This window comes from Amycolatopsis sp. CFH S0740 (assembly GCF_004522315.1).
Classification (GTDB): Bacteria; Actinomycetota; Actinomycetes; order Mycobacteriales; family Pseudonocardiaceae; genus Amycolatopsis; species Amycolatopsis nivea.
The window spans coordinates 506,281-562,095 of record NZ_SDLS01000002.1 but is presented as its reverse complement, the minus strand read 5'-3'; the positions used below and the strand labels follow the sequence as shown (position 1 = coordinate 562,095).

General features: G+C 69.1%; 58 protein-coding genes and 1 riboswitch (1 of these 59 only partly in view). Of the genes, 24 read left to right on the top strand and 34 right to left on the bottom strand.

Annotation, left to right across the window (positions count from 1 at the left end):
- Nucleotides 1–508: the 3' portion of a phosphoribosylformylglycinamidine synthase subunit PurQ gene (gene purQ, locus EIZ45_RS05990; protein WP_037808690.1), read on the top strand. The gene continues 170 nt to the left of window position 1, outside the view; 508 of the gene's 678 nt are visible here — the last part of the coding sequence; its start codon lies off the left edge, out of view; it ends in the stop codon at nt 506–508.
- A 51-nt stretch (nt 509–559) separates the two neighbouring features.
- On the opposite strand, the gene EIZ45_RS05985 is transcribed toward purQ, so the two are convergent.
- The 4 genes from EIZ45_RS05985 to EIZ45_RS05970 all read right to left on the bottom strand — a co-directional run bounded on the left by EIZ45_RS05985 (nt 560) and on the right by EIZ45_RS05970 (nt 5,910).
- Complete coding sequence (locus EIZ45_RS05985) at nt 560–979, bottom strand: pyridoxamine 5'-phosphate oxidase family protein (RefSeq protein ID WP_037808689.1); 420 nt, start codon at nt 977–979, stop codon at nt 560–562.
- A gap of 102 nt (nt 980–1,081) precedes the next feature.
- Nucleotides 1,082–2,431, bottom strand: coding sequence for a PQQ-binding-like beta-propeller repeat protein (locus EIZ45_RS05980; RefSeq protein WP_134662135.1), 1,350 nt, complete (start codon nt 2,429–2,431; stop codon nt 1,082–1,084).
- A 105-nt stretch (nt 2,432–2,536) separates the two neighbouring features.
- Nucleotides 2,537–4,279 carry an ABC transporter ATP-binding protein gene (locus EIZ45_RS05975; protein WP_134662134.1) on the bottom strand — a complete coding sequence of 581 codons (1,743 nt, stop codon included), beginning with the start codon at nt 4,277–4,279 and terminating at the stop codon, nt 2,537–2,539.
- Nucleotides 4,276–5,910, bottom strand: a complete 1,635-nt coding sequence (locus tag EIZ45_RS05970; RefSeq protein WP_167753951.1) for an ABC transporter ATP-binding protein — start codon at nt 5,908–5,910, stop codon at nt 4,276–4,278. Before EIZ45_RS05970 ends, EIZ45_RS05975 begins: the two co-directional genes overlap by 4 nt.
- A gap of 133 nt (nt 5,911–6,043) precedes the next feature.
- On the opposite strand from EIZ45_RS05970, the gene purL reads away from it, so the two are divergent.
- Nucleotides 6,044–8,326: a phosphoribosylformylglycinamidine synthase subunit PurL gene (gene purL / locus EIZ45_RS05965; RefSeq protein WP_134662178.1), complete on the top strand. Its 2,283-nt coding sequence runs from the start codon at nt 6,044–6,046 to the stop codon at nt 8,324–8,326.
- A gap of 36 nt (nt 8,327–8,362) precedes the next feature.
- Here the strand turns inward: purL and EIZ45_RS05960 are convergent, their stop codons facing one another.
- The 4 genes from EIZ45_RS05960 to EIZ45_RS05945 form a co-directional block, all read right to left on the bottom strand.
- Nucleotides 8,363–9,025 carry a nitroreductase gene (locus EIZ45_RS05960; protein ID WP_134662132.1) on the bottom strand — a complete coding sequence of 221 codons (663 nt, stop codon included), beginning with the start codon at nt 9,023–9,025 and terminating at the stop codon, nt 8,363–8,365.
- A 16-nt stretch (nt 9,026–9,041) separates the two neighbouring features.
- Nucleotides 9,042–9,977, bottom strand: coding sequence for a pentapeptide repeat-containing protein (locus EIZ45_RS05955; protein WP_134662131.1), 936 nt, complete (start codon nt 9,975–9,977; stop codon nt 9,042–9,044).
- A gap of 4 nt (nt 9,978–9,981) precedes the next feature.
- Nucleotides 9,982–10,818 (bottom strand): hypothetical protein, encoded by an 837-nt coding sequence (locus tag EIZ45_RS05950; protein WP_134662130.1) that lies wholly within the window; start codon nt 10,816–10,818, stop codon nt 9,982–9,984.
- A gap of 189 nt (nt 10,819–11,007) precedes the next feature.
- Nucleotides 11,008–11,898, bottom strand: coding sequence for a lysozyme (locus EIZ45_RS05945; protein WP_134727630.1), 891 nt, complete (start codon nt 11,896–11,898; stop codon nt 11,008–11,010).
- Here EIZ45_RS05945 and EIZ45_RS47325 point away from each other — a divergent pair.
- Complete coding sequence (locus EIZ45_RS47325; RefSeq protein ID WP_255443103.1) at nt 11,891–12,025, top strand: hypothetical protein; 135 nt, start codon at nt 11,891–11,893, stop codon at nt 12,023–12,025. The genes EIZ45_RS05945 and EIZ45_RS47325 overlap by 8 nt on opposite strands.
- A gap of 46 nt (nt 12,026–12,071) precedes the next feature.
- Here EIZ45_RS47325 and EIZ45_RS05940 read toward each other — a convergent pair whose 3' ends face one another.
- Nucleotides 12,072–12,860 (bottom strand): lysozyme, encoded by a 789-nt coding sequence (locus EIZ45_RS05940; RefSeq protein ID WP_370318122.1) that lies wholly within the window; start codon nt 12,858–12,860, stop codon nt 12,072–12,074.
- A gap of 119 nt (nt 12,861–12,979) precedes the next feature.
- Nucleotides 12,980–13,633: a type VII secretion system-associated protein gene (locus EIZ45_RS05935; RefSeq protein ID WP_037808668.1), complete on the bottom strand. Its 654-nt coding sequence runs from the start codon at nt 13,631–13,633 to the stop codon at nt 12,980–12,982.
- Nucleotides 13,634–13,692: 59 nt separating this feature from the next.
- Between EIZ45_RS05935 and EIZ45_RS05930 the strand changes: the two genes are divergently transcribed.
- The 4 genes from EIZ45_RS05930 to EIZ45_RS05915 all read left to right on the top strand — a co-directional run bounded on the left by EIZ45_RS05930 (nt 13,693) and on the right by EIZ45_RS05915 (nt 16,324).
- Complete coding sequence (locus tag EIZ45_RS05930) at nt 13,693–14,073, top strand: sterol carrier family protein (RefSeq protein WP_106961382.1); 381 nt, start codon at nt 13,693–13,695, stop codon at nt 14,071–14,073.
- A gap of 168 nt (nt 14,074–14,241) precedes the next feature.
- Nucleotides 14,242–15,120 carry a helix-turn-helix transcriptional regulator gene (locus EIZ45_RS05925; protein WP_037354011.1) on the top strand — a complete coding sequence of 293 codons (879 nt, stop codon included), beginning with the start codon at nt 14,242–14,244 and terminating at the stop codon, nt 15,118–15,120.
- Between the two features lie 585 nt (nt 15,121–15,705).
- Entirely contained in the window at nt 15,706–15,945 is a 240-nt protein-coding gene (locus tag EIZ45_RS05920; RefSeq protein WP_020664000.1) for a DUF397 domain-containing protein, read from the top strand.
- Nucleotides 15,932–16,324, top strand: a complete 393-nt coding sequence (locus EIZ45_RS05915; RefSeq protein ID WP_037808664.1) for a hypothetical protein — start codon at nt 15,932–15,934, stop codon at nt 16,322–16,324. Before EIZ45_RS05920 ends, EIZ45_RS05915 begins: the two co-directional genes overlap by 14 nt.
- Before the next feature lie 108 nt (nt 16,325–16,432).
- Here EIZ45_RS05915 and EIZ45_RS05910 read toward each other — a convergent pair whose 3' ends face one another.
- Nucleotides 16,433–16,726: a DUF1330 domain-containing protein gene (locus EIZ45_RS05910; RefSeq protein WP_134662128.1), complete on the bottom strand. Its 294-nt coding sequence runs from the start codon at nt 16,724–16,726 to the stop codon at nt 16,433–16,435.
- A gap of 80 nt (nt 16,727–16,806) precedes the next feature.
- On the opposite strand from EIZ45_RS05910, the gene EIZ45_RS05905 reads away from it, so the two are divergent.
- The 4 genes from EIZ45_RS05905 (at nt 16,807) to arfB (ending at nt 20,512) form a co-directional block, all read left to right on the top strand.
- Entirely contained in the window at nt 16,807–17,289 is a 483-nt protein-coding gene (locus EIZ45_RS05905; RefSeq protein WP_134662127.1) for a MarR family winged helix-turn-helix transcriptional regulator, read from the top strand.
- A 120-nt stretch (nt 17,290–17,409) separates the two neighbouring features.
- Nucleotides 17,410–18,948, top strand: coding sequence for an amidophosphoribosyltransferase (gene purF / locus EIZ45_RS05900; protein WP_037808661.1), 1,539 nt, complete (start codon nt 17,410–17,412; stop codon nt 18,946–18,948).
- Nucleotides 18,949–18,979: 31 nt separating this feature from the next.
- On the top strand, nt 18,980–20,050 hold the full coding sequence (gene purM, locus EIZ45_RS05895; protein ID WP_037808659.1) for a phosphoribosylformylglycinamidine cyclo-ligase: 1,071 nt from the start codon (nt 18,980–18,982) through the stop codon (nt 20,048–20,050).
- Nucleotides 20,051–20,083: 33 nt separating this feature from the next.
- Nucleotides 20,084–20,512 (top strand): alternative ribosome rescue aminoacyl-tRNA hydrolase ArfB, encoded by a 429-nt coding sequence (gene arfB / locus EIZ45_RS05890; protein ID WP_037808657.1) that lies wholly within the window; start codon nt 20,084–20,086, stop codon nt 20,510–20,512.
- Here arfB and EIZ45_RS05885 read toward each other — a convergent pair.
- Nucleotides 20,509–21,240 (bottom strand): GNAT family N-acetyltransferase, encoded by a 732-nt coding sequence (locus tag EIZ45_RS05885; RefSeq protein WP_134662126.1) that lies wholly within the window; start codon nt 21,238–21,240, stop codon nt 20,509–20,511. The two genes, arfB and EIZ45_RS05885, sit on opposite strands and share 4 nt — an antisense overlap.
- Before the next feature lie 182 nt (nt 21,241–21,422).
- Complete coding sequence (locus tag EIZ45_RS05880; protein WP_134662125.1) at nt 21,423–22,319, bottom strand: Gfo/Idh/MocA family protein; 897 nt, start codon at nt 22,317–22,319, stop codon at nt 21,423–21,425.
- 28 nt (nt 22,320–22,347) lie between these two features.
- Nucleotides 22,348–22,497: riboswitch (cobalamin riboswitch) on the top strand.
- A 12-nt stretch (nt 22,498–22,509) separates the two neighbouring features.
- Here EIZ45_RS05880 and EIZ45_RS05875 point away from each other — a divergent pair.
- Genes EIZ45_RS05875 through EIZ45_RS05860 form a run of 4 tightly spaced genes read left to right on the top strand, consistent with a single transcriptional unit; the run spans nt 22,510 to nt 26,603 of the window.
- The gene (locus EIZ45_RS05875; RefSeq protein ID WP_134662124.1) at nt 22,510–23,160 is read left to right on the top strand and encodes a hypothetical protein; all 651 of its coding nucleotides are present in this window, start codon (nt 22,510–22,512) and stop codon (nt 23,158–23,160) included.
- Nucleotides 23,147–24,226, top strand: coding sequence for a CbiQ family ECF transporter T component (locus tag EIZ45_RS05870; protein ID WP_106961381.1), 1,080 nt, complete (start codon nt 23,147–23,149; stop codon nt 24,224–24,226). Before EIZ45_RS05875 ends, EIZ45_RS05870 begins: the two co-directional genes overlap by 14 nt.
- A complete protein-coding gene (locus EIZ45_RS05865) occupies nt 24,223–25,821 on the top strand; it encodes an ABC transporter ATP-binding protein (RefSeq protein WP_134662123.1) in 1,599 nt (532 codons plus the stop codon). Before EIZ45_RS05870 ends, EIZ45_RS05865 begins: the two co-directional genes overlap by 4 nt.
- Nucleotides 25,818–26,603 (top strand): ECF transporter S component, encoded by a 786-nt coding sequence (locus tag EIZ45_RS05860; protein ID WP_134662122.1) that lies wholly within the window; start codon nt 25,818–25,820, stop codon nt 26,601–26,603. Before EIZ45_RS05865 ends, EIZ45_RS05860 begins: the two co-directional genes overlap by 4 nt.
- On the opposite strand, the gene EIZ45_RS05855 is transcribed toward EIZ45_RS05860, so the two are convergent.
- The 3 genes from EIZ45_RS05855 to EIZ45_RS05845 form a co-directional block, all read right to left on the bottom strand.
- Nucleotides 26,596–27,429, bottom strand: a complete 834-nt coding sequence (locus tag EIZ45_RS05855) for an alpha/beta fold hydrolase (RefSeq protein WP_134662121.1) — start codon at nt 27,427–27,429, stop codon at nt 26,596–26,598. The two genes, EIZ45_RS05860 and EIZ45_RS05855, sit on opposite strands and share 8 nt — an antisense overlap.
- 68 nt (nt 27,430–27,497) lie before the next feature.
- Nucleotides 27,498–28,358 carry a 3-hydroxybutyryl-CoA dehydrogenase gene (locus tag EIZ45_RS05850; protein WP_078870267.1) on the bottom strand — a complete coding sequence of 287 codons (861 nt, stop codon included), beginning with the start codon at nt 28,356–28,358 and terminating at the stop codon, nt 27,498–27,500.
- 110 nt (nt 28,359–28,468) lie between these two features.
- The gene (locus tag EIZ45_RS05845) at nt 28,469–28,651 is read right to left on the bottom strand and encodes a DUF3073 domain-containing protein (RefSeq protein ID WP_037716129.1); all 183 of its coding nucleotides are present in this window, start codon (nt 28,649–28,651) and stop codon (nt 28,469–28,471) included.
- Between the two features lie 207 nt (nt 28,652–28,858).
- On the opposite strand from EIZ45_RS05845, the gene EIZ45_RS05840 reads away from it, so the two are divergent.
- Nucleotides 28,859–29,755 carry a hypothetical protein gene (locus EIZ45_RS05840; protein WP_134662120.1) on the top strand — a complete coding sequence of 299 codons (897 nt, stop codon included), beginning with the start codon at nt 28,859–28,861 and terminating at the stop codon, nt 29,753–29,755.
- On the opposite strand, the gene EIZ45_RS05835 is transcribed toward EIZ45_RS05840, so the two are convergent.
- Genes EIZ45_RS05835 through EIZ45_RS05825 form a run of 3 tightly spaced genes read right to left on the bottom strand, consistent with a single transcriptional unit; the run spans nt 29,736 to nt 32,411 of the window.
- The gene (locus EIZ45_RS05835) at nt 29,736–30,680 is read right to left on the bottom strand and encodes an asparaginase (protein ID WP_134662119.1); all 945 of its coding nucleotides are present in this window, start codon (nt 30,678–30,680) and stop codon (nt 29,736–29,738) included. The two genes, EIZ45_RS05840 and EIZ45_RS05835, sit on opposite strands and share 20 nt — an antisense overlap.
- Nucleotides 30,677–31,240: a hypothetical protein gene (locus EIZ45_RS05830; RefSeq protein WP_037809370.1), complete on the bottom strand. Its 564-nt coding sequence runs from the start codon at nt 31,238–31,240 to the stop codon at nt 30,677–30,679. Before EIZ45_RS05830 ends, EIZ45_RS05835 begins: the two co-directional genes overlap by 4 nt.
- Nucleotides 31,241–31,289: 49 nt before the next feature.
- Nucleotides 31,290–32,411, bottom strand: coding sequence for a folate-binding protein YgfZ (locus EIZ45_RS05825; protein WP_134662118.1), 1,122 nt, complete (start codon nt 32,409–32,411; stop codon nt 31,290–31,292).
- A gap of 31 nt (nt 32,412–32,442) precedes the next feature.
- Here EIZ45_RS05825 and EIZ45_RS05820 point away from each other — a divergent pair, with 31 nt between their 5' ends.
- Nucleotides 32,443–33,288, top strand: a complete 846-nt coding sequence (locus EIZ45_RS05820; protein ID WP_134662117.1) for an aminodeoxychorismate lyase — start codon at nt 32,443–32,445, stop codon at nt 33,286–33,288.
- 45 nt (nt 33,289–33,333) lie between these two features.
- On the opposite strand, the gene EIZ45_RS05815 is transcribed toward EIZ45_RS05820, so the two are convergent.
- The 10 genes from EIZ45_RS05815 to EIZ45_RS05770 form a co-directional block, all read right to left on the bottom strand.
- Entirely contained in the window at nt 33,334–33,735 is a 402-nt protein-coding gene (locus EIZ45_RS05815) for a hypothetical protein (RefSeq protein ID WP_134662116.1), read from the bottom strand.
- 2 nt (nt 33,736–33,737) lie between these two features.
- Nucleotides 33,738–34,589 carry a biotin-dependent carboxyltransferase family protein gene (locus EIZ45_RS05810; RefSeq protein ID WP_134662115.1) on the bottom strand — a complete coding sequence of 284 codons (852 nt, stop codon included), beginning with the start codon at nt 34,587–34,589 and terminating at the stop codon, nt 33,738–33,740.
- On the bottom strand, nt 34,589–35,191 hold the full coding sequence (locus tag EIZ45_RS05805) for an allophanate hydrolase subunit 1 (protein WP_134662114.1): 603 nt from the start codon (nt 35,189–35,191) through the stop codon (nt 34,589–34,591). Before EIZ45_RS05805 ends, EIZ45_RS05810 begins: the two co-directional genes overlap by 1 nt.
- Nucleotides 35,192–35,207: 16 nt before the next feature.
- Nucleotides 35,208–35,819, bottom strand: a complete 612-nt coding sequence (locus EIZ45_RS05800; RefSeq protein WP_037808622.1) for an FABP family protein — start codon at nt 35,817–35,819, stop codon at nt 35,208–35,210.
- A 129-nt stretch (nt 35,820–35,948) separates the two neighbouring features.
- A complete protein-coding gene (locus EIZ45_RS05795) occupies nt 35,949–37,283 on the bottom strand; it encodes an MFS transporter (RefSeq protein WP_134662113.1) in 1,335 nt (444 codons plus the stop codon).
- A gap of 100 nt (nt 37,284–37,383) precedes the next feature.
- On the bottom strand, nt 37,384–37,689 hold the full coding sequence (locus EIZ45_RS05790; RefSeq protein ID WP_037808620.1) for a DUF1416 domain-containing protein: 306 nt from the start codon (nt 37,687–37,689) through the stop codon (nt 37,384–37,386).
- A complete protein-coding gene (locus tag EIZ45_RS05785) occupies nt 37,689–38,525 on the bottom strand; it encodes a sulfurtransferase (protein ID WP_134662112.1) in 837 nt (278 codons plus the stop codon). Before EIZ45_RS05785 ends, EIZ45_RS05790 begins: the two co-directional genes overlap by 1 nt.
- 29 nt (nt 38,526–38,554) lie before the next feature.
- A complete protein-coding gene (locus EIZ45_RS05780; protein ID WP_037808616.1) occupies nt 38,555–38,989 on the bottom strand; it encodes a DUF4395 domain-containing protein in 435 nt (144 codons plus the stop codon).
- A 560-nt stretch (nt 38,990–39,549) separates the two neighbouring features.
- The gene (locus EIZ45_RS05775) at nt 39,550–39,984 is read right to left on the bottom strand and encodes a thioredoxin family protein (protein WP_134662111.1); all 435 of its coding nucleotides are present in this window, start codon (nt 39,982–39,984) and stop codon (nt 39,550–39,552) included.
- Nucleotides 39,985–39,989: 5 nt separating this feature from the next.
- A complete protein-coding gene (locus EIZ45_RS05770) occupies nt 39,990–40,892 on the bottom strand; it encodes a DUF2993 domain-containing protein (RefSeq protein WP_158691452.1) in 903 nt (300 codons plus the stop codon).
- A 174-nt stretch (nt 40,893–41,066) separates the two neighbouring features.
- Between EIZ45_RS05770 and EIZ45_RS05765 the strand changes: the two genes are divergently transcribed.
- The 6 genes from EIZ45_RS05765 (at nt 41,067) to pstB (ending at nt 46,896) form a co-directional block, all read left to right on the top strand.
- The gene (locus EIZ45_RS05765) at nt 41,067–41,798 is read left to right on the top strand and encodes a response regulator transcription factor (RefSeq protein ID WP_037809366.1); all 732 of its coding nucleotides are present in this window, start codon (nt 41,067–41,069) and stop codon (nt 41,796–41,798) included.
- A gap of 22 nt (nt 41,799–41,820) precedes the next feature.
- Complete coding sequence (gene mshD / locus EIZ45_RS05760; protein WP_134662110.1) at nt 41,821–42,720, top strand: mycothiol synthase; 900 nt, start codon at nt 41,821–41,823, stop codon at nt 42,718–42,720.
- Between the two features lie 239 nt (nt 42,721–42,959).
- A complete protein-coding gene (gene pstS, locus EIZ45_RS05755; protein ID WP_134662109.1) occupies nt 42,960–44,090 on the top strand; it encodes a phosphate ABC transporter substrate-binding protein PstS in 1,131 nt (376 codons plus the stop codon).
- Between the two features lie 188 nt (nt 44,091–44,278).
- Complete coding sequence (gene pstC / locus EIZ45_RS05750; protein ID WP_037808608.1) at nt 44,279–45,199, top strand: phosphate ABC transporter permease subunit PstC; 921 nt, start codon at nt 44,279–44,281, stop codon at nt 45,197–45,199.
- Nucleotides 45,200–45,201: 2 nt separating this feature from the next.
- Nucleotides 45,202–46,116, top strand: coding sequence for a phosphate ABC transporter permease PstA (gene pstA / locus EIZ45_RS05745; RefSeq protein WP_037808607.1), 915 nt, complete (start codon nt 45,202–45,204; stop codon nt 46,114–46,116).
- Nucleotides 46,117–46,119: 3 nt separating this feature from the next.
- Nucleotides 46,120–46,896, top strand: coding sequence for a phosphate ABC transporter ATP-binding protein PstB (pstB, locus tag EIZ45_RS05740; protein ID WP_009084706.1), 777 nt, complete (start codon nt 46,120–46,122; stop codon nt 46,894–46,896).
- 114 nt (nt 46,897–47,010) lie between these two features.
- Here the strand turns inward: pstB and phoU are convergent, their stop codons facing one another.
- The 5 genes from phoU to EIZ45_RS05715 form a co-directional block, all read right to left on the bottom strand.
- Nucleotides 47,011–47,685 (bottom strand): phosphate signaling complex protein PhoU, encoded by a 675-nt coding sequence (gene phoU, locus EIZ45_RS05735; protein WP_037808604.1) that lies wholly within the window; start codon nt 47,683–47,685, stop codon nt 47,011–47,013.
- Nucleotides 47,686–47,769: 84 nt separating this feature from the next.
- The gene (locus EIZ45_RS46710; protein WP_240692027.1) at nt 47,770–50,109 is read right to left on the bottom strand and encodes an LCP family protein; all 2,340 of its coding nucleotides are present in this window, start codon (nt 50,107–50,109) and stop codon (nt 47,770–47,772) included.
- A 2,670-nt stretch (nt 50,110–52,779) separates the two neighbouring features.
- Nucleotides 52,780–53,439 carry a GGDEF domain-containing protein gene (locus EIZ45_RS05725; RefSeq protein ID WP_051172550.1) on the bottom strand — a complete coding sequence of 220 codons (660 nt, stop codon included), beginning with the start codon at nt 53,437–53,439 and terminating at the stop codon, nt 52,780–52,782.
- 114 nt (nt 53,440–53,553) lie between these two features.
- Nucleotides 53,554–54,117 carry an isopentenyl-diphosphate Delta-isomerase gene (gene idi / locus EIZ45_RS05720; RefSeq protein ID WP_037808596.1) on the bottom strand — a complete coding sequence of 188 codons (564 nt, stop codon included), beginning with the start codon at nt 54,115–54,117 and terminating at the stop codon, nt 53,554–53,556.
- Nucleotides 54,118–54,265: 148 nt separating this feature from the next.
- Complete coding sequence (locus EIZ45_RS05715; protein WP_134662108.1) at nt 54,266–55,099, bottom strand: alpha/beta fold hydrolase; 834 nt, start codon at nt 55,097–55,099, stop codon at nt 54,266–54,268.
- A gap of 165 nt (nt 55,100–55,264) precedes the next feature.
- Between EIZ45_RS05715 and EIZ45_RS05710 the strand changes: the two genes are divergently transcribed.
- The gene (locus EIZ45_RS05710; protein WP_037808594.1) at nt 55,265–55,684 is read left to right on the top strand and encodes an Hsp20/alpha crystallin family protein; all 420 of its coding nucleotides are present in this window, start codon (nt 55,265–55,267) and stop codon (nt 55,682–55,684) included.
- Nucleotides 55,685–55,815: the final 131 nt, after the last annotated feature.

Genomic DNA, 55,815 nt, shown 5'->3' with positions numbered 1-55,815 from the left:
CCTGCGCGCCGGCGTGATCGCCCGCTACGCGCCGGTGATGTCCTCGGTCATCGACGCCGCGCACAAGGGCATGCCGGTGCTCGGCATCTGCAACGGCTTCCAGATCCTGTGCGAGGCCGGTCTGCTTCCCGGGGCGATGATCCGCAACGTCGGCCTGCACTTCGTGTGCCGCGACCAGTGGCTTCGCGTGGACAACAACGCCACCGCGTGGACCACGCGCTACGAGGCGGGCGCGGAGATCCTGATCCCGCTCAAGAACAACGACGGCTGCTACGTCGCCGACCAGTCCACTGTGGACATGCTGGAGGCGGAGGGCCGGGTCGCGTTCCGCTACGTCGGCGGCAACCCGAACGGCTCCCGCAACGACATCGCGGGCGTCACCAGCGAGAACGGCCGCGTGGTCGGTCTCATGCCGCACCCGGAGCACGCGATCGACGCGCTCACCGGTCCGTCCGACGACGGTCTCGGCATGTTCTACAGCGCGGTCGACGCGCTCGTGAAGGCCTGAGCCAAGCACCGAAAAGGGGTCCCGGGAAAACTTCCCGGGGCCCCTTTCGCGTTACTTGCTGTGGTCGCTGGAGAGCCAGCGCTCGGTGCGCACCCGCACCAGCACCGAGTTCTCCGTCAGCGAGCCCTCGACGAACTTCCGCGCCTCGGCCTCGGGCGCGTACCGCGAGGCGATGGCGAGCGCCTGCTCCTCCGTCGGAGCCGAGGACCGGTCCACGACCGGACCGGACACCGTCACATACTTGTACGGCTGGGTTTCCTGCTGCACCGTGAGGCTCAGCTTGCCCGCCGCCTCGATCGCCCGGTCCTTCGCCGATCCGCGGTCCATCCAGATCAGCAGTTCGCCGCCGGGCTCGTAGTCGTACCAAACCGGCACGGCGAGCGGGGCCGCGCCTTCCCGGCCGATTGACAGCACGCCCACTCGCTGCTCCGCGAGGAACTTCTCTCGTTCGTCCACCGTCATGACCGCCATCCGGCGTCACCCCCAGGCTAGGAAGATCAGGATCCGCTTGAGGCCAACGCCGGACGCCCCGCGGACATTCCGGTCTCGGGGGTCGGGCCGGGACGGCCGTGCTCAGCCGAGCCGGAAGACCAGTGCCGTGGACTGCGCGGTGTAGATCGCGCGGACTCCGTAAACGACCCCGTCTGCCCAGAACAAGCGGCAGAACCACGGTGCCAAGCTGCGATTGCCGGGACCCGTGAGCGAGACCGTGCGCACGGGTGTCACAGCTCCGGTGTCCAGTGAGAACTTGACGATGTGCTGATCAGGACCGTCCTGACCGGCGGAGACCACGGCGATCACCTGCCCGTTGTCCACCGCGAGCGGCGCCGCGACAATGCCGCCGCCGGGTGCCGGGACTTCCCAGCGTTTGGCGCCGGTGCGGAGGTCGAACGCGGCGAGGCGGTTGGGCTTCTGCGGGCTGGTCAGCGCGATCATCGTGGTGCCTGTGACGAGTGCTCGCGAACGTCGATGTGACGTGCCATTGGAGGCCCCGCTCAGGCTGTAGCCGAATCCGTCGTCGCCCATGAAGCCGTTCAACGCGTCTCCGGCATCGATGGTGGAAACCGGTTCGAGCGAGTCGTCGAGAGTTGCGTACATCCCTTTCGATGTATCGCTGAGATAGGCGACCAGCGGCGACGCGCTCACCCACGCCATCGTGAGGAAGGACTTGCTCTTCACGAACTCGTTGTGCTGCTTGATTTTTCCGGTCGCGGGATCGACGGCAACGGCGACGTACAAGCTGTCGCCGGAGTCCTTGGCGCTGCAGTGGGACAGCAGCACGAAGTCCGCACTCCGCGGCAGCCCGTCCGACGGGATGCAGTTCGAGTACACCTTCTCGTCGGTCGGTGGCGTGACCTCGGACCAGCGGACGGCGCCGGTGGCCGCGTCCAGCCCGAGCAGTTGCTGGTAGTGCACGACCACGACCGAACCGCCGACGATCTCCAGCACTGCGTGCTCGTCGAGTTTCGCCTGCGACGGGCTCCCCGACGAGGTGATGGGCATCGCCCGCTGCCACAGCAGCTTTCCCGCGTTGACATCCAGCACAGCCGCGCTCGAACAGAGATCCCCATAACCGACGGCGATGTGGTTGTCGACGACAGAGGTGCTCGCCCCGCAGAAATGGCCGGCGGGGGAAGGGATCCGCCAACGTTCCTTTCCGTCGCTCCGTGCGTACGCCACCGCATAGGTGTCGTTCACCAGCACCAGATCGTCGCCCACGACCCAGGAATCGATGCCGATGTCGTACGGCGCGATCCGGTCCGATCCCAGCTGCCACGGGCCTTGCTGGGATACCGCGATCGCGTGGCCGGGCACCTTGCCGCTGTTGAGCGCGAGCGGTACCGCGATAGCCGCGATCACCACAGCTGCCAGAAATGCCGAGATTCCGAGGACGGCCCGCCGGCCACCCTTTTTGTCAGTCACTACCCGCTCCCCCCTCGATGCGGGTAGTGTATTTGGGAAATCTGATTCCCCCAAAGTTCTGCCACGGTTTTCACCGCTTCGGATTTGTCGTCCGGGAATCGCGCTTCAGCTTGCCGCCGCGACTAGCCGCGAGTAGGGGCCGCCCGCCGCGATCAGGTCCTGGTGCGGGCCGAGTTCGGTGATGGTGCCGCCCTCGACCACCGCGACCCGGTCCGCCGCCGCGGCCGTGTGCAGCCGGTGCGCGATCGCGATCACCGTGCGGCCTTCGAGCACCGCGTTCAGCGACCGTTCCAGCTCGCGCGCCGAACCGGTGTCCAGCAGCGACGTCGCCTCGTCCAGTACCAGCGTGTGCGGGTCGGCCAGGACGACCCTGGCCAGCGCCAGTTGCTGCGCGAGACCGGCCGGAACCGCGTACGCGCCCGAGCCGAGCTTGGTGTCCAGCCCGTCCGGCAGTCCGGCCGCCCACTCCTCGGCGCCGGCGGATGCGAGCGCGTCCAGCAGTTCCTCGTCGGTCCAGTCCCCGCCGCCGCGCCGGGCAGGCAGGGCCAGGTTTTCCCGCAGCGTCCCGGAAAACGTGTGGTGTTCCTGCGTCAGCAGCAGCACCTCGCCGCGCAGCACGTCGTCCGCGAGCGTCGACACCTCGGTGCCGCCGACCCGGATCGAACCCGCGGTCGGCGCCGAGATCCCGGCCAGCAGCCTGCCCAACGTCGACTTGCCCGCACCGGACGGTCCGACGATCGCCAGCCGTTCCCCTCGCGGCACGCTCAGGCTGATGCCGTGCAGCACCTCGCGGTCGGAGGTGTAGCCGAACCGGACGTCGCGCACCTCGATGTCGCGCCCGCGCGGCACGTCGGTGACCTTGTCCGCCGATTCGGCAGGCTGCACGCCGATGATCCGGCGCGTCGCGGCTATCGCGACCTGCAGATCCTCCAGCCAGAACAGCGCCTCGCTGAGCGGAGCGGTCATCGCCTGCGCGTACGCCAGCATCGTCGTGATCGTGCCGAGCCCGGCCCAGCCCTGGCTGTAGGCGAACAAGCCCAGCAGCAGGAGCGCCGCGATCGGCAGCACGTAGCTGATCTCGAGCGACGGGAGCCAGCGCATCTGCAGCGCCCGCATCCGGCGTTCGCCGAGCGTCGCCTGGTCGAGTGCGTGATGTCCGGCGCGGACCCGCCGTTCGGTGAGGCTGAGCGCCTCCGAGGTCCGCGCGCCCTCCACGGTCTCGTGGGTGGTCGACTGCAGGTCGCCCCAGCGGTCGAGCATCCACGCGAACGCGCTCGGGATCTTCCGCTGGTACCAGATGTTCACCGGCACCAGGATCGGGATCGCCACCAGCAGGGCCAGCGCGAGCAGCGGCGACGTCACGATCATCGCGATGGTGGTGAACAGCACCGTCACCGCGGCGATCAGGATTTCCGGCGCGGCGAACCGCACCGCGACGTCCAGCCGGTTGATGTCGCTGGTCGCCCGGCTGAGCAGGTCGCCGGTGCCGGCCGCCTCGACGGTGCCCAGCGGAAGGCCGAGCGCGTTCGTGACGAACCGTTCGCGGGTCTGCGCGAGCACCCGTTCGCCGAACATCCGGCCGCGCAGCCGCGCCGCCTTCCTCGCCCACGCCTGCAGCACGAGCACCGCCACGAACGCGACGGCCAGCAGATCGACCCGCAGCGTCGTGCCGTGCTCGACGACGCCGTCCACGAGCCTGCCGAGCAGCTGCGGCCCGGCCAGCCCGACCACGGTGGCCAGGCAGAACAGCCCGAGCATCACGGAAAACTCGCGCCGGTGCTCGACCGCCACGCGTTTCGCCCAGCGCCGCACTTCGCGTTTCGACGCCAGCGGGAGCCGCGTCGTCATACCGTCACTGCCTTTCCGTGCACGACCTCGTCGGCCACGTTCCTCCACAGTGGACTCTGGCTGAACACCACCGTGGTCCTGCCGGTCCGCAATTCCTTGGCGCGCTGGGTGATCCGGGCTTCGGTGTGCGCGTCGACCGCCGACGTCGGCTCGTCGAGCAGCAGCACGTCGGGGTCGATCGCCAGCGCGCGGGCGAGGCTCAACCGCTGCCGCTGCCCACCGGACACCTCGCGGCCGCGTTCGCCGATCAGCTCGTCAACGCCGCGCGGCAGGGCCTCGATGATGTCCTCGGCGTCCGCCGCGTGCAGCGCCGCGAAGATGTCGACCCCGCGCGGGTGCTCCGGAGTCAGCTGATCACGCAGCACCCCGGAAAACCACAGGTCCTGGTTGTGCGCGTACACCACCCGCCTGCGCAGTTCGGCGAGCGCGACGCGATCCGCGGGAACCCCGCCGACCAGCACCTGCTCGCCCTCGTCCGCGTCGGCGAACCGGCTCATCCGGGCGGCGATCGCCTCCGCCTCGGCACCAAGATCGACCACGGTCAGCTTGCCCGGCGCGATCCGGATGCCGCTGGCGGTGTCCACCAGTTCCAGCGGACCGTCCGGCAGCGGCAGCGGCGACACCGGCTCGGCGAGCTTCGGCCGCAGGGCCAGCAGCCCGCACACCTTGCGCGCCGCGACGAGGCCCGAGCTGAGCGAGCTGACCTGTTCGGTCGCCGTGGCGACCGGCACCACCAGGAACGCCGAAAGGCCGTAGAACGCCACCAGTTCGCCGACGCTGATCGTGCCGTCGAGCGCGAGCCGCGCGCCCAGCCAGGTGATCGCCACCGTGACCAGCCCCGGCAGCAGGACCTCCGCGCCTGCCAGCCAGGATTCGCTGCGCCCGACCTCGACGCCGGAGCGCCGCACCAGCTGGCTCGCGTCGCGGAACCGGGCGAGGAATCGCCGTTCGCCGCCGACGCCGCGCAGGATCCGCAGCCCGGACACGATGTCCGCGCCGAGTGCGTTCACCTCGCTCAGGTTCTCCCGCTGCGCGGTTTTCCGCTTCTGCAGCGGCGCGAGCAGCGGACCGATGCCGAGCACCGCGAGCGGCACGCCGACCAGCGCGACCGTGCCCAGCACCGGCGAGGTGCCGAGCATCGCGATCCCGATGACCACGAACGCCACGATCGAACCGAACGTGCGGCCGATGACCTCGAACGCGTTGCCGACCCAGTTCATGTCCGACGACGTGACCGCGACGACGTTGCCGGTGGTGGTGGCGTCGCGCAGGGACGCGCCGAGCCGGGTCGTGTGGTCGGTGACCAGGCGCTGGGTGGAGCCCGCGCCGTGGATCCACATGCCGTACGACGCGAAGTGCAGCCCGGTGCCGAGCAGCGCCTGCGTCACGCCGAGCACGCCCGCGAGCAGCGCCCAGCGCCACAGCGCGGACGAGTCGCCGTCGGCGATCGCCCCGACGCCCCGGCCGATCACCAGCGGCAGCAGGGCGCTCGGCAGCGACCAGCCGGCCCCGGTGACGATCGCGGCGAGGACGAGCCCCGGCCGTGCGCGCAGGACCGCCAGCAGATACCGGACCGGCGTCGGACGTTCCGGGAGCCGGATGTCGGGGAAGCGGTACGTGGCGGAAAGCACGATCATTGACGCTAAGCCGCCGGGAGGCTCCGGCGCGACTCATTTATGCCTGGTGCGAGCAGGCCGGGCGGCTGTGGGTGTGACCCGGCCGACACGTAGTCTTAAGGCCGTGGCGAACCCTGACACGGATACCGTGACCAGCACAGTTGACACCACCGCAGTGGCCGCGGCGACCCCGGAAATGAGCCAGCCGTACGTCGAACTCGGCCTCGCCGAAGACGAGTACGCGCGGATCCGGGAAATCCTCGGCCGCCGGCCCACCGACGCCGAGCTCGCGATGTACTCGGTGATGTGGAGCGAGCACTGCTCCTACAAGTCCTCGAAGAAGCATCTGCGCTACTTCGGCGAAACCGCCACCGACGAGATGAAGGCCAAGATGCTGGCCGGCATCGGCGAGAACGCGGGCGTCGTCGACATCGGCGACGGCTGGGCGGTCACCTTCAAGGTGGAAAGCCACAACCATCCGTCCTATGTGGAGCCGTACCAGGGCGCGGCCACCGGCGTCGGCGGCATCGTGCGCGACATCATGGCGATGGGCGCGCGGCCGCTCGCGGTGCAGGACGCGCTGCGCTTCGGCCCGGCCGACGCGCCGGACACCAAGCGCGTGCTCCCCGGCGTGGTCGCGGGCGTCGGCGGCTACGGCAACTGCCTCGGCCTGCCGAACATCGGCGGCGAGCTGGTCTTCGACCCCTCCTACGCGGGAAACCCGCTGGTCAACGCGCTGTGCGTCGGGGCGATGCGCACCGAGGACCTGCACCTGGCGTTCGCCTCCGGTTCGGGCAACAAGATCATCCTGTTCGGCGCGCGCACCGGTCTCGACGGCATCGGCGGCGTGTCCGTGCTCGCCAGCGACACGTTCTCCGGCGACGAATCCGCGTCCGGGCGGCGGAAGCTGCCCAGCGTGCAGGTCGGCGACCCGTTCACCGAGAAGGTGCTCATCGAGTGCTGTCTCGACCTGTTCCGCGAGAAGCTGGTCGTCGGCATCCAGGACCTCGGCGGGGCCGGGCTCTCCTGCGCCACGTCCGAGCTGGCCGCGGCCGGCGACGGCGGCATGCACATCTACCTCGACCGGGTTCCGTTGCGCGCCACCGGGATGACGCCCGCCGAGGTGCTCTCCAGCGAATCGCAGGAGCGCATGTGCGCGGTCGTCGCGCCGGAGAACGTCGACGCGTTCATGGCGGTCTGCGCCAAGTGGGACGTCATCGCCACCGACATCGGCGAGGTCACCGACGGCGAGCACCTCGTCATCACCTGGAACGACGAGATCGTGGTCGACGTGCCCGCGCACACCGTCGCGCACCAGGGCCCGGTGTACGACCGCCCGATCGAGCGCCCGGCGTTCCAGGACGGCCTCGTCGCCGACACCTCCGCGAAGCTCCCGCGCCCGTCGACGCCCGAGGAACTGCGCGCGGACTTCCTGAAGCTCATCGCGTCGCCGAACCAGGCGTCGAAGGAATGGGTGACCGCGCAGTACGACCGCTACGTGCGCGGCAATTCGGTGCTGTCCCAGCCGTCCGACTCCGGCATGATCCGGATCGACGAGGAGAGCAACCGCGGCGTCTCGGTGGCCACCGACTGCAACGCGAAGTTCGTCTACCTCGACCCGTACCGCGGCGCGCAGCTCGCGCTGGCCGAGGCGTACCGGAACGTCGCCACCGGCGGCGCGACCCCGGTCGCGGTGTCCGACTGCCTCAACTTCGGCGCCCCGACCGACCCGGGCGTGATGTGGCAGTTCGAGCAGGCCGTGCACGGGCTCGCCGACGCGTGCGTCGAGCTGGGCATCCCGGTCACCGGCGGCAACGTCAGCTTCTTCAACCAGACCGGCGACACGGCGATCCTGCCGACCCCGGTGATCGCGGTGCTCGGCGTGATCGACGACGTCACCCGCCGCATCCCCACCGGCATCGGCGCGGAAGCGGGCGAGACGCTGCTGCTGCTCGGCGACACCCACGACGAGCTGGACGGTTCGGCCTGGGCCCGCGAACTGCACGGGCACCTCGGCGGCGTCCCGCCCCGCGTGGACCTGGCCCGCGAGAAGCTGCTGGCCGACGTCCTGGTCGCCGGTTCGCGCGACGGCATGATCTCCGCCGCGCACGACCTCGCCGACGGCGGTCTGGCACAGGCGCTCACCGAGACTGTCCTCATTGGACAGTGCGGGGCCCGGGTGTTCCTCGACCGCGACCAGGACCCGTTCGTGCAGCTGTTCTCCGAGTCGTCCGGCCGCGTGCTGGTGGCGGTCCCGCGCACGGAAGAGCTGCGGTTCACCGAAATGTGCACCGCGCGCGGTCTGCCGTGGCGCAAGACCGGCGTCGTCGACCCGGATTCCGGAGCGCTGGAGATCCAGGGCGTCACCGAGTTCTCCCTTGAAGAACTGCGCGAGAACTGGGAGAAGACCCTTCCGGCGCTGTTCGACTGAGCCCTCGTGAGTGCCGGCGCGGACCGGCGCCGGCACTCACGAGCGGAAGGTGACCACCTCCGCCAGCTCTGCCCGGGGAATCTCCGGCCGGGGCTCATCGGGATCCGCGTACCCGATCGACATGCCGCAGCCGAGGACATATCCGGGCGGCGGCTCCGCGATCTCTGTGACGCTCCGGTGGTACCGGCCCCACGCGATCTGCGCGCAGCTGTCGAGCCCTTCCTTGCGCAGCAGCAGCATCACGGTCTGCAGGAACATCCCCGCGTCCAGCCATTGCGGCGGAAGCATCTGCTCGTTCAAGTAGCAGAAAAGCGCGACCGGAGCACCGAAGCAGTCCCAATTCCGGACCCGGACCCGCTCCCGGCCCGCGTAATCCTCCCGCGCGACCCCGACCGCGCCGTAGCGCAGCGCGCCCAGCTCCTCGATCCGCCGCGCGTACTGCTCGGGCAACACTTGCGGATAGGGCAGCACCTGAGGCGGATCGCCGGTGTCGCCGTCCGCGATGCGCTGCCCGACCAGGTATTTCAGCTCGGCCAGCTTCGCGCCGGTCAGGACGTAAATCCGCCACGGCTGCAGATTTCCCCCAGACGGGGCGCGCAAGGCTGTGGCGAGGACTCGGGTCAGGACTTCGCCGGGTACCGGCTTGCCGAGGAAGCCGCGGACAGACCGCCGGGAACGCACCGCTTCGTAGACGTCCACGGTTTCTTGATGCTACTCAGATCGGCGCCGCGACATAGCCGCCATTCTGCGGATCCAGCTTCCAGCCGTCCGGCAGCGCTGCCTCCACCGGGCCGGAGAACGCCGTCCCGTCGAAAAGTACTTCCTTCGCGAAGGTCGCGCCCTTGAAGGTGGTCGGACCGGCGAACGTGGTGTGGGAGAAATTGGCCCGTTCCGAGAATTCGGTACCGGAGAACCAGGCCCGGTCGAGAAAAGTCGCGTTGCGGCAACGGAAAACGCCCACCAGACGGCCGGGGCCCGTGCCCGCTGCGGTGAAATAAGCCTGCCCGGTGAAGACGGAACCGCTGAGATTCGTGCTGCTGTACAGCGAAGCGTGCCGCAGCAGCAGGCTGCCGATCCGGCGGCGGGAAAGATCGAAGTACTCCAGGACCGCGCCGGTCAGGTCGAGATCCGGACCCGGTCCGTCCACATCGGACGGTGGCAGCAGATCCCGGATCAGCCGTTGCGCGGTGAGCCGCACCTGCAGCTCGCGTTCCTGCTCCGGCGTAACTTCATCATTGTCATAGCGGCCATGCGTGAACGGCCGCCGCAGATAAGAACACAGCACGTCCAGCACGGTCTGCCGATACTCCGGCCGCGTCCGCGCCAGCCCGGCCAGCGCGTGCAACGCGCCGACCCGCACCTGATCGGCCTCGTGGCCCAGCAATTCGACCGACTTGGCGAACCGCTCGTCGGAGATCCGCTCGCGGTCGACGTCGTGCCGCTGCTGCTCGATCACCTGCCGCGCCTCCTCGACGCGGCGGCGGCGATCGTTGAGCCACAACGCGTACAGCGCCACGACCGCGCCACCGGCGAGACCGGCGGTTTTCAACGCTTCACTACGGCTTGTCGCGGGGTCGGCGAGCAACCAGCCACCGACCCCGCACAGCAGTGCCACGGACGCGATCAACGTCCACAGCAGCGGCGAGCGCACCGGGTCAGAACGCGAGGATCAGGTACAGCCCCACGCAGTAGCCGCCACTGCGGTTCATGATGACCATCGTGCCGCTGGCGTCCTTGCCCGACAGCTTGCCGGTGATCCGGGCGCTCGTCGTGGCGCTGCCCGCGGTGACCTTGCTCAGCGTGAGCTGCGGGTCGCCGCTGGTGGTCTCGTCGATGCTGCGCTTCGACATGCTCTCGGTGCCCTGGCAGGCCATCGCGGTCGCGCCCGCCGCGTCCTTGGCGTTGAGCTTCGCGAGGAAGTCGTCGATGACCTGCTTCGCCTCGCCCGACGCGCCGCCCGAATCGGGGTCGTCGCTCGAATCCGTGGACGGCGACGACGAGTCGCTCGGCAGCGGAGCCTCCGACGACTGCGACGGGGCCGGGGCGGGCGGCTGCGCCTGCGTGGTGCCCTTGTCGTCCTTGCTCAGGAAGAACCCCGGCGCGACGAACCCGGTGATGCCGAGCGCGACCACCACGACGACCGCGACGGCGATGCCGATCCACAGGCCGGTCTTGTTGTTCTTCGGCGGCTCGCCGCCCGGTCCGCCCGGGTATTGCCCCTGGTCCCAGCCCTGCTGCGGGAACTGCTGGGTGCCGCCGTACGGCTGCTGCTGGTACCCCGGGTACTGCTGCTGAGCGTTCGGGTCCCAACCCTGCTGCTGCTGGGCGTTCGGGTCCCAGGCCTGCTGTTGCTGGGGGTTCGGGTATCCGCCCGGCTGCTGGGCCTGGTTGGGGTCCCACCCCGGCTGCTGCGGCACCCCGCCCGAGCCGGGCTGCTGCCAGCCCTGGCCGTAGGGGTCCCCGCCCTGTCCGGGCTGCGGTGGGTAAGTCATGTCCGGTTCCGCCTTCCTGCTGCACCGACTCGCGCCGCGGTCTGACGCCCCGCCGGCCCAGGCGGTTCCGTCTCCGCCCCAGGTCTGCATTGTGCAAGGCGGGCAAAGCTCGCACAAAAGCGGCTCCCGGCCGCCCCGCCCGGCAGGAGGAGGGGAGAACCGGGAGCCGCGTCCGTGCGCGCCCTCAGGTCAGCCGTTGGCGAGTGCCTGCAGCCGGTCGTAGGCGCCGTTGAACGTGTCCTGGTCCAGCGGGCTCGAGGTGTATTGCCACACGGTGTAGTAGCCCCAGTTGTACGGAAGCGTTCCGGCCGAGGACGCGTACCGCGCGACCCACAGCGGCGCGGTGCTGGAGAAATCGCCGCTGACGCACTGGTTCCACCAGTTCGTCGACGTGTAGATCACCGGCCAGCGGCCCGTTTTCGCGTGATAGGTGTCGTGGAAGTCCTTGATCCACGCCGTCATCGACGCCTTGCTCAGCCCGTAACAGGTCGCGCCGTAGGGGTTGTACTCCATGTCCAGCGCGCCGGGCAGCGTCTTGCCGTCCCCTGACCAGCCGCCGCCGTGCGCGACGAAGTAGGTCGCCTGCGCCGCGCCGCTCGAGGTGTTCGGGGTGGCGAAGTGGTAGGCGCCGCGGATGAAGCCCTGGTTGTAGGAACCGTTGTACTGCTGGGCGAAGTACGGGTTCGTGTAGCTCGTGCTCTCGGTCGCCTTGGTCCAGACGAATCGCTTGCCCTGGCCCCACCAGTTGGCCCAGTTGACGTTGCCCTGATAGCTGGCGACGTCCATGCCCGCGACGGTGGCCGCCACCTGGTTCGGCAGAGCGGCGGCGGGTTGCGGTTGCTGTGCGGCGGCTTTCGTCTCGGGAGTGGAGTGATCCCCCTCGACGCGCCGGATCTGCGACCCCATGGTGTGGTTGTTCGCCTGGATGTCGGCGTTGACGGAGTTGATCTCCCGCGCCGAAAGCGGGGAAGCCGCCGGGGCGGCCGTCGCCTCGGTCGAAGCGCCGAGCAGGAGCGCGACAACCGGGACGGTCAGAGCGGAAAGCAGCGCGCCGCGCCGCCCTCTTCGGGAAGTGGACATCGTCGATCCCTTCACAGATACCCTCGCGGAGGGCGGCTATGTGCAGGTAGCCGCCACGGGGGAGATTCTTGAGGACGAATCGTCGTTTGTCATCAAGTTCCGTGAAGATGAATGGGCGAGTGGGTGATTTTCATCGAGCGGTGATGACTAATTCGTGACCGCGTCACGAACGTTCACCCGAATGCCAGATTGCGCAGGGCTGACTGGGTTCCGTTGAGCCAGTTCTGGTCGCCGGGCAGGGCGCCGCTGTTCGAGAACTGCCAGATGGCGTGCTGTCCCCAGCCCGCGGGGAGTTCGCCGATGAAGGAGTTGTAGCGCGCGATCCAGAGCGGATTCCCTCCGAAAGAAGGGTTGTTTCCGGTGCAGCGTTTCCACCAGCTGGTCGACGTATAGATCGTCGGCAGCCGTCCGGTGCGGGCGCGATAGGTGTCGGAGAACGCGCGGACCCACGCGACCATCCCGTTCGCGTCCTTGCCGTAACACGTTTCGCCGTAGGGGTTGTATTCCATGTCGAGTGCGCCGGGCAGCGTCTTGCCGTCGGCCGACCAGCCGCCGCCGTGCGCGAGGAAGTAGTTGGCCTGCGCGGCGCCGTCGGACACGTCCGGGCGCGCGAAGTGGTAGGCGCCGCGGACGATCCCGGCTTGGTAGGAACCGTTGTACTGCTGGGCGAACTGCCCGCTGACGAACCCGGTGCCCTCGGTCGCTTTCACGTACACGAACTTCGCGCCCGCTCCCGCCGCGGCGGGCCAGTCGACCGGGCCCTGGTGTCCGCTGACGTCGTGGCCGAGGTACTGGTCCTGTGTCGTGTACGAGATGTTCGGCGCTCCCAGAACGCCTTCGTGCTTCACGATTTGCGAACCGGCGTAGTTGTCCGCGGCCCCGGCGTAGCTCGGCGCCGCCTGCGCCGTTTCGCACAGGGACGTGCCGGTGATCCCGGCGAAGAGAACCGCGCTCCAGCGCAGCAGCAGATGACGCTTCACCCAGGGCTCCTCACCGGACGCGTGTACTCCTACTGCGTCACGATGCCCGGGCGAGCGGGTTTCGGCGAATCATGATCACTCGGCAGTGTGGTCTGCCCAGGTCAGCGCCGTTCTTCGGCCAGCGCCTTCATCAGGTGCTCGGCCGGCACGACGGCGGTGATCAGGTCGTGCGGGTTGACCGCGAGCGGATGTCCGGCGAGCAGCCCGACGATGTCGCGGCCGAGCACCGCGCGGGCGTGCGGCCATTCGCGCGGCACCAGCGACTTCGACGTGTACGCCGGGACCATGACCCGTCCGTCGGCGTTGTGGAAGCCGATCACCGTGCGCTGCACCGGGGACAGGGCGTAGACCAGCAGCGTCGAATCGAGGATGACGCGCGGCAGGTCCTCGGCGGGCCGGTGTTCGGTCCGGACCATTTGCAGCAGCCGCTCGAGTTCGTTGCGCGGCTCGGGAAAACCGAGCGCCTTCGGCGAGGGCCGGTACCGGTCGTTGGGGTGGAAGTCCTCGACGACCTCGCCCGTCCCGTTCACCGGATACGCGCCGACGACCGCCCACGACGGCACCGGACCGCGGGCGTCGAAGGCCTCGTCGATGACATACAGCCAGCTGTTCGGGTTCGTCCGCGCGTTGGCCCGCATCTCGGGAGTGATCTCGGGTTTTCCCTGCGGCCCGCGGCGGGGGTACGCGTTCCGGCGCGCGCGTTTGCCCGCCGGGGTCCGGGAAACCATCCGATCTGCCTCGTCCCGCTGCGCCATCGCCGTCCCTCGGTGCCGGGTGCCTGAAAGTCCGTCCGCGGCCACTCTACTGTTGTCGCATGGCCTCTTCGCGTTCGGTCGATCCCGCTCAGTTACGAGCGGCGGTGCTGGCCGTTTCGGACTGGTTGCGTGGTTCCGGACCGGATCCGGCCCGCGCCGAGCTCGCCGCCGCGGTGCGCGCGACCCTGCGGACGCTCGCGCAGGACGCGCCGGGGCACACGGTCGAGGTCCGGGTGCCGCCATACGCCGCGGTGCAGTGCATCGAGGGCCCGAGGCACACCCGCGGCACGCCGCCCAACGTCGTCGAGACCGACCCGCGGACGTGGCTCGAACTGGCCACCGGCCTCCTGGACTGGGACGACGCGCTCGGCGCCGCCCGGGTGTCCGCCTCGGGCAGCCGCGCGGACCTCGCGCACTGGCTCCCGGTCGTGCGAATCTGATTTTCCGCGGCGATTGTTCTCTCAGGAGTGTCTTCTGAGGCACACACTCCGTAGAATCGCCTGAGCCGAGGCCTGTGCCACGCTGTCCGGGGCAGCGCCTTGCGTGTACTTTGGGTAGTCGGATTTCGATTCCCGTGACGAACGAGCGGCGATGGAAGGGCCCTGGTCATGAACGCGGTAGGCGTGTCCGCCGGCGAGCAGAGCCTCGGCCCGACAGCGCGCCGGATGATCCTCGGCTCGCAGCTTCGCCGGTTGCGCGAGGAAGCCGGGATCACGCGCCAGCAGGCGGGCTACAACATCCGCGGTTCGGAATCCAAGATCTCTCGGCTGGAACTCGGCCGTGTCGGCTTCAAGGAACGCGACGTCGCCGACCTGCTCACCATGTACGGCGTCTCCGACGAGGAGGAGCGCAAAGCGTTCCTCGACATGGTCAAGCAGTCGAACGAAGCGGGCTGGTGGCGCAAGTTCGGGGAGACGGTGCCCGGCTGGTTCACCGATCTCGTCGGCCTTGAGGAAGCGGCGTCCCGGATCCAGATCTGGGAGCCGCTGTTCGTGTCGGGCCTGCTGCAGATCGAGCCCTACGCGCGAGCGATCTTCAGCCACGGCCGCCCGGAAATGGCCGACGAACGCGTGGACCAGCTGGTGGCCCTGCGCATGCGGCGGCAGAAGATGCTGGCCCGCCCGGACGCGCCGCGCATCTGGGCGGTGCTCGACGAATCGGTGCTGTACCGGCCGATCGGCGGACCGAAGGTGTTCCGGCAGCAGCTGGAGTACCTGCTCGAGGTCACCACGCTGCCGCACGTGTCGGTGCAGATCCTGCCGTACTGCCGAAGCGGTTTGTCGGCCGAGCACGCGTTCTCGCTGCTGCGCTTCGCCGAGGCGGAACTGCCGAACATCGTCTACGTCGAGTACCTGACCGGCGCGCACTACCTGGACAAGCGCGACGAGATCGAGAAGTACGGCCGCGCATTGGACCTGCTGGCCGTCGACGCGGAGACCCCGGAACGCAGCCGGGCCCGCATCGCCAAGCGCAAGGCCGAGATCTAGGCACTCTGCTCTTCCTCGTGCCTGGGGATCGCCTCGGCACGAGGAAGCTGTCGCGGGTCGCGGGCGCGGTTGGGCCGGTGCGAACGTACGTGAGGGGAACCCTGAGGGAATCAGATTCCCTCAGGGTGGCCCTCATGTGCGTCGGTGGGAGCGGTGATCCGGCCGCACACCGGATCTACTGAGAAAACCCCCAATAGGGAACGCCCACCCCATTCTCATCACCGAGCGTGCATAAGTCCGGAAACTGCCTTCCACTGACCCGGTCGCACTCTTCCTATCGCCGCTCCGGTCGTCACGGTAAGTGTTCCGTATTCACCCGCTGCACCCGGCGGCGGCGAGTCACGAACGCGGTGCGTTATCAGGCTGCCAATATCGTGACCCGGGGTAATAATTAGCCCGTTCGGGTAGTGCTCGAATCACCTATCTGGGAACTTCTACTGAACCGTGTCGTCACGCAGTGAGAAATTTGCAGAAAATTCTGCACGTGCATTTACCGCTGCATGCGCGCGTGCTAGCGTCGAAGTCACAGGCAGATGCACATGCAGATTCCTGAGCTTTTCATCGTCCTTCCCGGAAGGTGGCATCATGGCTGAGCGGTTCGAGAACGGTATTCCGGCCGACCGTCTGACCGGCGCCCAGTGGCGCAAGGCGAGCTACAGCGGTGCGGTGGGCAACTGCGTCGAAGTAGCCCCGCTGACCTCGGGCGAGATCGCGATGCGGAACTCCCGTTTCCCGGAGGGCCCGGCGCTCGTCTACACGCGCGCGGAGATGGCCGCCTTCCTCGCCGGCGCGAAGGACGGCGAATTCGACGATGTCCTCGGCTGAGGCCGCCGTCGTGGGCTCCGCCTTCGACATCGAGCAGGGCCTGCAGCGACTCATCGCCCGCGGCTACCAGTTCGTCCACCCGACGGACGGAGCGGGCGAAGTGCAGGCCGTGGTCGGAGTGCGAGTGCACGACAACGTGGTGGACGTCGTCCGGCTGAACGCCGAAGACGACGTCGAGGCCACGCGCCTCCCTGGCAGCGAGCAGAACATCTTCGCCCCGGCGTCCACCCTGTGGCGCTCGCGCGGCGAAGCAAGCCAGGTGCTGGGCGAAGTACTGGCCCTCCCCGAGCGCCAGCCGGCCCCCGCCGCGGCAGCCTCCGCGAACGGCTGCTGGGTCCCGGGCCGAGGCGGCCGCTCGAAGTGGCTGGCCGCCCGCTGATCCACCCTCCGCGCTGTCCCCATCGGTGCCCCTGATTTCAGGCCCCGTACGAAGTGGCCCAATCCACTTCGTGCGGGGCCTGGCTCATTTCCGGCCCGTGCTGGTCGGTCAGACGCCTTCGATGATCCGGAAGTCGCGCTCGACGGCGTCGCCGAGGGTCGCCAGCGCTTCCCGGTACGCCTCGCTCTCGTAAGCCGCGACGGCTTCTTCGAAGCTGTCGAACTCGATCAGCACGACGCGCTCCGGGATTCCGGACTCGTGGACGACGACTCGGCTGCCGCCGCGGGAGAGCACCCGACCGCCCGCGGCCTGGACCGCGGCGGCGGCCAGCTTGTTGTAGGCGGCCAGCCTCTCCGGGTCGGAAATGACGCGGTAGACGCTGACCCAGTAGCCCTTGGCCACGGAAACCTCCTGTGTTCGGCCGGACGTGTCCGACCGTGGGGATGCATAAAGGATTAATATAAATAGTCTATGCTTCTCGGATGAGCCGTCAAGACGCGACTCGCGGCGCTGCGATCGGGTCGGCCCTCTACGAGCTGGCCACCAGGGCCGCGAGACGCCTTCCGCGCGACCTCAGCGTCACGTCCGCCGCCACCCTGGCCACCCTGCACCGGTGCGGCCCGCGACGGATCACCGATCTGGCCGTGGCCGAGGGGGTCACCCAGCCCGCGATGACTGTCCTGGTCCGCGCGATGGAGGAGTCCGGGCTGGTCGAGCGGAGGGGCGACGCGTCCGACAAGCGGGTCACGCTGGTGTCGCTGACCAAGGCTGGCGAGGCGTACGTCCAGGCGCGCCGTCGGGCGGGCATCGACGCGTACGCGCGGTTGATCGACGAACTCGCCGACGACGAGGTCGAGGCCCTGACGGCGGCGCTTCCGGCGCTGGCGCACCTGGCAGAGCTCGAAAGCCGGAGCCGAGAAGGGTCGAAGCGCCCACTCCAGTCCAAGACCACTGGCCTGAACTGAGAGCACTGCTCCGGAAATCCTCCCCCGTAGTGGGCAGAACCACGCCGCGGACCGGCCCCCCACCTCATCCACCCCTTACACTTGGACTCGGCCCGCCCACGTCTTCCTGGGAGCTTCCCGGTGGTTTCCGACCCCTCCGCCAGTACTGATCGACCCGAAGATCAACCCGAACCGGAACCCCGTGAGGAGTGCGGCGTCTTCGGCGTCTGGGCTCCCGGGGAAGAAGTCGCCAAGCTCACCTACTACGGTCTCTACGCCCTGCAGCACCGCGGGCAGGAGGCAGCGGGCATCTCCGTCTCGGACGGCTCGCAGATCGTGGTCTTCAAGGACCTCGGGCTCGTCAGCCAGGTCTTCGACGAGCAGGTCCTGCAGTCCCTGCAGGGGCACATCGCCGTCGGGCACTGCCGGTACTCCACGACCGGGGCCACGATCTGGGAGAACGCCCAGCCGATCTTCCGCACCACCGACACCGGCAGCGGCTTGTCCTTCGCGCACAACGGCAACCTGGTCAACACCGCCGAACTGCGCGATCGCACGGTCGCCGCGGGGCTGAAGCCGCACGCCGGGCTCACCGGGTCCTCCAGCGACTCCGACCTCGTCTGCGGGCTGCTCGCCGCGAACGCCGCGGACAAGGGCATCGAGGCCGCCGCGCTGGACCTGCTGCCGACCCTCAAGGGCGCGTTCTGCCTGGTCTTCGCCGACGAGAACACCCTGTACGCGGCCCGCGACCCGCACGGCGTGCACCCGCTGGTGCTCGGTCGGCTGGAGCGCGGCTGGGTCGTGGCGAGCGAGACCGCCGCGCTCGACATCTGCGGCGCGTCCTTCGTGCGCGAGGTCGAGCCGGGCGAGCTGATCGCCATCGACGCCGAGGGGCTGCGTTCGTCGCGGTTCGCGAACCCGGAGCCCAAGGGCTGCGTCTTCGAGTACGTCTACCTCGCCCGTCCGGACACGTCGATCGCCGGCCGCAGCGTGCACGCCACGCGCGTCGAGATCGGCCGCAAGCTGGCCGCCGAGCATCCGGTCGACGCCGACCTCGTGATGCCGGTGCCGGAGTCCGGCACCCCGGCCGCGATCGGGTACGCGCAGGGCTCCGGCCTGCCGTACGGCACCGGTCTGGTCAAGAACGCCTACGTCGGGCGCACCTTCATCCAGCCGTCGCAGACCATCCGGCAGCTTGGCATCCGGCTGAAGCTGAACCCGCTGCGCGACGTCATCCGCGGCAAGCGCCTGGTCGTGGTGGACGACTCGATCGTCCGCGGCAACACTCAGCGCGCGCTCGTGCGGATGCTGCGCGAGGCGGGCGCGCTCGAGGTGCATGTGCGGATCGCGTCGCCGCCGGTGCGGTGGCCGTGCTTCTACGGCATCGACTTCGCGTCGCGGGCCGAACTCGTCGCGAACGGCGTCGACCTCGACGGCATCCGCCGTTCGATCGGAGCCGATTCGCTCGGCTACATTTCGCTGGACGGCCTGGTCGCGGCGTCGGAGCAGCCGAAGTCGCGGCTGTGCACGGCCTGCTTCTCCGGCGAGTACCCGATTCCGCTGCCCGAGGACGCGCTCATCGGCAAGCACCTGCTCGAGAGCATGGACGCCGCCGGTGGCGCGGCGACTCCCGTCAGCGCCGCCGGGTACGGTGCCGAAGACGCCGTCCGGCGTCCGTGAACCAAGCATGTCCAGTAGGGAGTCCGCTTCCGTGAGCGAGTCCACGAGCGCCACGTACGCAGCCGCCGGGGTCAGCATCGACGCCGGTGACCAGGCCGTCGAGCTGCTCAAGCCACACGCTGAGCGGGCGACGAGGCCCGAGGTGCGCGGCGGGGTCGGCGGTTTCGCCGGGCTCTTCTCGCTCAAGCTCGACAAGTGGAAAGAGCCGATCCTCGCGTCGTCCACCGACGGCGTCGGCACCAAGATCGCGGTCGCGCAGGCGCTCGACAAGCACGACACGGTCGGCATCGACCTGGTCGCGATGGTCGTCGACGACCTGGTCGTCACCGGGGCCGAGCCGCTGTTCCTCCAGGATTACATCGCGGTCGGCAAGGTCGTGCCGGAGAAGATCGCGGCGCTGGTCGGCGGCATCGCCGAGGGCTGTGTCCAGGCGGGCTGCGCGCTGCTCGGCGGCGAGACGGCCGAGCACCCCGGTCTGATGGGCGAGCACGACTACGACCTGTCGGCCACCGGCGTCGGCGCGGTCGAGGCGTCCGCGCTGCTCTCGCCGGAGAAGGTCCGCCCCGGTGACGTCGTCATCGCGATGGGCTCGTCCGGTCTGCACTCCAACGGCTACTCGCTGGCCCGGCACGTGCTGCTGGACATCGCGCGGATGCCGCTGGACGGGCACGTCGAGGAGTTCGGCCGCACCCTCGGCGAGGAACTGCTCGAGCCCACCAAGATCTACGCGAAGGACTGCCTCGCGCTGGTCGCCGAGACCGAGGTGCGCACGTTCGCGCACATCACCGGCGGCGGTCTCGAGGCCAACCTCGCGCGCGTGATGCCGCGCGGCCTCGTCGCCAAGCTCGAACGCGGCACGTGGACGCCCGCTCCGGTGTTCGCGCTGATCGGGCAGCGCGGCAAGGTCGAGCGCGCGGAGCTGGAGAAGACGTTCAACATGGGCGTCGGCATGGTCGCGATCGTGTCCGCCGAGGACGTTGACCGGGCGCTGGCGGTGCTCACCGCGCGGCACGTGCCCGCGTGGATCCTCGGCGACATCCAGCCCGCCGAAGACCCGGACGGCCCGCGCGCGGTGCTGTCCGGCGACCACCCGCGGTTCTGAAAGCCGCTTGCCTCGTCTTGAGACACTGAGGACATGGCGGAGGACGTACGCGTCGGCGCCCGGTTCGTGATCCCGGGTGCCGAACTGCGAGAGCGCTTCTCCCGATCCTCGGGACCGGGCGGACAAGGCGTGAACACGACGGACTCGCGCGTCGAGCTGTCGTTCGACGTCGCGGGCTCCGCCGTGATCCCGCCCGCGCTGAAGGAACGCATCACCGCCCGCCTCGGCACGCGCCTGGTCGGCGGAGTGCTCACCATCGCGGCCAGCGAATACCGCTCCCAGCTGATGAACCGCGACGCGGCCCGGGAGCGGCTCGCCGAGGTGCTGGCGAAGGCATCCGCGCCGCCGCCGGCCAAACGACGTCCCACCAAGCCGTCGCGAGGCTCGAAGGAACGCCGCCTGGCTGCGAAGAAACGCCGCAGCGACGTAAAACGCGGCCGCGGCGGGCGGTACGACGACTAGCTCAGCGACAGGTGCACGCACTCACCGGCGACCTGGTACCCAGCGCGCCGGTACACCGTCCCGATCCCCACATCGCCCGGCGTGAGGAATGCTGTCCGCGCACCGCGTTCGTGGGTTAAGCGGGTGAGGTGCGCGGTGATCGCCGCCGCGATGCCTTGGCCTCGGTGTTCTGCGGCTACGGCGATGCCGACGATTTCCGTTGCGCCGGAGACGATGTCCAACGCGATTCCGCCGCCCACAATGGTTTCGCCGTGTTCGGCCAGGACGGTCAGGTAGTCGCGGTTGCGTTCGACATCGGCGTCCGACACGTCGGGCGACTCGCCGAAGGCGACGTTCTGCACGGACCGCAGGCGGCGGAATTCGTCGTCGGACGACGGTTCGCGCAGCTGAATGTGTTCTGGCGCAACGCAATCGACGAGATCTTCGGTGGCGCAGGTCATCACCGGCACGCGTCGTTCCAGCGTGAATCCGGCGGCGACGAGCGCTGTCTCGGCGTTGGGAGCGGCGTCGGTGAAGAACTCCAGCCGGGGCAGGAGATTTCGTTGCCGGTAAGCGGAAATCAGGAGAGCGATCTCGGCGGACGAAGGGTTCGCGCCGTCGTCGGGGATGGCGTAGTTCGCCATCGGATGAGAGCTGTCCTTGGCGAAAGTCGCCAGGAACGGGCCGATTCGCTCGGTTTCGCGGCCGATCGGTGCGGTCGCGCGGACGTATGCCTGAAGGGCGGACATCTCTGGTGGAAGCCTTTCGCGAAGAAGGAATGCGCGGGCAGCACAACAACTGGCAACCCCACGCCGGGCGCGCAGGCCGAACAGCTCAGGCCAGGCGGCCGGTGCGGGCCGTGGCGGAGCACATAGGCATTCCTTCGTCCGAAACGAACTTCCCGTTCATCGTCTCAGACCCGGCAAGCGAATTAACGGTTCAGCGCGGCGCGGGCCTGGTCCACGATCCGGGCCAGGTGCACGCCTCGGCGGACATCGCAGGGATGCGTGGTCGTTCCGCAGGACACCATCGCGGCGAAATCGTCGAGCAGCGCGGTGTACGCGTCGTTCGCCGTGCCGGTGCGGCCCAGCGTGCGGAGGCCGTGTTCGCCGAAAACCGAATACTCGACCACCGTCGGCTGGACCGGCAGGCGGAGGCTGAGCGTCGCGGTGCTCGTGATGCCGCCCTCGTGTTCGAGCAGCAGCTGCCACAGGTCTTCGGGACCGCGGTGGGCGGCAAGGACGTTGGTGATCGGGCCGAGGGCGGCATCGAGCAGGTCGAACGCGTGCGGGCCGATGTCGGCGAGCGCGCCGCCAGCCGGATCCTGTCGCCAGGCCGAGGTCGCGTACTTGCCGCTGAGCAGTGCACCGGACAGCCAGCGCACGCTGCCGCCTCGCCAGCCGCCGGCGGCGGTGACGCCGTCCAGCCAATCGCGCGTTTGCTGGGCGAACCGCAGCGTTAGCATCACCAGCGAAGCGACGCCAGCGGACGTCACGGCGTCCGCGAGACGCTGCGCCGTGGCCAGGTCGGGGGCGATCGGTTTCTCCAGGATCAGGTGCTTGCCCGCCTCCGCGGCCCGGGTCGCCAGTTCGGCCTGCACGGTCGGCGGCACGGCGAACGCGAGCGCGTCGACCTGCTCGAACAGCTCGTCCAGATCGCTGGTGGGCACGGCGTCGTAGGCCTGCGCCAGCGCGGTGGCGGCCTCCGGCCTTCGGCTCCACACAGCACTGAGCACGGTCCCCGGATGGTCCGCGAGCCCGGGGGCGTGCACCGTGGTGGCCCACGGTCCGGTTCCTACGAGGCCGACGCGCAGCTGGTCCTGTCCCACGCCCGGAAGTGTAGGTGTGTCCGCGGTCGCTTCCAGCGCGGCCTGCGGTGCGTTAACGTCGACAAGTTCTTCGCCACGAACGGGGGAAGCCGGTGAGAATCCGGCGCTGGCCCGCAACCGTGAGCGGCCCCGCGAGGGACCGCGAGCCGGATCGCCCGTCGTGGTCCGATCGATGCGAGGTACATCTGACATGCGGTTCGTGCACGCGCGGCACTGGGGGCGAGTCCTCGCCGGCTGCGCTCTTCTCGTCGCTACCGGTCTCGGCGGTGCTTCTTCCGCCTCGGCCACCACACCCGGCAAGGGCACCGACGGCTACTGCCAGGACGACAACGGCGTCACGGTGATCGTCGATTTCCAGGGGCTTGGCGGGGAAACCCTCATCCGGTGCGCGCCGGGCAAGCAGGAAAACGGCGTCACCGCACTGCAAAACGCCGGCTTCGAACTCACCGGCGCGGGCAAGTACGGCCTGGCCGTGATGTGCAAGATCGAGAGCAAGCCCGCGGATCAGACCTGCACCGGCATGCCGCCGGAGAAGGCGTCGTGGAGCTTCTGGACCGCTACCAACGGCGGCAAATGGCAGTCGGCGCAGGTCGGCGCGCAGAGCTGGAAGCCGCCCGCCGGAGCATTCGAGGGCTGGTCGTTCGCGATCGGCAAGTCCTACACCGAGTATCCGCCGCCGCGCACCGAACCGGTGCGCAAGGCCAATGCGCCCGCGCAGGCTCCGGCGTCCACTTCGGACAGCGGGTTCCCGTGGGGACTGGTGATCGGCATCGTGGTCGTCGTGCTGCTCGTGGCGGCCGGGACGGTCGTCGCGGTGCGCCGCAGGCGTGCTGGGCAGTAGTCCGCGAGCGCTCCATCCCGGCGCGTGGTGGGTGTGGGCGCTCGCGCTCGCCGTCGCCGCTAGCCGGACCACGAACCCGGTTCTGCTCGCTCTGGTGATCGCGGTGGCCGGGTTCGTCGTGGTGCTCCGCCGCGGCGACGCGCCGTGGGCGCTGGCGTTCCGGATGTACGCCTGGATCGCCGCGGTGATCCTGGCATCGCGCGTGCTGTTCCGGATCCTGATCGGCGGCGAGGACGGCGGTCACATCCTGTTCACGCTGCCGACCATCCCGTTGCCGAGCGTCGCGGCCGGCATCCAGCTCCTCGGCCCCACCTCGGCCGAGGAGCTGCTCGGCGGGCTTTACGACGGGCTCCGGCTGGCGACGATCGTGCTCTGCGTCGGAGCCGCGAACGCGCTGGCGAACCCGAAACGCCTGCTCAAAGCGGTACCCGGGGCGCTGTATGAGGTGGGGACGGCGGTGACCGTCGCGCTGTCGGTGGCCCCGCAACTGGTCGAGAGCGTGCAGCGGGTGCGCCGCGCGCGTCGGCTGCGTTCCGGGAAGACGCGCGGCTTCCGGTTCGTGAAGGGGATTTTCGTGCCGGTGCTCGCCGACGCCATGGACCGGTCGCTGCAACTCGCGGCGGCCATGGATTCCCGCGGCTACGGACGGCGCGGCTATCTCTCCCCGCGTGTCCGGATGCTGATCGCGACCTGCGTGCTGGCCGGTTTGGTCGGCGTCGCGGTCGGGGTTTACGGCGTCCTCGACGGGTCCGCGTCGTGGCTTGGCGTGCCGATGCTCATCGCCGGTCTGGTGCTGGCCGCCGCCGGATTCGTGCTGGGCGGACGGCAGATCCGGCGCACGACCTACCGGCCCGATCCGTGGCGGCTGCCGGAAACGCTGGTCGCGCTGTGCGGCGTCGCGACCGCCGTGCTCGTGCTGCTCGCCGACCCGGTTTCGCTCACCACCCCGGCCAGCCCGCTGACCTGGCCGGAGCTGCCGCTGCTGCCGGCCGTCGCGGTGCTGATCAGTGTGCTGCCCGCTTGGTTCGCGCCGCGTCCGGCGCTGGTGTCGGAGGTCGCCCGATGATCGAGTTTTCGCACGTCAGCGTCACGTACGACGGGGCGGACCGGCCGGTGCTCCGGGACGTCGACCTCGCGATCGAGGAGGGCGAACTCTGCCTCGTCGCCGGCCGTACTGGGGTCGGCAAGTCGACATTGCTCGGTGCGATCAACGGCTTGGTCCCGCATTTCACCGGCGGCACGCTGGCCGGTCTGGTCAAGGTCGGCGGGCTCGACACCGCGACGCATCCGCCGCGCGAACTGGCGTCGGTCGTCGGCGTGGTCGGACAGGATCCGCTGGCCGGCTTCGTCACCGACACCGTCGAGGAAGAACTCGCGTACGCGATGGAGCAGCTCGCCGTCGCGCCGGACGTGATGCGCAAACGCGTCGAGGAAACCCTTGATCTGCTGGGCATCGCCGAACTCCGCGACCGTCCACTTCGGACACTATCCGGCGGCCAGCAGCAGCGCGTCGCGATCGGCGCGGTGCTCACGGCGCACCCGAGCGTGCTGGTGCTGGACGAACCGACGTCAGCGCTCGACCCGACCGCGGCCGAGGAAGTCCTGGCCGCGATCACGCGTCTGGTGCACGACCTGGGCACGACGGTCGTCGTCGCCGAGCACCGGATGGAACGCGTCGCGCAGTACGCCGACCGCCTGCTCTACCTGCCCGGCGATGGCACCGTCGTCTCCGGTCAGCCCGCGGAGGTGTTCGCCGAGACCGATGTCGCGCCGCCGATCGTCGAACTGGGGCGACTCGCGGGCTGGTCGCCGCTGCCGCTGTCGGTTCGCGACGCGCGTCGGCTCGCCCGCCCGCTGAGGGAACGCCTGGCGGAGCGTCGCCCTGCTGCGGCGGCACAAAGCTCTGGCGAAGCGGTCCTCACCGCGCGGGGCGTGCGGGTCCGGTACGGCAACGTGAACGCGGTACGGGGCGTTGACCTGCGGCTGGACCGCGGCGAGGTCGTCGCGCTGATGGGCCGGAACGGCTCCGGCAAGTCCTCGCTGCTGTGGGCGTTGCAGGGCAGCGGACCCCGCTCCGACGGCACGGTCGACGTCCTCGGCGCGGACCCGAAGACGCTCCGGTCGCGGGCCGCCCGCACGCGCGTCGGTCTGGTCCCGCAAACCCCGTCTGACCTGCTGTATCTCGATTCGGTCGGGGCGGAATGCCGCCAGGCTGACGTCGAATCCGAGGTCACCGCGGGCACCGCCCGGAAGCTTCTCGACCGTCTTGTTCCGGGCATCGAAGACGACACCAACCCGCGCGACCTCTCCGAAGGCCAGCGACTCGCCTTGGTCCTGGCCGTCCAGCTCGCCGCCGCCCCGCCGGTCGTGCTGCTGGACGAGCCGACGCGCGGCCTGGACTACCCGGCGAAACGGCACTTCGCGACCATCCTCGCCGACCTGGCCGCTGAGGGACACGCGGTGCTGCTGGCTACCCACGACGTCGAGTTCGTCGCCTCCGCCGCGCACCGCGTCGTGGTCCTCGCCGAGGGCGAAGTGGTCGCGGACGGCCCGACCGCGGACGTCGTCGTGGCCTCGCCCGCGTTCGCGCCGCAGGTGGCGAAGATCCTCGCGCCGGAGCCGTGGCTGACCGTGGACGCGGTGGCGAAGGCGCTGGCGTGACCGATTTCCTGGGACCAGCCGTCCGCATCCGGCACCGTACGGCGCTGGTGCTGACGGCGGCCGTCGTGATCGGACTGGGGATGTTCTGCTGGCCGCTGCTGGCCCGCAGCACCGTCGGCACCTCCGCGCACGTGACCGACGCGCCGTTCGTCTTCCTCGTGACGCTGCCGGTGCTGATCCTGATCGTGCTGGCGGAACTGTCCAGCGGCGGACTCGACGCGAAGGCGCTCGCGCTGCTCGGCGTGCTGTCCGCGGTGAACGCCGCGCTGCGTCCGCTCGGTGCGGGCACCGGCGGGATCGAGCTGGTGTTCTTCCTGCTCGTGCTGGCCGGGCGGGTCTTCGGGCCGGGATTCGGATTCGTCCTCGGCTCGACGTCGCTGTTCGCGTCCGCGCTGCTCACCGGCGGCGTCGGGCCGTGGCTGCCGTTCCAGATGCTGGCGTCGTCGCTGGTCGGGCTGGGTGCCGGGCTGTTGCCGCGCCGCGTGAAGGGCCGGTGGGAGATCGCGCTGCTGGCGCTCTACGGAGTGGTCGCCGCGTACTTCTACGGCCTCGCGATGAGCCTGTTCACCTGGCCGTTCCTGGCGAGCCACACCGCGCTGGACTTCGTCCCGGGCGGACCGCTCGGCGAGAACCTGCACCGGTTCCTGGTGTTCACCGTGCTGACGTCCACGTTGGGCTGGGACACCGGCCGCGCGCTCACGAACCTGGTCGCGATCCTCGTGCTGGGCCCGGCGATCCTGACCGTGCTGCGCCGGGCCGCACGACGAGCGGCGTTCACCTGAGCCGCTGGCCGACCTTGTCCAGGACCTCGACGAACTGAGCCATCCCGGCCGCGTTGGGGAAGTGCGAGGTGTCGATGTCGTGGACCTCGAACTGATTGCCGGGAGTGCGCGTGTCGGCCTCGGCGATCATCCGGTCCTGGAGGGCGAGCGGCACCAGGTGGTCTTGGAGATGCCGGACGTAAAACCGCGGAACGCGGCCCCACCGCTCCGGCGTGCCACGAGAGTCGGTGGCACCGCGGCCGATGATGTCGTCCGGAGCCATCGCGTTGAGCAGGGCGTAGAACTCGCCGTCGGTGGCGTCCGCGCACAGCGCCGCCTTCGCCGCCGTCAGCGCCTCCGCGGAGGAAGAACGCCAGTTGAAGCGCATTGCGCCGATCACCGCCGGATCGGCCGCGATGAACCCGAGCATCGCCCCGACCTGCGACGTCGCGGCTTCAGGCGTGGCCAGGTATTCCTCCGGCGTCGGCAGTTCGACGCAGCAGAACGCGGCGTCGTAGACCAGCGCCGACACCAGCTCCGGAACCTCTTCGGCGACGAGCGTGACCAGCGCGCCGCCGATGCTCGACCCGACCAGCACGACCGGACCCAGCTTCGCCGCCCGGCGGACGACGTCCACAGTGGTCGCGACCTGGTCGGCCACGGTCAGGCCGGCCAGCGCCGACGGTTCCGTGGCGAACGCGCCGAGATCCTGCGGTGCCTGGTACGACAGCCGGAACTGCTGTTCGGGCTGCGGCACCCCCACCCCGCGATACCCGCGCAGCACGAGTTCCGGCGGCGCGGCGGACACGCCGTTGGCACCGGCGGCGAAGACGAACGTCGAAGTCATGCCGCACAGTCAAGCGATCCGCCCCGCCGCGCACAGCGGGGAAAAGGTGATCAGGCCCGCAACTAAAGTCAGGAGTACGAGTAGAACCCGCGGCCGGTCTTCTTGCCGAGCAGTCCGGCGTCGACCATGCGCAGGAGCAGCGGCGGCGACGAGTACAGCGGCTCCTTGAACTCCGCGTACATCGAGTCCGCGATGGCCTTGATGGTGTCGAGGCCGATCAGGTCGGACAGCCGCAACGGACCCATCGGGTGCGCCGTGCCCAGCTCCATGCCGCGGTCGATGTCCTCGGCCGAGGCGAAGCCCGATTCGATCATCCGGATCGCCGACAGCAGATACGGCACGAGCAGCGAGTTCACGATGAACCCGGCCCGGTCCTGCGACCGGATCACCGTCTTGCCCAGCGCGCCGGTGGCGTGCTCCTCGGCCCGGCGAGCGGTCTCCTCGCTGGTCAGCAGCGACGGGACCAGTTCGACCAGCGGCAGCACCGGCACCGGGTTGAAGAAGTGGATGCCGACGACCTGCTGCGGACGGCCGGTGGCCATGCCGAGCTTCATGATCGGGATCGACGACGTGTTGGACGCGAACACCGCGTCCTCGCGCTCGACGATCTTGTCCAGCGCCCGGAACACGTCGACCTTGGCCTGCTCCTGTTCCAGGATGGCCTCGACGACGAGATCGCGGTCGGCGAACTCGGCGATGTCCGTGGTGAAGCGCAGCCGCCCGAGCGCCGCCTCGGCGTCCTCGGCGGCCAGCTTGCCGTTGCGGACGCCGCGCTGCAGCGACTTCTCGATGCGCGCCTTGCCCGCGTCGAGGGCCGGCTGGTTCACCTCGGTGACCAGCACGTCCAACCCGGACCTGGCGTGCACCTCGGCGATGCCGGAGCCCATGAGCCCGGCCCCGACCACACCTACTCGTGCGATGTCGCTCACCCGTCCCACTCCTTCACCTCATCGGCGTGCCGAGAAAACGGGCAGCACACAACGCACGAGGGCGTCTCGGACCTCAGTCCGATTCCGCCCTCGCGTGTCGTGTGCCTGCGTCAACGGCGGTACTCGTCGTACCCGTCGTCGTACGGGTCCTCGTACCGCTTGTCGTCCTCGTGGTTGTCCGAGGAACTACTCGACAGCTCGCGCTGCAAAGCATCGAAGTCGGTTTCGTGGGAGCTGTATTTGAGCTCGCGCGCCACCTTCGTCTGCTTGGCCTTAGCCCGGCCGCGCCCCATGGCTCGACCCCCTCGCACAGGGGCGGGGCGGCCGGGGGAATCGGCGGCCCCGCATCGTCTCGACAGTTCTTTCCTGCTGACACCGTACCGTGTCCCGGGGGTTGGATGCGACGTGGCACGGTGTGCTCGTCGCGACAGTGTCCGCCGGACGCCGGTTACCGGCACGTCGATGCCGATCGGTGCTGGTCGGCGTGCCACGATGCTCGGGTGCTCCGACCCTTCGTGGCCTATCTGCGGGTGTACGAACCTCTGCGTGCGCTGGGCGATCCCCCCGCGCAACAGCTGGTCGAGGCCGTTTCCGCGGGCGGGCTCAGCCGGATCGGGATCGGCGAACGCGAACAGCGGATGTGGCTCAAGTCACAGGCGGCCGCGCCGGTGCGGCTGCTGCCCGCGCAGCTGCGCGACGGACGGCCCGCGCCGAGCCTCGTCACCGACGTGCTCGTGCTCGACCCGGCCGACGTCCCCGCCGGCCACACCGCCGAGGGCCCGTTCGCGTGCCCGCTCGAACTGCGCGCCCGATCCGCCGCGGCGTTGAGCACCTTCCTCGCCGACTCCGAGCCCGCGTTGCGAATCGCGGTCCTCGACGCGGGCGGCGTCACCGCGGACAAGGCCCGCGCGCAGACCAAGGCGGCGATGACCGACCTCACGGCCACGGCCGCCCACACCCTCACCACCACCTGGACCGTCCCGCTGCCCTGGTTCTCGCTGGTCGATCCGGACGAACGCAAGCTCGTGCTCGGCAGCGGCCCGGACGACCCGGTGCGGGAAGCGTCTTGGCGGACCCCGATGTCCGCCGCGCTCCGGCGGGCGTCCGAGGCGGGCGAGCTGATCGAGACGACCTTCGGCGACTCCGGCCCCGGCCGGGTGCTGTCACAGACCCGGCAGTGGCTGGAGAGCTTCGACCCGGACTCGGTCGTCGAACTGGATTACGGCGGTCTCGTGCAGCTGTTCGCCGACTCGCTGCTCGACGCCGACTCCACCGCGGAGGAGGTCCACGACATCCTCGACGCGCTGCGCACCGGGAACGTCGAGGAGCTGGCCGAGCTGTTTTCGCAGCTGCGCGAGTTCTGGGGCGACCTCGCGGCTAAGGAACACTCCAACTGACCCGCAGCTCGCCCTGGGGTTTGCCGCCGCCGAGCACCGGCGGGTGAGCCAGATCGGACAGCTCGTCCGGGGTCTCGATGCCCAGGCGCGCGAGCACGGCCATGGCCAGCGGCGCCAACGCCCGCTTGTTGCCGTCCGCGATCTTGATCGCGCACGCGGTCCCGTCGCCCAGCGTGAACGCCAGGACACCTTCCGCGCCGCTCTTCGACAGCAATCCGGGCACGGCCTGCATCAGCCGGGTGTCCTCCCGGCCGGTGCCCGCGACCAGCCACGGGTGCGCACGCATCGCGTCCGCGACGCGGCGTTCGTCGGTACCCGGTTCGGCCTGCGCGAGCCGGCCGAACGACCGCGCGAGGCCGGTCGGCGAGAACGCGAACAGCGGCGCGCTGCAGCCGTCGACCCCGACCGCGGCGATGGCTTCGCCGGTCAGCTCCTCGACCGTCTTCGCGAGCTGGACCTGCAACGGATGGTCCGGCAGCTGGTAGCCCTCGGTCGGCCAGCCGTTCGCGACGCAGGTGGCGAGCATCGCGGCGTGTTTGCCGGAGCAGTTCATGGTGATCTTCCGCGGCTCGTCGGCCGCGCGCCGGGCGTCCTCGCCGATCGGCAGCTCGGCCGGGCAGGCCAGCGCCGCCGGATCGAGCCCGGCGCCGGACAGCATCGCGGCGACGCGCTCGACATGTCCGGTTTCGCCGGAATGCGAGGCACAGCCCAGCGCCAGGTCCGCGCCGTCGTAGCCGAGCCCGGCGCGGAGCATCCCGACGCCCTGCAGCGGCTTGTTCGCCGACCGGGGGAAGAACGGGCTGGTCACGTCGCCCGCGGAGAACCGGACGGAGCCGTCGGGCGCGGTGACGACGAGACATCCGTGGTGAACGCTCTCGACGAATCCGTTCCGGACGACCTCGACGAGAATCGGCTGGCCGGTCATTCCTCGACGCGCCCCAGTTCGCTGTCCAGCAACTGGTCCACAGTGGCCGCTCCGCTGCTGTAGCGCCCGGCGATCTCGGCGTTGAGCGTGTCCATCACGCCCTGGACCTGGCGGCGGAAGGAGGACACGGAGGCTTCCTCGGCCGCGTACGTGTCCAGCGCGGCGGCGAGCTTGTCGTCCGACAGCGAGCCGACGTCGGTGAGCCCGGTGTCGCCGATCAGCGCCTCCGCGTGCCTGCGGTGCTCGCCCGCGCGGGACGGTTCGAGCTGCTGGTGCCTGCCGGAACCGGCGGCCGGGCCGAGCGCGTTGTCGGCGAGGATGGACGCGAGCCGGTCGACGATGCTTTCCCCGCCGGACGAGCGACGCTCCTGTTCGGCGCGCACGATGTCGATGCGGGCGTGCAGGAGCCGGCGCAGGTAGGACAGGTCTGTCTCTTCCTGCGCGGCCTCGTCGCGCCGCTCGCGCAGCACCGGGAGCGGCAAGTCGCCTAATCCGGTGAGATATCCCGGGCCGAGGACGCGGTCGATCCGTCGCCGCCCGCCGGGACGCACTTCGATCACGGGCACATCCTGCTCCACATTCGGCGACGACGCTACCGTCGAGTTCACTTCAGCCCCGCAGTCTCTGCGCTGCTTCCCGTCCGGGCGCCGCGTGCTCGCCCGGCACCGAGTCCGGATCGACAGTGGCCTGGACCACTCGGTCCTCGTCGCCGGCCAGCAGCTCCGCCCCGCCCGGCACCGAGCGTTTGACCAGCGCCAGCGCGATCGGCCCGAGTTCGTGGTGCTGCGCGACCGTGCCGATCCGGCCGACGACGCGCTCGCCGAGCTTCACCGGGTCGCCGGTCTCCGGCGTGATCTCCGGCGAACCGTCGAGGTGCAGCAGCGCGAGATACCGCGGCGGGCGGCCGACGTTGTGCACCTTCGAGACGGTTTCCTGGCCGCGGTAGCAGCCCTTCGCGACGTGCGCGGCCGAGCCGATCCAGCCGACCTCGTGCGGGATCGTCCGCTCGTCGGTGTCGACGCCGAGTCGCGGATGCCGCGATTCCACGCGCAGCGCGTCGAACGTCCAGGAGCCGGCAGGACGCGCGCCCGCGTCGGTGAGCCGTTGCCACCATTGAGTGAGCTGGGCACGCGGCACCACGAGATCCGCGCCCGCTCGCGTCGGCCACGGCATCCGGCGGGCGAAACCGCCTTCGGGCAACGCGGCCACCGAATACGGCTCGGTGCCGAGCTCGACGCCGAGCACGCTGTCGGTCTCCGGGCCGAGCACGGAAAGAACGGCGAGTTCTTCGGTCACGTCGCGAATCTCGACCTTGGACCAGAACTTCATCGCTTCGAGGTACTCGCGCAGGGTTTGCTTGCCGCCCTTGGGCAACGCGCTCGTGACGAGCGGGCCGGGGTCGCTGTCGAGGTACACCGTCTCGCCGGTGTGCGCGAGCACGAAATGGGTGTCGACGTGGCCCTGGCTGTCGAGGACGAGCGCTTCGGTGCCGGTGTTCGCGGCGAGTTCGGTGACGTGTTGCGAGATCACCAAATGCAGCCAGGACAAGCGTTCCTCGCCGGTGACGGCGAGGATTTCTCGGTGCGAGCGGTCGATGACGACCACTCCTCGGGCGGCGGTGCGCTGCTCGGCGAACGGATCGCCCCAGTGCCACGGAACTCCGGCTTCCGGGTGGCCCTCGGGCGCGGCGACCGCGCGGGGGATTTCGAGCAGCGGCGAGCTGTACGGCATAACCCTAAGCGTAAGTGAGTACCTTGAGGGGATGCGCGTTCTCGCCTTCCTCGACGGTTCACTGGCCGACCCCGAAGCCGCTCACCTCCGGGTGGACGACCTCGGCCTGCTGCGCGGAGACGGGGTGTTCGAAACGATCCTCGTGGCAGTGAAAAAGCCGCGGGAAATGCGTCCGCACCTCGACCGGCTCGCCCGTTCCGCGGCGATGCTGGACCTGCCTGCCCCGGACCTCGAGGGCTTCGCCCGAGCCGCGCAGGCAGTCGTCGACGCGTGGCAGGGCGGCCCGGAGATCGCACTGAAACTCGTGTACACGCGGGGTGTCGACGGCGATCCGGAAGGCAAGCCGACGGCGTTCGCGATGGGCCTGGAGGTCGAGGAGAAGGTCCTGCGGGCGCGCACCGAAGGCGTTTCGGCGGTGACCCTGGAACGCGGTTTCGGCCCCGAACTAGCCGAACGCGCCCCGTGGCTTTTGCTCGGCGCGAAAACGGTTTCCTACGCGATGAACATGGCCGCCCTGCGCGAGGCGACCCGTCGCGGAGCCCAAGATGTGATCTTCACCGCTACCGACGATTCGGTGCTCGAAGGCCCGACGTCGACGGTCGTCCTGGCGAAGGAGCGGACGCTCTACACCCCGCCGTCCACTGTTGGCATCCTGCCAGGAACGACGCAGTACGCGTTGTTCCGCGGGGCGGAGAAGGCGGGCTGGTCCGTGAAGGTGGAGCCGCTGTCGGTGGAGGACCTGCTGCGGGGGGACGGCGTGTTCCTCACGTCGTCGGTGCGGAAGGTGACCCGGGTGCACACGCTGAACGGGACGGTTTTGCCGGATTCGACGGGGCTGCACGGGGAGCTGGTGGCGGCTTACGAGAGCGAGTACTGAGAGCGCTGGTGAGCGGCTGTGCCGGTGCCTAACCGGCACAGCCATTCACGACCCGCTGATCAGCACCACCGACGGTGTGACCCCCTCCGCCCGATATGCGCTGATCTTGTGGTGCCCGTCCACCAGCAATGGCCGCGTACCGGACAAAACCACCGCCACCGGCCGGTGTCCCGAGCGGATTGCCGTGCGGTAGTACGTGACCCGGGCATCGTCGTCGGCCGGCCAGTCGCTTGCCGGGATCAGATCCACCGCCTCGAAGCGTTGCGGGCCGCTGACCCGGTACTGGCCGTCGACAAGCAACGCCAGCAGTTCGCGGAGGGTTTCCGCCAGCGGGAGGCGCACCTGACCGGTCGCGAGCGCGATGCGCAGCGACTGCGGCAGCTCCGCCCGTCCTCCGGTGTTCAGCTCCAGGAAACCCGCGCCGCCGGTGATCGTTACCCGTTCCACGCTCACAAGGACGCTTGGAACCGCACCGAGGTTCCGGGGCGTGCTTGAGCGAGTGCTCCGAGTGACTTCCGTCTCACGACCGCGATCACCGGATAACCGCCCGTGGTCGGGTGATCGGCGAGGAAGACCAGCGGCAATCCGTTCGGCGGGACCTGAATCGCGCCGGTCAGCACGCCCTCGCTCGGCAACTCCGAAGTGGACACTCGACGTAGCGGCGGCCCGTCCAGGCGGACCCCCACTCGGTTGGATTCCTCAGTAACCGTCCACTGTGCGTTGAGTGCGCTCGCCGCGTCGGCGAACCAGTCGTCGCGCGGGCCAAGCAAAACTCGCACCGTCAAGTCGGGCGGCGCGGGCGAGGCGGCGACCACGTCCGCACCGGACGGGACACCGGTGACAGGGCCGAGCGGGACCGTAGTGCCAGCTTCCAGCGGCGACGGGCCGAGTCCAGATAGGACATCAGTCGACCGGCTTCCCAACACCGGCGCCACCGCGATGCCGCCGGACACCGTCAGGTAGCAGCGCAGACCGGTAGCAGGTCGGCCGATCGTCAGTTCTTGGCCTGGCCGCAACGGAATCGGCGTGTGCGAGCCGGTTTCCCGTCCGTCCACGGACACCTCGACCGGCGGTCCGGTCACTGCGGCGGTGCACGAAGCGGTCGCCCGGACGGTGAACCCGCCCAGCAGGGTTTCGATCCCGGCGGCGTCCTCGGGATTGCCGACCAGTCGGTTGCCGAGCCGTAGCGCGGCGACGTCAAGAGCACCCGACGGTGGGACGCCCAGATGTGCGTAACCAGGACGGCCGAGGTCTTGCACCAAAGCCAGCGAACCGGGCGAGACGATCTCCAGCGCGCGCATCACACGCTCCGGAACCGCACCCGGAGACCGGGCGTGAACAGCGCCGGTTGCTCGGCGGAAGGATCGAAAAGCGTCGCCTCGGTGTGCCCGATCAACCGCCAGCCACCAGGGGATTCCCGGGGATAGACGCCGGTGTACTCGTCGGCGATAGCCACCGAGCCAGCGGGGACGCGGGTGCGCGGCGAGCTGAGCCGCGGCTGCTGGAGTTCAGCGGGAAGCCCGGCGAGATAACCGAAACCGGGCGCGAAACCCGTGAACGCGACCGTGTAGACCGCGCTGGTGTGGAGAGCGATGGCCTCGTCCACGCTGAGCCCTGCGTCCTCAGCGACCAGCGCGAGGTCCTCGCCGGAGTACTGCACGTCCAAAACGACTTCGCGGCCGTCCCCGGCAGGCGGATGGTCCAGATCGGCCGAAGCCAGCAAGGAACGCGCGGCTTCCAGCGCCCCCGTGGACGCGACCACGAGCAGGGTGCGGGCCCCGGGCACGATCTCCTCGACGCCGTCGAGCGCGGCTTCGGTGAGGGTCGCCCGGGCCGCGCTCATCTCCTCGAGCGAGGCGCAGTCGAGCAGGGCGGCGTGTTCGCCGTACCGCCGCCAGCGCACGGCGTCTCCCGGAGCCTCAGCCCACCACGCGGCGCAGCAGCGCGGAGGCGTGCGGCTGCATTTCCTGGCCGACCATCGCGCGCTCCTCGACGTACCCGAGGTCGCCGTTCACCAGGCCGTACAGCCGCTGCGCACCGGTGACCTCCTTGGCCGTCGCGGTGCGGATGACCGCGTCGGTGCCGAGCTCCCAGGACGTCTGGCTGCGCGGCTTGCCGTAGTACAGCTCGACGATGCCGGAGCTGTGCGTGAGCAGCAGCTCGATGGTGTCGTCCTCCTGCGGCCGCCAGAACCCGGTTTCGCGGGCGGCGGGCCGCAGCACGCTGCCGTCCTCGTTCAGCAGCCACGAGCGCGCCTCGTGGAACAGGAACGGGCGGCCGTCGTGGGAGACGGTCAGCTGCTGGGCGAACTTGATCGGCCCGTCGATCGTCGGGTAGTCGATCTCGCCCTCGCCGCGCCAGACGCCGACGAGCGGCAGCAGAGCGAGGCACGCGTCGTTCAGGTTCGGGCCCTCGCGCAGGTTCGCCGTGTCGTTCGGGATCGGCAGGTCGTCCCACAACGGCAGGTTGCGGTCGCGCGTGCTGGCGGCCCGCTCCTCGGCTGCTGCGATGGCTTCGTCGCCACTCGTCATGCTGATCAGCGCTGGTCGGCGTACAGCCGGTAGACGACGTAGACCGCGAACCACACGGTGGCGATGCCCGCGATGATCAACAGGGTCGTAAACAAGGTCTCCACAGCGAGGACAATAGTCCGCCCCGGCTCATCTAGCGCTGCGCAGGGTCGCGGCGGTGAGGACGGTCACCGCCAGCAGCGCCGAGCCAGCCACCGCCATCGCGGTCCGCAGCCCGGTCGTGAGCGTGCTCCCGTGATCGAGAAGCGCCCCGAGCGCGGCCACGCCGAGCGCCATCCCGACCTGTCGCGCGGCGTTCACCGTGCCGGCCGCGGTGCCCGTGCGCTGCACCGGAAGCCCGGCGAGACCGACGACGTTCGTCGGGGTGATGCTCAGGCCGAGCCCGACGCCGGACAGCGTCAGCGGCACGCTGAGCAGCCAATACGGACTCGTCGGGGCAGCCAGCAGGAAGGCGAAACTTCCCGCCGCGGTGATGGCGAGACCGATCGGCAGCACGCGTTCCGCGGTGAACCGGCCGGCGAACCGTCCGGAGAAGAACGCGAGAACAGCGTTGGCGACGACGTACGGCAGCATCTGCACCCCTGTCGTCGAGGCGGTGCTGCCCCACGCCTGCTGCAGGTAAACAGCGATCAGCACCGGCAGCGGGTAGCAGGCAAAACCGAGGACGAACGAGGTGAAGATCGAAGCGGCGAACCGGAACTTGCCGAACAGCCGGATCGGCAGCATCGGATGCGGGGCGCGCAGTTCCACGACGATGAACGCGACCAGGCCCAGCGCGCCGACCATCGCGACCACCGCGTCGGACGCGATCACGGCGTAGGTGAACGCCCCGATCCACAACGCGCCGAGCAGTTGCCCGAGCAGATCCAGCGCGCCGTGCGCCGGATCGGACGATTCGTCGAGACCCCGGCGACCGGCGAGCACTGCGACGATCCCGATCGGCAGGTTGATCAGGAAGATCGTGGGCCAGCCGAGCGCGTCGGTGATCGGTCCGCCGATAAGCGGGCCGATGACCAGCGCGCATCCGGCCACACCGCCCCACGCCCCCAGCATCCGGGCCCGTTCGCGCGGCTCTGGATACGCGTGCGCCAGGAGCGCGATGCCGCCCGGGATGACCGCCGCGGCCGCCGCGCCTTGCACGACGCGCGCGGCGACGAGAAGCGTGAGCGTCGGGGCGAGGCCGCAGCCCAGCGAGGCGAGCGTGAACACGGCGAGCCCGCCGAGGTAGATCCGCTTGCGGCCGTACCGGTCGCCGAGCGTGCCGCCGGTGAGCATCAACGCGGCGAGCGCGACGGTGTACCCGTCCACAATCCATTGCAGGTCAGTGAATTCAGCGTGCAGCTCGCGTTGGATGGTCGGCAGCGCGACACTCACGACGCTCGCGTCGAGCAACGCCATGAAGCTGCCGAGGAACACGGCGGTGGCCAGCAGCGGGCTCCGCGTAATGGTTTTCGTTTCGGACACACTCGCGAGCTTGGGTCCTCAAGCCGACTTGAGGTCAAGCGTCCCGGACACGAGGAAGGGCCCCTCGGAAACCGAGGGGCCCTCCTGCGGAAAAGCGTTGTCAGGCAACCGAAATGGCCAGCTGGTGCAGGCCAGGGCCTTCCGCGGTGACGTTGGCCTCGCCGTTGCCCGTGCGGTGCAGTGCGCGCACCGTCCAGGAACCCTCGGCCGCGTAAAACCGGAAGTCGCCGTCCGCCGAGGACACGACCTCGCCGGCGAAGTCGCCGCCGCCGTCGAGCAGCCGGACGAACGCGCCGCCGACCGGTCCCTCGGTGCCGGTGACCTTGCCCGCCAGGACAACCTGGCCGTTGGTGTCGAAGTCCGCCGGGGTCGCGACCTGTGCCGGTGCGCTGCAGCCGTCTGCCATCACTTAGCTCCCAACTCGACCGGAACGCCGACCAGCGAACCGTATTCCGTCCACGAACCGTCGTAGTTCTTCACGTCTTCCTGGCCGAGCAGCTCGTGCAGGGCGAACCAGGCGATCGACGAACGCTCGCCGATGCGGCAGTACGCGATGGTCGGCTTGCCCTCGTCGTAGCCCGCCTCGGCGTAGAGGTCCTTGATCTCCTGCTCGGACTTGAAGGTGCCGTCCTCGTTGGCGACCTTCGCCCACGGCACGTTCAGCGCGCCCGGGATGTGACCCGGCACCTGCGACTGCTCCTGCGGCAGGTGCGCCGGGGCGAGCAGCTTGCCGGAGAACTCGTCCGGCGAGCGCACGTCGATGTAGTTCTTCGAGCCGATCGACTGGACGACCTCGTCGCGGAAGGCGCGCAGCGACAGGTCCTGCTCCTTGGCCTTGTAGTTGGTAGCCTCGCGCTTGACCTCGTCGGAGTTCAGCTCGCGGCCGTCGAGCTCCCACTTCTTGCGGCCGCCGTCGAGCAGCTGCACGTTCTCGTGGCCGTAGAGCTTGAAGTACCAGTACGCGTAGGCGGCGAACCAGTTGTTGTTGCCGCCGTAGAGGATCACGCGGTCGTCGTTCGAGATGCCCTTCTCCGACAGGAGCTTCTCGAAGCCCTCCTTGTTGACGAAGTCGCGGCGGACGCCGTCCTGGAGGTCGTTGCGCCAGTCGAGCTTCACCGCGCCGCGGATGTGCCCGTTGTCGTAGGCGGTCGTGTCCTCGTCGACCTCGGCGAACACCACGCCCGGGGTGTCCAGGTTTTCCTCGGCCCACTGGGTGGTGACCAGGACGTCTTCTCGGCTCATGGAAGCTGGCTCTCTTTCTTGGTTGGGGTTTACGAGGACGCCCGCGCGGGGCTGAAACGCTTGATCAGCAGGTACATCTGGCACCCGAGGCAGTAGTTGAACGCCGCGTTGAGGAACGCGGCGAAGAGCGCGAACGCGGTCGCGACGACACCGAGCGGCGTCACTCCGGCCGCGAAGCCGATCGTGCCGACGAGCGCGAACACGAACCCGACCGCCTGCGCGAACCGCAGCGGGGCGGCGTCCTCGCGTTCGGTCGGCGGCCCGAGCCGCGGCGCGATCGCGAGCCGGTACAGCACCGAGTACGGCGCGGGCTTGAGCCCGACGAACGCACCGATCGCGAAGACCACGGTCTGCAGTGCGAGCAACGGCCACCACTGCGTGATCAGCACGACGGCGAGCACCACCGTTGTCACGATCGCGGCGAACCTGGGACCTCGCGGGTCTACGGCCGGTCCGGCGGACATGGGTTCCTCCTGCTCAGGTGCGAGGGGAAGGGCGTGCGAGCGCACGCGGCGAAGACGGGCAGAGCTGCGAGACGGCGCGAGACGTGCTTCAGCGCCGACCGGAGAACGGCAGACACAAGCTGCTGCGCACGCGGCAGAAATCGACCGCGCGGCGCTGCGTCAGGAGGGTGATGGGCAGCTCGTCCACAGGGGGAGGGTACCCAGGCTCGCTCGCTCCCGGAACCATGTTCATTCCTTGGGACGAGGTCCGGATCCTGAGAATCAACCGCCGCGGACCGCGGGGCCGGGCGCTTCCCCAATGTGGCATTGGGTGCGTCAGATGCACCGAACGCCGCATTGGGTGCGCTGGACGCACCGAACGCCGCATTGGTTGCGCTGGACGGGCCGAACGCCACTTTGGGTGCGTGGGACGCACCGAACGCCACATTGGGTGCGTTGAATGAGCCAGCGGCGCGCAGCGTCTCCGTTGAGGGCGGCGGCGGGGGCATGGATGGAGCACCCAATGCCACATTGGGGGCGATTCAGCGATGCGGGGGCGCGGCGCGGCAGCCAGGCGGAGGTCAGCGCGTAGCGGCGGCGAGGTGCGGGCGGAGCGCTTCCAGCAGCTCCGGGCCCTTGGGCACGCCGCCCACGCGCAGCAGTTCCCGGCCTTCCGGGTCCAGCGCGAGCGTGGTCGGCGTGCTGAGCACCGACAATGCCTGCGCGACCTCGGGACGTTCGGTGACGTCCAGGTCGACGTGGTGCAGGCCGTCGGTCTTCTCCGCGAGCGACGAGAGAATCGCCCGCGTGTGCCGGCACGGGGTGCAGAACGTGGTGGAGATCTGCACCAGGGTGACGGCGGATTGCGGATCAAGGGCCTCGGAGACCGGAGTGGGGAGCGTCCGGGTCTGCGCCGCCGGTTTGGCCGCGCGGATCCGGCCGTTGCGGGCGCGCAGGACCAGGCCAGCGGCCGTCGCGACGACCAGCGTCGCCAGCAGCACCCACACTCCGGTCACCGGGATCAGCCTCCGTGGTTGGTGGACAGGTCGGCGAAGTTCACGTCGTGCGCTTCGCCCTTGATGGTCACCGAACCGCTGTCCACGCGGACCGCGGTCGGGGTGACCGACAGCGGCAGCCGGGTCGTCGAAATGCTGGCCCGGAAGTTCGGCAGCAGAGCTTTCTGCACAGCTTCCGGAACGATCGTGGTGCTCTGGTCATTCCCGAACTGCAACCGGTAAGGCACGATCGAGATCGTCTTCTCCTTGAGCTGGATCAGCGCGAAGCAGAAGATCTCCACCTTCTGCCCGGCCACCTGCACGTCGCCGGAGATCCGCACGCCCGCGCTGGTGCCGTCGGCCGGTTCGCCGTCGGCGTTGGTCGGCGTCGGGTCCGGCTGCTTGCCCTGTTCGGTGTCGCCGTACTTCACGTACGCCTGGGTCGACTGCTCGATCTTCAGGTTCTGGATCTTGTTCAGCGGCGAGACCCGGGCGAGGTCGGACGCCTTGATCGTCACCGCGCCGGTGAGCTTGCCGATCTTCACCGCCTTGGTGTTGCCGGACGTGAGGTCCGACAGCGGCGCGATGACGTCCTCGAGTTCGGCGCTCACGCGCAGGTCGCGCAGTTCGCTGCCGACCGGCACGCCGTCCGCGGAAACGGTGATGTGACTGTAGTCACCGGAGAGCGCCTGCACGGTGAACGGGAAGCCGTGGATGGTGACCGACGGATCGTCGCTCAGCCCGAGCTGTGCGCGGGCCTTCTGCGAGATCGTGTGCTCGGCGAAGGCCGCCGCTCCGAAATCCGCACCGACCAGCAGGAGCACCAGCACTCCCAGCACGATGAGCCACCGCCGCACGCGCCTGCCGCGGCGGCCGCCGCCGGGGTTAGGGGCCGGTCGGTCGTCCCGGGTCACGGGCCTGCTCGCCATCGCCTCGGTTCTCCTGTTCGGGTGGATTTCGTCGTGGTGCGGGTCACGCTCCGGCCGTTAGACCAGGTGTGATCGATCCAGCACGAGCTAGGTGCCGGGGTGTTCACCCGCTATTCTCACTTAGCACCGACCGACGCCACGTTCGAGGCGACGAATCTGAAGGCGGTGCGGATCATGAGCTTGGACCTGCTGGTGCTGACGGGGGAACTCGACGCTACCTCCGTACTACCTGCGCTGGACCTGCTGCCGCACACCGTACGCGTACGCGAGCCGGAAGTGACGGCCCTTCTCGACGCGGGTCACCGGGACGTCATCCTTCTCGACGCGCGCAGCGACCTCGCGTCCGCGAAGAGCCTGTGTCGTCTGTTGAAGGGCGCGGAGGACGAATCGGGCACGCCGGTCATCGCGGTGGTCGGCGAAGGCGGTCTGGTCGCGGTCAACGCCGAATGGCGCACGGACGACATCCTGCTGCCCACCGCTGGTCCCGCGGAGGTCGATGCACGGCTGCGGCTGGCTACCACTCGCGACGGCATCGGCCTGCAGGCAGACGCCGAACTGCGCGTAGGCGACCTTGTCATTGACGAAGCGACGTACACGGCGAAGCTGCGCCGTCGCACGCTTGAGCTGACGTACAAGGAGTTCGAGCTCCTCAAGTACCTCGCCCAGCACGCTGGTCGCGTGTTCACTCGCGCGCAGCTGCTGCAGGAAGTGTGGGGTTACGACTTCTTCGGCGGCACGCGCACGGTCGATGTCCACGTACGGCGGCTTCGCGCGAAGCTCGGTCCCGAGCACGAGCAGATGATCGGCACTGTGCGAAACGTCGGCTACAAGTTCGAGCGGCCGGCGAAGGGTGCGAAGCCGGTTGTCGCCGTTCCGGCCGATGCTTCGGAGCTGACCTCCCGCTGACATTCGCCGGTAAGGTCGGTTTGTGGCTATCGACCTTGGCGACTGGACGACCGATCCCGACGACGCGGTGCGCGAAGTGCTGCTCGCGGTCAAAGCGACTGACGGACGTCCCGAGGTCGACCCGGCCGGACCGTTGCCGCGCGAATTCGAAGGCGGACTGCATCTTCTCGCCCGCTTCGACGGCGCGCCCGCGGGATACGTCCACCTTGACACCGAAGGCGATTCCCACGGCCATCAGGTCGCGGAGCTTTTCGTGCACCCGGATTTCCGGCGTCGTGGCGTCGGCACCGCGCTCGCGCAGGCGGTAGTCGAGCGCGCCGACAAGGGTTTGCGCGTGTGGGCACACGGCGATCACCCCGGTGCGGCGGCGATCGCGGCGAAACTCGGCCTTGGCAGGCAGCGCGAACTGTTGATCCTGCACGTCGACGTTGCCGATGCGGATTGGCCGGAACCGGTGCTGCGCAACGGTTTCCGGCTGCGCACCTTCGTTCCCGGGCAGGACGAGGACGCGATGGTCGCGGTCAACGCGCGCGCGTTCGACTGGCATCCGGAACAGGGCGCGCTGACCGCCGCCGAGGTGCGCGCCGAGGAACTCCAGGCCTGGTTCGACCCGGCGGGCTTCTTCCTCGCGGAGAACGAGAACGGCGAGGTCGTCGGCTTCCACTGGACGAAGGTGCACGACCCGGTGCCCGGCCGGTTCGACGGAGACCCGGTCGGGGAGGTCTACGTGGTCGGCGTCGATCCTGCTACTCAGGGTAGTGGGCTCGGCAAGGCGCTGACCTTGGCCGGACTCCGCTACCTGCGCTCTCGGGGACTACCGAGGGTAATCCTCTACGTCGAGGGCGACAACGCCGCGGCTTTGGCTGTGTACAACAAGCTGGGGTTCCAGCGTTTCGAGACCGACGTTCAGTACGGTGAGTGATCACGGTCGACCCGACCGGTGACCCGTGTTACTTTCTGCGTACTGGCAGGTCACGAGCAGGCCACGGCACCCGTTCGGGGTAGTAGTCCTGCTCACAAACGGTGACTTGTTCACCTGCCGTTCATGCAACCAAGGACGCCCGTCCACCGAGGCTGCCTAGTGTCCGGTTCCGGTGCGGCTCACTCGCCGCCAATCCCGACCGGATTCAAAAAGGCACATCTCCGAGTGGAGGAAATGCAGTGAAGATCATGCGGCCCCTGGGTGCCGTCGGCATCGTGGCGAGCGCCGCGCTCGTCCTCGCCGCTTGTGGCTCCGACCCTTCGGCGTCGAGCAGCGGCTCGGGCTCGAACTCCGCCGCTCCCGCCGCCACCGGAACCGCCCAGGTCGACTGCGGGGGCAAGAGCCCGCTTTCCGCTGAGGGCTCGACGGCCCAGAAGAACGCCATCGAGGTGTTCAACCAGGCCTACAACAAGAAGTGCAACGGCCAGAAGGTGAACTACAACGGCACCGGCTCCGGCGCGGGCGTCAAGCAGTTCAACGCCAACCAGGTCGACTTCGGCGGTTCGGACTCGCCGATCAAGGACGCCGACCTCGAGGCCGCCACCAAGCGCTGCGGTTCGCCCGCGCTGAACATCCCGCTGGTCGTCGGCCCGATCGCGGTCGGCTACCACCTGTCCGGCGTGGACAACCTGACGCTGACCCCGCAGGTCATCGCCAAGATCTTCAACGGCGGCATCAAGAACTGGAACGACCCGGCCATCAAGGCGGTCAAGGGCAACGAGAGCCTGAACCTGCCGGACAAGCCGATCCAGGTCGTCTCCCGCTCGGAGGAGTCGGGCACCACCGACAACTTCCAGAAGTACCTCGGCGCGGCTGCCAAGGACGTCTGGACCGAGGGTGCGGGCAAGAAGTTCAACGGCGGCGTCGGCAACGGTGCGCAGGGCTCGAACGGTGTCGCGAGCACCGTCAAGGGCGCCGACGGCTCGATCACCTACGTGGAGAGCGCGTTCGCCAAGGACGGCGTCACCCCGGCCAAGATCGACAGCGGCTCCGGCGGCGTCGAGCTGAACGCGCAGAACGTGGCCAAGTCGCTGGACGCCGCGAAGTTCTACCACCCGGGCACCAACGACCTGGCGATGGACCTCAACGGCATCTACTCCAGCAACGTGCCGGGCGCCTACCCGCTGCTGCTGACCACGTACGAGATCGTGTGCTCCAAGTACTCGAACCCGGACGTCGCGAAGGCCGTCAAGGCGTTCCTGACGGTGGCCGCCACCGAGGGCCAGCAGCCGCTGTCGGCGAAGGGCTACGTGCCGATCCCGCAGAGCCTCCAGGACAAGGTGCTGAAGGCCGTCAAGGAAATTTCCTGAGCGACTACCTAGCTGGTACGAAGGCTGACTAGAGACTGTCGATGAGCGACCAATCCTCGACGCGAACGCCCACCGGCGACCCCGGTGGGCGTTCGTCGTCCGCCCGAGCGTTCCCGGAGGATCCGATTTCGGACAAGCCACCCGCGCCGGCGCCGGAAGCGCCGCCCGCGCGGAAGAAGCCGACGAAGGTGCGAGCCGGTGACCGCATCTTCCAGAACCTGACCACCGGGGCCGGGATCTTCGTCGTCGCCCTGATCGCCTTGATCGGGATTTTCCTGGTCGTCCAGGCGATTCCGGCGCTGAAGGCGGACAAGGTCAACTTCCTGTTCAACCACGGGTGGTCGACGAACGACCCGGCGAACATGGCGTTCGGCATCGCCGACCTCGCCGAGGTCACCGTGGCGACCTCGCTGGTGGCGCTGATCATCGCGATGCCGATCTCGCTGGGCATCGCGCTGTTCCTCACCCAGTACGCGCCCGCGAAGCTGGCCCGGCCGTTCGCCTACGTCGTGGATCTGCTCGCCGCGGTGCCGTCGATCATTTTCGGCCTGTGGGGCATTCTCGTGTTCGCGCCCGCGATCGAACCGTTTTCCGAGTGGGTCAACAGCACCTTCTCGTGGATTCCGATTTTCGCGCCGGGCAACATCGCGCCGAACGTGCGCGGCACCATTTTCACCGCCGGAATCGTGCTGGCGGTGATGATCCTGCCGATCATCACGTCGCTGACCCGCGAGGTTTTCGAGCGCACGCCGACCGCGCAGGTCGAGGGCGCGCTCGCGCTCGGGGCGACGCGCTGGGAGGTCATCCGAACCACGGTGCTGCCGTTCGGCAAGGCCGGTTTCGTCGGCGCGTCGATGCTCGGTCTCGGCCGCGCGCTCGGTGAAACCATTGCGCTGGCGGTGATTCTGCTGATCCCGCAGGGGCGCAACTTCGACTGGAGCCTCTTCGACGGCGGCGCGACGTTCGCGTCGAAGATCGCCCAGAACTACAGCGAGTTCAACAACCCGACCTCGGCCGGCGCCTACATCGCGGCCGGCCTGGTGCTGTTCGTGCTGACGTTCCTGGTCAACTTCGCCGCCCGCTCGATCGTCGGCAAGAAGGGGGAGTGACCGTGTCGACCACCCTCGAACGACCCGCGACGACACCGGCTTTCCAGCAGGTGAGCGCGGTCCGCAAGGTCAAGAACGGCGTGGCCACCGTGCTGGTGTGGCTGTCGTTCCTGATCGCCGTGATCCCGCTGGTGTGGGTGCTGTACACGGTGATCGCCAACGGGATCAAGCGGATCCCGTACACCAACTGGTGGGGCCAGGACTTCGGTTCGGTGCTCGGCGACGAGGTCGGCGGCGGCGTGCTGCACGCGATCATCGGCACCCTGCTTCAGGGCCTGGTGTGCGCGGTCATCTCGGTGCCGATCGGCCTGCTGGTCGCGATTTACCTCGTCGAGTACGGCCGCGGCAAGCTGGCCAAGGCCACCACGTTCATGGTGGACATCCTCTCCGGTGTTCCGTCCATTGTGGCCGCGCTGTTCATTTACGCGCTGTGGGTCACCACGCTCGGCCTGCCGCGCAGCGGGTTCGCGGTGTCGCTCGCCTTGGTGCTGCTGATGATCCCGGTGGTCGTGCGCTCCGCGGAGGAAATGCTGCGGATCGTGCCGGACGACCTGCGCGAAGCCTCTTACGCGCTGGGCGTTCCGAAGTGGAAGACGATCATGAAGATCGTGCTTCCGACCGCGCTGTCGGGCATTCTCGGCGGCATCATGATGGCGCTCGCCCGCGTGATGGGCGAAACCGCGCCGCTGCTGGTGCTCGTCGGGTACACGTCCTACGTCAACTGGAACATCTTCAGCGGGGAGCAGGCGTCGCTTCCGTTGGTGATGAACAACGAACGCGCCACCAACTCGATGGACCCCGGCAGCGTCGGCTTCGACCGGATCTGGGGAGCCGCGCTGACCCTGGTGCTCATCATCGCCGTGATCAACCTGCTCGCCACGGTCCTTTCCCGCATCGTCGCCCCGAAGAAGAAGTGAGTCATGGCCAAGCGAATCGACGTCAAAGACCTGGACATCTACTACGGCAAGTTCCACGCGGTGGACAGCGTCACGCTGAACGTCCCGCCGCGGAACGTGACCGCGTTCATCGGACCGTCGGGTTGCGGCAAGTCGACCGTGCTGCGCACGCTGAACCGGATGCACGAGGTCATTCCCGGCGCGCGCGTCGACGGCCAGGTGCTGCTGGACGGGGAGGACATCTACGCGTCGGCGGTGGACCCGGTGCAGGTGCGCCGCACCATCGGCATGGTGTTCCAGCGGCCGAACCCGTTCCCCACGATGTCCATTAAGGACAATGTGGTGGCCGGGCTCCGCCTCGGCGGGGTGAAGAGCCGCAAGCAGCTCGACGAGGTCGCCGAGCGCGCGCTGCGCGGCGCGAACCTGTGGAACGAGGTCAAGGACCGGCTGAACAAGCCGGGCGGCGGCCTTTCCGGCGGTCAGCAGCAGCGGCTCTGCATCGCGCGGGCGATCGCGGTGCAGCCGGACGTGCTGCTGATGGACGAGCCCTGCTCGGCGCTGGACCCGATCTCGACGCTCGCGATCGAGGACCTGATTGGCGAGCTGAAGAAGGACTACACGATCGTCATCGTGACGCACAACATGCAGCAGGCGGCGCGGGTTTCGGACCAGACCGCGTTCTTCAACCTGGCCGGCGTCGGCCAGCCCGGCCGGCTGATCGAGCTGAACGACACGGAGAAGATCTTCTCCAACCCGGACGAGAAGGCCACCGAGGACTACATCTCGGGCCGCTTCGGCTGATTCCACTGTGGACGGCCGCCCTGGTTTTCCGGCCAGGGCGGCCGTTTTGTTTTCCGCGCACTAAAAAACCGCCGCCCCGCTGGTACGGCCGGGCGGCGGTTTCGCTGTGGTGTCTCAGATGGTCAGGTCTTCGTCGTCGGTGCCGTAGCCGGGCATCCGGCCGGTGACCACGAAAATCATCCGCTTGGCGACGGACACCGCGTGGTCGGCGTAGCGCTCGTAGAAGCGGCCGAGCAGCGTGACGTCGACCGCGGAGGCGACGCCGTGCGGCCATTCGCGGTCCATCAGCACGGTGAACAGGTGCCGGTGCAGGTCGTCGACCTGGTCGTCCTCGGCCTCGAGGTCCTTGGCCGCGGACACGTCCTTGGTCTTGATGATCGCCTCGACCTGGCGGGCGAGCTTCACCGCGGCCCGGCCCATCTCGGCGAAGTAGGGCTTGACCGCCTCCGGCAGCACCGGATCAGGGTGGCGGCGGCGGGCGGCCTTGGCGACGTGCAGGGCGAGATCTCCCATGCGCTCCAGGCTTTCCGCCGCGTGGATGGCGGCGAGCACGGTGCGCAGATCGGTCGCGACCGGGGCCTGCAGCGCCAGCAGCGCGTACGCCTGCTCCTCGCATTCGGCGCGCGCGTCGTCGACCTTCGCGTCGTCGCTGATCACCTGCTCGGCGAGGCCGAGGTCGACCTCCAGCAGTGCTTTGGTGGCCCGCTCCATGGCGTCGGCAACCTGGACCGACATCGCGGCCAGGTTTTCGGCGAGCTGATCGAGTTCGACATGGTAGGCCTCACGCATGACCACACCCTACGACGTGGACTGTCCGAATACCGCATCGCTGGGTGAACCGCGTATGAACCCCGTCTAACGAATCCGGAGTGCTCAGCCGGTGTTGGCGGTTTTGCCGGAACCGGCGTTCGCGGGCGGCGCGCTGGCCGCGGTTCCGGCGGGCTGGTTGCCCGGCAGCGGAGTGTTGTCGCGCAACGCGTCGAAGAGGCTCTTGGTCTTTTCCTGGACCAGAACTTCGTTGCCGCGCTTGTTCGGCAGGCCGACGGTGGGCACGGTCAGGAAGTTGATGTTGGCTGGATCGAGCCCGCGCATCGATTGCGCGAGCGTCATCATCTGCTGCACGCCGAGGTTGTCACCGAACGTGGCGTGCGCGAACGCGGTGATGAAGCCGGACAGTTTCCCGGGATCCAGCACGACATCCGAAGACATGACTTTCTTCAGCAGTGCCCCAATGAACGCCTGCTGCCGCTTGATCCGGCCGTAGTCGGACGTCGGGTCGCCGACGACGTGCCGGGCACGCACGTAACTCAGCGCCTGGTCGCCGGTAATGGTCACGTCGCCGGTTTCGAGCAGCACCTTGCCGAGCGTGGTGTCGACGATCGGTTTCTCGTTGTGCACGGTCACCCCGTGCACCGCGTCGACCATTTCCTTGAACCCGTTGAAATCGATGCCGACGAAGTGGTTGATCCGCAGCCCGGTGATTTTCTGGATCACCTTCGTCATGCATTGCGGGCCGCCGACCGCGTAGGCAGTATTGAGCTTTGCGATCTTCTGCTCGCGCACGACCTCGTCGGTAGTCTGCGATTTCGCCGGATCCCACCGGTTGCAATCCGGCCGGTCGATTTCCAGGTCTCGCGGGAACGAAACGACCACGACCCGCTTCCGGTCCGCGGGAACGTGCGCCACCATCACCGTGTCCGACCGCGCGCCCGGGATATTGGACGCGTCCCCGACATTTTCTTCAGACGATGCGCCGTCGCGGGAATCGGAGCCGACCATGAGGAAGTTCTCGTCGTTGGCCTGCGCGTCGGCGTTCTGGATGTCTGAGGAGTTTTCGTCCAGCGCGGACACCTGAGCGAATTTGGCGTCAAACCAGGTAACCGCACCCCACGCGACGCCTGTGCCGATGAAGATGAGCGCGACAACCACGATCAACGCAATCCGCCCGATCCGGACGTTGCGCGCGGTATGCCGCTGCTTCTTCTCCTGAAGCCGAGTTTGCTCCGGCTTTTCAGCAGGCTGCTCTTCTTCCTCTTCCTTGTCGAGCAATACCACCCGCTGCAACGCAGTCCGAGTCTGCTCGAACAAAGCCATCGACCGGGTAGTGAGCCGCTCCCGCCGCTCCCGACGCTTCGCTTCTTCAGCGGCAGCGTCATCATGCGCGGCGGAGAACCGAGCGAGACTGTGATCGATCTTGCGACGGTACTGAGTCGCCTCGTCGATCGCCTCCATCTCGTCGGTCATGGTGAGCGGATCCATCTCGGCCCGAACCGCCGCGGCCGGCCGAGCCGGGGTCCGCCGAGGCCGCTTGCCATTCGGCCCCTCGACGGCCTGGCTCAGCTGAGTACGCTCCGGATCAACGGCGGGTTTCGCCGCCGGACTGAGCTGCGTCTGCTCGGCGCCCTCGGCCGCTACGGTGCCGAGCCCGATCCCGTTTACCGGAGTGAACTGCGTCCGATCCGCTGCGAGCGGCTGCTTTCCGTCTACGGCTGGGCTGAGCTGGGTCCGCTCGACCTCCGGACCACCCTGCGGCCGACCATTCTGCACGGGTCGGCGACGGGGACGGCCGCGCTGCGGACGTTCGTTGTCCAGGTCACCGTCGAGGGCGGGGCTGAGTTGGGTTCGTTCGGGGTCTTGGGCTTTGTTTCGGACGCCCTCTTGCTGAGGACCTTGTGCTCCTGCGCCGCGACCGTCGCGGGCCGGGTTGAGCTGGGTTCGTTCCGGGCCTTGGGCTGTGCTGCGGCCACCGTCCAGCGCGGGGTTGAGTTGAGTTCGTTCCAGACCCTGTGCTGCGTTCCGGCCGCCCTCTAGCGCTGCGACGCGGCCGCCGTCCAGCGCGGGGCTGAGCTGAGTCCGCTCAAGGCCCTGCGCTGCGTTCCGACCACCATCCGGCACCGGGCCGAGCTGAGTCCGCTCAGCCCCCTGAGCCGCGCTCCGGCCACCATCCGGCGCAGGCCCGCGCCGCGGACGTTCCGGCCGACGCGAACGTCCGGAACCGGCGTCGTCACCGTCCAGCGCAGGGCTGAGCTGGGTCTGCTCAAGCCCCTGAGCCGCAACCAACCCCGGCCCGTCGGGCGCGCCACCTCGCCCACGCCGCGGAGCCTGTCCGTTGCGCCCAGGCTCAGCCTGCTTGCCCCGCACCCGATCCGGCTCAAGCGCCGGACTTAGCTGCGTCCGCTCAAGTTCGTCCTCGGGTTCCGCCCCGCCAGGCACTCCGTCGAGGTCGGGTCGCCGCCCAGCCGGTCCAGGACCCGCCACCCGTCGACGAGGCGTGTTCGGCCCCGGCACGCGGTGCCCACCGGAATCCTGCCCAGTCGCGCGCGGCCCGTCAGGCTCGATCGGCAGCGCCGCCTCAGGCCCAGCCATCGGCAGTCCGGCGGCTTCAGGCCCAGCCGCCCGTCGCCTCGGCGGACCAGGCCTTCGCGGCCCGCCCGATTCCGGCCCAGGCACCCGATGCCCGCCAGAGTCCTGCCCCGGCGCTCGCTGCCCGTCGGGTTCGATCGGAAGCGCCGCCGAATCAGTTATCCGCCGCCCTTGCTCGACGGACCTCCGCTGCGCTGCAGGCCCAGCGGAATCAGGCCCGTCCAATTCCAGCCCAGGCGAGTCCGGCCCGCGCAGCCCGTCCGCTTCAGCCCGCCCAGGAGCGCTCTCCGCACCGTGCGGACGCCGAGGCCCAGGCGGCTCCGGCGAAACCGGAACGCCGCCCCCTTGCCGAGGCCGAGGCGGAAGCCCGTCCGCCCGCCGACGCCGCGGCCGCGCCTCCAGTTCCGGAGAGACACCCTCGGCACTCCCAGGCTGCCCGCCTACCGGCCCCTGCCCAAACTCGACCGCACGACGCACCCGCGGTTCGCCCGCCCAACCGTGCGATTCCACCGCCGAAGCTTCAGGCCCACCAGCCCCCATCGCCGGAGACCCGCCGGGCCCCCCGCGACGGCCAGCTACGTCCTCGGCCTCCTGGCCACCGCGACGACCAGTCCGAGAATCACCAAGCTCAGAATCCGGCGCGGCATGCCGGGTCTCCCCGCGACCGTCGACTGGCCGAGCCCGCCGACCACCCGGTGCCGGGTAGCCGCTTTCGCCTAGCCCTTCCCCCGACTCGACCTGCTCCCGCCGCCTGCCAGAACCATCCGGGTCGCCGACGCCGTCCGGCACCGCTCCGCCAAAAAGCGCCCGCCCACCCACTCGCGCAGGCCCGGCACCGCTATCGACGTCCGAACCGCCCCGACGTCCGCCAGAAAGGCCAGCGTCGCCACTGCGCCGGCCGCCACTTCCGTTCGGGATCCCCAGCGCGGATACGTCATCTGCCGGTCCGCTAACTCCGGAGCGCTCGGGACCGTCAGCTACCTCTCGGCTGTGCCGATTGCCGACACCGCCGAGACCGTTGACCCGCCCATTTCCGCCAGCCGATCCGGCATCGTCTTCTGCCGCCCCGCCACGACGGCTGCCGCGCCCGTTCGCGCGCCTGCCGACCGAATCGACGTCGTTCCCGACAGGCTCGCCGTGTCTGCTGCCGACTTCGCTGGCGTGTTCGTTCGCCCATCCGCCAGTTGATGGGATGTCGCCGTCCGCAGGTCCTGCTCCGTTGGCGTGCCCGTTCGCCCGCCCGCCAGTTGATGGGATGTCGCCGTCCGCAGGTCCTGCTCCGTTGGCGTGCCCGTTCGCCCGCCCGCCAGTTGATGGGATGTCGCCGTCCGCAGGTCCTGCTCCGTTGGCGTGCCCGTTCCTCCGCCCGCCAGTTGATGGGATGTCGCCGTCCGCCGGTTCGCCGTGCCGACTGCCTGCTCCGTTGGCGTGCCCGTTCCTCCGCCCGCCAGTTGATGGGATGTCGCCGTCCGCCGGTTCGCCGTGCCGACTGCCTGCTCCGTTGGCGTGCCCGTTCCTCCGCCCGCCAGTTGATGCGACGTCGCCATCCGCCGGTTCGCTATGCCGATTGCCGACCCCGTTGACCCATCCACCAGCTGATGCGACGTCGTCGGCAGGCTCACCGTGCCGCCCACCGATTCCGTTGACGTGCCCGTTCGCGCGTCCGTCAACTGGCGCGTCGTCCGCGGGCTCGCTGTGCCGCTTGGCCCGTCTGCCGATCGAGCCGGTTTCTCCGCCGGCCGCCTCACCGTGGCGGTTGCCGCCCCCGTTGACATGCCCGTTCGCTAGTCCACCGGCTGACCCAGCGTCGCCTTCCGCAGGTTCGCCGTGCCGCCCGCCAACCCCGTTGACCTGCCCATTCGCGAGGCTGCCCAGATCCGAGCCGTCTCCCGGCCCAGCATGCCTGCTGCCAACCCCGTTGGCGTGCCCATTCGCCCGCCGTCGACCCGGCTCGGCGGGCAAACCAGCGCGGCCGTTCGTCCCCGGAAAACCGGCGTCCGGCTCCGCTCGCCGGCGTCCTGGCTCCGGGCGCTCGGCGTCCGCGCGGCGACGGCCGGGTTCTGCGCGGCGGGTGCCCGGTTCCGCGAGCCGGCTTACTGGCTCCGCATGCCGTGTTCCGGGGTCCTCGGTGAAGGCGGGTCGTTCGCCGGTGTGCCGCGCGACCACGTCGGACACGCTGATGCCGCCGTGAGTGTCCATGGAACGGCGACGTCCGCCGCGAGGGCGAGCCGTGGTGTCGGAATGGCGACCGGTGCCGGGGGTGTTGCGCTCGTCGGGCACTCGGTCTCCTCTCGCACGTCAGGCGCCAGGCTGGGGCGGCTTACCTTTGAACACCCGGCGGCTTCGCCGGGTCTCCCAGGACTCGTCGTACCGGGGGAGCTTTTCGTTATCGTACGGATACCCGCCGTTCGTGACGACACCCTCCCGCGAATTTCTTCACCATGCGTCGCCCTAAGGCGCACTGAAGCGGACGAACAGGTGAAGATCGGGTTCAGTGAATGGAGTAATCGCAGACGTGCGTTACTCAGAGTGCGTAATTACCTGCGCGGTCTCGCGGTCGTGGAAAGCGACCTTGTTGCGTCCTGCCCGCTTCGCGGCGTAAAGGAGATTGTCGGCTCGGTGGAGCTGACGCGGCCCGGATTCGGTGCCGTGTGCGAGGCCGACGCTGATCGTAACCCGCAGGCCTGGCCGGAGTTCTGACCAGGGGTGACGGGCGACCCGACGGCGTGCGGCGTCGGCGACCCGGACGGCGCCCCGGTGATCGATTCCCGGCAGGACAAGAGCGAATTCCTCGCCGCCGTACCGTGCGCAGAACGCATCGGCGGGCAGTCCCTCTTGCAGGAGATCGGCGACCCGGCAGAGGACGCGGTCGCCGAGAAGGTGACCGTACGTATCGTTCACGGACTTGAACCGGTCGAGGTCGACCAGTGCGACGGCCACCGCCGCGGGCAGTTCAGGCAGTCGCTGGTCGAGGTACCGGCGGTTGTAGCTCGAGGTGAGCGGATCGCGCAGGCTGCCCGCCCGCGCGATGTCGAGCGCGGAGCGCAGGTGCCGGTAGGCCCGCCGCCAGTCGCCGCGCGTCGCGAACAGGTCCGCGATGGACTCGTGCAACGTGAGCAAGTCGGGCGCGGTCTCCCCCGTTCCGAGCTCGTCGTCCGCCGACACTCTGACCTCCGCCACTCCATCGTTTTCGTCGTAAAGGAGCGGTGGCTTGAGTCATCGGTACGTTCGAAGGTGAATTTCGCTCAAGTGGACGACGGACTTCCGCTGATGTCACGCAGCGCAGTTCTTCGCTCAGAGCGCGGAGAAGGGCTTTTTGTCCTTGAGCTGCGCGAATTGATCACGTGCCCAGTAACTCGCGTCAGTCGTCGGATCCGTGATCCACTGTGTGTAATCGGCCCAGGAAATCCATCGCCAACCGCCCACTTCTTCCGGATTCGGCCGCGGATCGACGTCCGTCCAGGCGGCGAACACCGGACAGAACTCGTTCTCCACGATCCCCTGGAAGGGCGGCGTGCGGTAGCGGTACGTGGGCAGCACGCACTCGAGGTCGTCGAGTTCGGGGAGTCCGAGCTCGTACGAAGCCCGCCGACGTACGGCGCTCTCCAGCGCTTCGGCGGGAGCCGGATGACCGCACACGCTGTTGGTCCACACGCCAGGCCACACCTTCTTGTGCAGCGCTCGCTGGGTGATCAGCAGGGCGTTGTCCGAACGGCGCAGGACGTAGCAGGAGAACGCGAGGTGCAGCCGCGTCTCCGCGTGGTGACTGGCGAGCTTCGGCCCGGTCTCCCCGGTCGGCACGCCGTCCTCGGTCACGAAGACGACGCGTTCGGTTTCGGCTTCAGTGCTGGTGTCCACTCCGGATACTGAACACCACGCACGAACCGGCCGATACCGCGAGCCGGGTGGCCGTTTCGCCCGATTCGAGTGTCAGGCCTTCACGGACCGCTCGAATCTCCCGCCCATCGGACACCCAACCGAACGGCGACGCAGGCGAAACCCGGTGTCACCGGCTGCCGAGATGCTCGACGATCAGCGAGGTCAATGCCTCCGGCGCTTCCTCCGCTACCCAGTGCGACACCTCCTCCAGCATCTCGAACCGGTACGGCCCGGTGCACCAATTCGCCGTGTCGAGCGCGGCGGTGGAACCGAAGGCGACGTCCTCTGTGGACCACACGTACATCGCCGGCACCGAGACCTTGCCGATCTTCCCGCCCGGACGGCCTGCTCGATACCAGTTCAGCGCCGCGGTGAGCGCGCCTGGCTCGGACAGCCGCTGCACGTACTCGTCGATCTTGCTCGGCGGGATGCGCCGGTCGAAGATGTCGCGCAGCGCCTTGGCGTTGTCGGCCAGCATGCGGCGCTCGGTCGCGGGCGTCTGGCGCCATTCCGTCATGTAGGCCGACCGCAGGTGCTGATCCTCGTCCGTCCGCATCGCCTCGGCGAGCGCGCCCGGGTGTGGCGTGGACACCACGGTGACGCTGCGCAGGCGCTCTGGGTGCTCGTCGGCCGTCCACCAAGCGACCGCGCCGCCCCAGTCGTGGCCGACCAGGTCGAACTTGCTCCAGCCGAGCGTGTCGGCCATGGCGACGACATCGGACACCAGCGTCGTGATGCCGTATTCCTCCGGGCGTTCGGGCCGCACGTCCGGCGAATATCCGCGCTGATCCGGCGCGATCGCGCGGTAGCCGAGCACGCCGAGTGTCGCCACCTGGTGCTCCCACTCCACGGCGGCCTGGGGAAAGCCGTGCAGCAGCAGTACCGGGCGGCCGTCTTCAGGGCCGGCGGCGATGGCGTCGAAGGATCCCGCGTCGGTCGGGATGGTCAGCTGGTCGATCACGAGACGCACTCTACGGACCGGCACCGACAGTTTTGGCCGGTCTCGCGCCAGCTCTGTGATGTGAGCTACACGGGAACAAATAAGTTGAGTCGAACGTTGGCAACTTTGCAAGGCTTGGTCAGCGCCCCAGCAGCTGGCCGCAGTTGTCCGAAAGGGGATTCGACAATGCTGATCCGTACCGACCCGTTCGCCCAGTTCGACCGTCTGACCCAGCAGTTCTTCGGCGGTCAGGGCACCGCGCCGCGCTCCGTCCCGATGGACGCCTACCGCGTCGGCGACGAGTACGTCATCGAGTTCGACCTCCCGGGGATCGCCCGCGATTCCATCGACGTGAGCGTCGAGCGCAACGTGCTCACCGTCCGCGCCGAGCGCGCGCCCGTCGCGGTCGAGGACGCGCAGGTCCAGGTGTCCGAGCGGCCGCGCGGCAAGTTCTCGCGCCAGCTGTTCCTCGGCGACACGCTCGACACCACGCGCATCGCCGCGGACTATGTCGACGGCGTGCTGACGCTGCGCATTCCGGTCGCCGAGAAGGCTCAGCCGCGCAAGATCACTGTCGGCGGTGCGCCGCAGGAGATCGACGCCTGAGTCGGCTGTACCCAAGTTGTCCCCAGGTTGTCCACAGTGGGTTGTGGATAACCTGGGGACACTTGCTATCTATGCAGGTCAGCGGTGGGTTTTCGGCTCGGCTGGCTGCCGTTTGCGTGCACGAAGTACTC

Coding starts and splice junctions, on each gene's coding strand:
- EIZ45_RS05985 (WP_037808689.1), bottom strand. CDS start 979: ATGGCGGTCATGACGGTGGACGAACGAGAGAAGTTCCTCGCGGAGCAG.
- EIZ45_RS05975 (WP_134662134.1), bottom strand. CDS start 4,279: ATGACGACGCGGCTCCCGCTGGCGTCGAAACGCGAAGTGCGGCGCTGG.
- EIZ45_RS05950 (WP_134662130.1), bottom strand. CDS start 10,818: ATGACTTACCCACCGCAGCCCGGACAGGGCGGGGACCCCTACGGCCAG.
- EIZ45_RS05945 (WP_134727630.1), bottom strand. CDS start 11,898: ATGTCCACTTCCCGAAGAGGGCGGCGCGGCGCGCTGCTTTCCGCTCTG.
- EIZ45_RS05935 (WP_037808668.1), bottom strand. CDS start 13,633: ATGGCGCAGCGGGACGAGGCAGATCGGATGGTTTCCCGGACCCCGGCG.
- EIZ45_RS05930 (WP_106961382.1), top strand. CDS start 13,693: ATGGCCTCTTCGCGTTCGGTCGATCCCGCTCAGTTACGAGCGGCGGTG.
- EIZ45_RS05925 (WP_037354011.1), top strand. CDS start 14,242: ATGAACGCGGTAGGCGTGTCCGCCGGCGAGCAGAGCCTCGGCCCGACA.
- EIZ45_RS05920 (WP_020664000.1), top strand. CDS start 15,706: ATGGCTGAGCGGTTCGAGAACGGTATTCCGGCCGACCGTCTGACCGGC.
- EIZ45_RS05915 (WP_037808664.1), top strand. CDS start 15,932: ATGTCCTCGGCTGAGGCCGCCGTCGTGGGCTCCGCCTTCGACATCGAG.
- EIZ45_RS05905 (WP_134662127.1), top strand. CDS start 16,807: ATGAGCCGTCAAGACGCGACTCGCGGCGCTGCGATCGGGTCGGCCCTC.
- arfB (WP_037808657.1), top strand. CDS start 20,084: ATGGCGGAGGACGTACGCGTCGGCGCCCGGTTCGTGATCCCGGGTGCC.
- EIZ45_RS05885 (WP_134662126.1), bottom strand. CDS start 21,240: ATGTCCGCCCTTCAGGCATACGTCCGCGCGACCGCACCGATCGGCCGC.
- EIZ45_RS05875 (WP_134662124.1), top strand. CDS start 22,510: ATGCGGTTCGTGCACGCGCGGCACTGGGGGCGAGTCCTCGCCGGCTGC.
- EIZ45_RS05865 (WP_134662123.1), top strand. CDS start 24,223: ATGATCGAGTTTTCGCACGTCAGCGTCACGTACGACGGGGCGGACCGG.
- EIZ45_RS05855 (WP_134662121.1), bottom strand. CDS start 27,429: ATGACTTCGACGTTCGTCTTCGCCGCCGGTGCCAACGGCGTGTCCGCC.
- EIZ45_RS05845 (WP_037716129.1), bottom strand. CDS start 28,651: ATGGGGCGCGGCCGGGCTAAGGCCAAGCAGACGAAGGTGGCGCGCGAG.
- EIZ45_RS05835 (WP_134662119.1), bottom strand. CDS start 30,680: ATGACCGGCCAGCCGATTCTCGTCGAGGTCGTCCGGAACGGATTCGTC.
- EIZ45_RS05825 (WP_134662118.1), bottom strand. CDS start 32,411: ATGCCGTACAGCTCGCCGCTGCTCGAAATCCCCCGCGCGGTCGCCGCG.
- EIZ45_RS05820 (WP_134662117.1), top strand. CDS start 32,443: ATGCGCGTTCTCGCCTTCCTCGACGGTTCACTGGCCGACCCCGAAGCC.
- EIZ45_RS05810 (WP_134662115.1), bottom strand. CDS start 34,589: ATGCGCGCGCTGGAGATCGTCTCGCCCGGTTCGCTGGCTTTGGTGCAA.
- EIZ45_RS05800 (WP_037808622.1), bottom strand. CDS start 35,819: ATGACGAGTGGCGACGAAGCCATCGCAGCAGCCGAGGAGCGGGCCGCC.
- EIZ45_RS05790 (WP_037808620.1), bottom strand. CDS start 37,689: ATGGCAGACGGCTGCAGCGCACCGGCACAGGTCGCGACCCCGGCGGAC.
- EIZ45_RS05785 (WP_134662112.1), bottom strand. CDS start 38,525: ATGAGCCGAGAAGACGTCCTGGTCACCACCCAGTGGGCCGAGGAAAAC.
- EIZ45_RS05780 (WP_037808616.1), bottom strand. CDS start 38,989: ATGTCCGCCGGACCGGCCGTAGACCCGCGAGGTCCCAGGTTCGCCGCG.
- EIZ45_RS05770 (WP_158691452.1), bottom strand. CDS start 40,892: ATGGCGAGCAGGCCCGTGACCCGGGACGACCGACCGGCCCCTAACCCC.
- EIZ45_RS05765 (WP_037809366.1), top strand. CDS start 41,067: ATGAGCTTGGACCTGCTGGTGCTGACGGGGGAACTCGACGCTACCTCC.
- pstB (WP_009084706.1), top strand. CDS start 46,120: ATGGCCAAGCGAATCGACGTCAAAGACCTGGACATCTACTACGGCAAG.
- phoU (WP_037808604.1), bottom strand. CDS start 47,685: ATGCGTGAGGCCTACCATGTCGAACTCGATCAGCTCGCCGAAAACCTG.
- EIZ45_RS05710 (WP_037808594.1), top strand. CDS start 55,265: ATGCTGATCCGTACCGACCCGTTCGCCCAGTTCGACCGTCTGACCCAG.